This window comes from Dyadobacter sp. CY312, assembly GCF_021390535.1.
Lineage (GTDB): Bacteria > Bacteroidota > Bacteroidia > Cytophagales > Spirosomataceae > Dyadobacter.
This window is the reverse complement of record NZ_JAJUXG010000003.1, coordinates 576,713-629,701: the sequence shown is the minus strand read 5'-3', so window position 1 is coordinate 629,701 and position 52,989 is coordinate 576,713. Positions and strand designations below refer to the sequence as shown.

The 52,989-nt window shown below is 41.8% G+C and carries 47 protein-coding genes (1 of these 47 running past the window's edge); 19 read left to right on the top strand and 28 right to left on the bottom strand.

The window, feature by feature from the left end:
* Positions 1-582 precede the first annotated feature (582 nt).
* From LZG71_RS06845 to LZG71_RS06825, 5 genes are all read left to right on the top strand, one after another.
* Positions 583-1,293, top strand: a complete 711-nt coding sequence (locus LZG71_RS06845) for an HIRAN domain-containing protein (protein ID WP_233818331.1) — start codon at positions 583-585, stop codon at positions 1,291-1,293.
* 237 nt (positions 1,294-1,530) lie between these two features.
* On the top strand, positions 1,531-2,298 hold the full coding sequence (locus LZG71_RS06840) for a hypothetical protein (protein ID WP_233818329.1): 768 nt from the start codon (positions 1,531-1,533) through the stop codon (positions 2,296-2,298).
* An 8-nt stretch (positions 2,299-2,306) separates the two neighbouring features.
* A complete protein-coding gene (locus LZG71_RS06835) occupies positions 2,307-2,903 on the top strand; it encodes a hypothetical protein (protein ID WP_233818327.1) in 597 nt (198 codons plus the stop codon).
* Positions 2,904-3,347: 444 nt separating this feature from the next.
* Positions 3,348-3,710: a hypothetical protein gene (locus LZG71_RS06830; protein ID WP_233818325.1), complete on the top strand. Its 363-nt coding sequence runs from the start codon at positions 3,348-3,350 to the stop codon at positions 3,708-3,710.
* Between the two features lie 204 nt (positions 3,711-3,914).
* Positions 3,915-5,786 carry a CocE/NonD family hydrolase gene (locus LZG71_RS06825; protein WP_233818323.1) on the top strand — a complete coding sequence of 624 codons (1,872 nt, stop codon included), beginning with the start codon at positions 3,915-3,917 and terminating at the stop codon, positions 5,784-5,786.
* Positions 5,787-5,967: 181 nt separating this feature from the next.
* Here LZG71_RS06825 and LZG71_RS30600 read toward each other — a convergent pair whose 3' ends face one another.
* Both LZG71_RS30600 and LZG71_RS30595 read right to left on the bottom strand, forming a co-directional pair.
* A complete protein-coding gene (locus LZG71_RS30600) occupies positions 5,968-6,570 on the bottom strand; it encodes a metallophosphoesterase (protein WP_310587735.1) in 603 nt (200 codons plus the stop codon).
* Entirely contained in the window at positions 6,486-7,361 is an 876-nt protein-coding gene (locus LZG71_RS30595) for an FN3 domain-containing metallophosphoesterase family protein (RefSeq protein ID WP_310587733.1), read from the bottom strand. The genes LZG71_RS30600 and LZG71_RS30595 overlap by 85 nt, the downstream gene beginning before the upstream one ends.
* A gap of 136 nt (positions 7,362-7,497) precedes the next feature.
* Between LZG71_RS30595 and LZG71_RS06815 the strand changes: the two genes are divergently transcribed.
* Positions 7,498-9,696, top strand: a complete 2,199-nt coding sequence (locus LZG71_RS06815; RefSeq protein WP_233818321.1) for a radical SAM protein — start codon at positions 7,498-7,500, stop codon at positions 9,694-9,696.
* 127 nt (positions 9,697-9,823) lie between these two features.
* Here the strand turns inward: LZG71_RS06815 and nagA are convergent, their stop codons facing one another.
* The 18 genes from nagA to LZG71_RS06725 all read right to left on the bottom strand — a co-directional run bounded on the left by nagA (position 9,824) and on the right by LZG71_RS06725 (position 29,609).
* Positions 9,824-10,933 carry an N-acetylglucosamine-6-phosphate deacetylase gene (gene nagA / locus LZG71_RS06810; RefSeq protein ID WP_233818319.1) on the bottom strand — a complete coding sequence of 370 codons (1,110 nt, stop codon included), beginning with the start codon at positions 10,931-10,933 and terminating at the stop codon, positions 9,824-9,826.
* A gap of 54 nt (positions 10,934-10,987) precedes the next feature.
* Positions 10,988-11,551: a pentapeptide repeat-containing protein gene (locus LZG71_RS06805; protein WP_233818317.1), complete on the bottom strand. Its 564-nt coding sequence runs from the start codon at positions 11,549-11,551 to the stop codon at positions 10,988-10,990.
* 22 nt (positions 11,552-11,573) lie between these two features.
* A complete protein-coding gene (gene trxA, locus LZG71_RS06800; protein ID WP_233818315.1) occupies positions 11,574-11,870 on the bottom strand; it encodes a thioredoxin in 297 nt (98 codons plus the stop codon).
* Between the two features lie 173 nt (positions 11,871-12,043).
* Positions 12,044-13,090, bottom strand: coding sequence for an acyltransferase (locus tag LZG71_RS06795; RefSeq protein ID WP_233818313.1), 1,047 nt, complete (start codon positions 13,088-13,090; stop codon positions 12,044-12,046).
* A gap of 58 nt (positions 13,091-13,148) precedes the next feature.
* Positions 13,149-14,477, bottom strand: coding sequence for a hypothetical protein (locus LZG71_RS06790; protein ID WP_233818311.1), 1,329 nt, complete (start codon positions 14,475-14,477; stop codon positions 13,149-13,151).
* Positions 14,474-15,349, bottom strand: a complete 876-nt coding sequence (locus tag LZG71_RS06785; protein ID WP_233818309.1) for a glycosyltransferase family 2 protein — start codon at positions 15,347-15,349, stop codon at positions 14,474-14,476. The genes LZG71_RS06790 and LZG71_RS06785 overlap by 4 nt, the downstream gene beginning before the upstream one ends.
* 15 nt (positions 15,350-15,364) lie before the next feature.
* The gene (locus LZG71_RS06780; protein ID WP_233818306.1) at positions 15,365-16,312 is read right to left on the bottom strand and encodes a hypothetical protein; all 948 of its coding nucleotides are present in this window, start codon (positions 16,310-16,312) and stop codon (positions 15,365-15,367) included.
* 6 nt (positions 16,313-16,318) lie between these two features.
* Entirely contained in the window at positions 16,319-17,086 is a 768-nt protein-coding gene (locus LZG71_RS06775) for a DUF5672 family protein (RefSeq protein ID WP_233818304.1), read from the bottom strand.
* Positions 17,087-18,070 (bottom strand): glycosyl transferase, encoded by a 984-nt coding sequence (locus LZG71_RS06770; RefSeq protein ID WP_233818302.1) that lies wholly within the window; start codon positions 18,068-18,070, stop codon positions 17,087-17,089.
* Positions 18,070-19,290 (bottom strand): glycosyltransferase family 4 protein, encoded by a 1,221-nt coding sequence (locus LZG71_RS06765; RefSeq protein ID WP_233818300.1) that lies wholly within the window; start codon positions 19,288-19,290, stop codon positions 18,070-18,072. The genes LZG71_RS06770 and LZG71_RS06765 overlap by 1 nt, the downstream gene beginning before the upstream one ends.
* Positions 19,291-19,345: 55 nt before the next feature.
* Positions 19,346-20,005 (bottom strand): acetyltransferase, encoded by a 660-nt coding sequence (locus tag LZG71_RS06760; RefSeq protein WP_233818298.1) that lies wholly within the window; start codon positions 20,003-20,005, stop codon positions 19,346-19,348.
* Between the two features lies 1 nt (position 20,006).
* Complete coding sequence (locus tag LZG71_RS06755; RefSeq protein ID WP_233818296.1) at positions 20,007-20,705, bottom strand: WbqC family protein; 699 nt, start codon at positions 20,703-20,705, stop codon at positions 20,007-20,009.
* 63 nt (positions 20,706-20,768) lie between these two features.
* Entirely contained in the window at positions 20,769-22,820 is a 2,052-nt protein-coding gene (locus LZG71_RS06750; protein WP_233818294.1) for a glycosyltransferase family 39 protein, read from the bottom strand.
* Between the two features lie 4 nt (positions 22,821-22,824).
* Positions 22,825-23,910: a DegT/DnrJ/EryC1/StrS aminotransferase family protein gene (locus tag LZG71_RS06745; protein ID WP_233818292.1), complete on the bottom strand. Its 1,086-nt coding sequence runs from the start codon at positions 23,908-23,910 to the stop codon at positions 22,825-22,827.
* Positions 23,903-25,165: an ABC transporter ATP-binding protein gene (locus tag LZG71_RS06740; RefSeq protein WP_233818290.1), complete on the bottom strand. Its 1,263-nt coding sequence runs from the start codon at positions 25,163-25,165 to the stop codon at positions 23,903-23,905. Before LZG71_RS06740 ends, LZG71_RS06745 begins: the two co-directional genes overlap by 8 nt.
* A 17-nt stretch (positions 25,166-25,182) precedes the next feature.
* Positions 25,183-26,010 carry an ABC transporter permease gene (locus tag LZG71_RS06735; protein WP_233818288.1) on the bottom strand — a complete coding sequence of 276 codons (828 nt, stop codon included), beginning with the start codon at positions 26,008-26,010 and terminating at the stop codon, positions 25,183-25,185.
* Between the two features lie 9 nt (positions 26,011-26,019).
* Positions 26,020-27,090, bottom strand: coding sequence for a hypothetical protein (locus LZG71_RS06730; RefSeq protein WP_233818286.1), 1,071 nt, complete (start codon positions 27,088-27,090; stop codon positions 26,020-26,022).
* Positions 27,091-27,095: 5 nt separating this feature from the next.
* Complete coding sequence (locus tag LZG71_RS06725; RefSeq protein ID WP_233818284.1) at positions 27,096-29,609, bottom strand: SLBB domain-containing protein; 2,514 nt, start codon at positions 29,607-29,609, stop codon at positions 27,096-27,098.
* Between the two features lie 272 nt (positions 29,610-29,881).
* On the opposite strand from LZG71_RS06725, the gene LZG71_RS06720 reads away from it, so the two are divergent.
* Positions 29,882-31,756: a DNA topoisomerase IV subunit B gene (locus LZG71_RS06720; protein WP_233818282.1), complete on the top strand. Its 1,875-nt coding sequence runs from the start codon at positions 29,882-29,884 to the stop codon at positions 31,754-31,756.
* A gap of 61 nt (positions 31,757-31,817) precedes the next feature.
* Positions 31,818-32,891, top strand: a complete 1,074-nt coding sequence (gene pheA / locus LZG71_RS06715) for a prephenate dehydratase (protein WP_233818280.1) — start codon at positions 31,818-31,820, stop codon at positions 32,889-32,891.
* 93 nt (positions 32,892-32,984) lie between these two features.
* Here pheA and LZG71_RS06710 read toward each other — a convergent pair whose 3' ends face one another.
* Together LZG71_RS06710 and LZG71_RS06705 are read right to left on the bottom strand one after the other, a co-directional pair.
* Positions 32,985-33,644, bottom strand: coding sequence for a hypothetical protein (locus tag LZG71_RS06710; RefSeq protein WP_233818278.1), 660 nt, complete (start codon positions 33,642-33,644; stop codon positions 32,985-32,987).
* Between the two features lie 4 nt (positions 33,645-33,648).
* Positions 33,649-34,245: a DUF4136 domain-containing protein gene (locus LZG71_RS06705; protein ID WP_233818276.1), complete on the bottom strand. Its 597-nt coding sequence runs from the start codon at positions 34,243-34,245 to the stop codon at positions 33,649-33,651.
* A gap of 355 nt (positions 34,246-34,600) precedes the next feature.
* Here LZG71_RS06705 and LZG71_RS06700 point away from each other — a divergent pair, with 355 nt between their 5' ends.
* The 3 genes from LZG71_RS06700 to LZG71_RS06690 all read left to right on the top strand — a co-directional run bounded on the left by LZG71_RS06700 (position 34,601) and on the right by LZG71_RS06690 (position 37,323).
* Positions 34,601-35,161 carry a DinB family protein gene (locus LZG71_RS06700; protein WP_233818274.1) on the top strand — a complete coding sequence of 187 codons (561 nt, stop codon included), beginning with the start codon at positions 34,601-34,603 and terminating at the stop codon, positions 35,159-35,161.
* A gap of 117 nt (positions 35,162-35,278) precedes the next feature.
* Positions 35,279-35,956, top strand: a complete 678-nt coding sequence (locus tag LZG71_RS06695) for a response regulator transcription factor (RefSeq protein ID WP_233818272.1) — start codon at positions 35,279-35,281, stop codon at positions 35,954-35,956.
* Positions 35,953-37,323 carry an ATP-binding protein gene (locus tag LZG71_RS06690; protein ID WP_233818270.1) on the top strand — a complete coding sequence of 457 codons (1,371 nt, stop codon included), beginning with the start codon at positions 35,953-35,955 and terminating at the stop codon, positions 37,321-37,323. Before LZG71_RS06695 ends, LZG71_RS06690 begins: the two co-directional genes overlap by 4 nt.
* A gap of 204 nt (positions 37,324-37,527) precedes the next feature.
* Here the strand turns inward: LZG71_RS06690 and LZG71_RS06685 are convergent, their stop codons facing one another.
* The 3 genes from LZG71_RS06685 to LZG71_RS06675 all read right to left on the bottom strand — a co-directional run bounded on the left by LZG71_RS06685 (position 37,528) and on the right by LZG71_RS06675 (position 41,323).
* Complete coding sequence (locus tag LZG71_RS06685; RefSeq protein ID WP_233818268.1) at positions 37,528-38,601, bottom strand: mechanosensitive ion channel family protein; 1,074 nt, start codon at positions 38,599-38,601, stop codon at positions 37,528-37,530.
* A gap of 4 nt (positions 38,602-38,605) precedes the next feature.
* On the bottom strand, positions 38,606-39,424 hold the full coding sequence (locus tag LZG71_RS06680) for an N-acetylmuramoyl-L-alanine amidase-like domain-containing protein (RefSeq protein WP_233818266.1): 819 nt from the start codon (positions 39,422-39,424) through the stop codon (positions 38,606-38,608).
* Positions 39,425-39,565: 141 nt separating this feature from the next.
* Positions 39,566-41,323, bottom strand: coding sequence for an alpha-amylase family protein (locus LZG71_RS06675; RefSeq protein ID WP_233818264.1), 1,758 nt, complete (start codon positions 41,321-41,323; stop codon positions 39,566-39,568).
* 127 nt (positions 41,324-41,450) lie between these two features.
* On the opposite strand from LZG71_RS06675, the gene pgmB reads away from it, so the two are divergent.
* From pgmB to LZG71_RS06655, 4 genes are all read left to right on the top strand, one after another.
* A complete protein-coding gene (gene pgmB, locus LZG71_RS06670; protein WP_233818262.1) occupies positions 41,451-42,107 on the top strand; it encodes a beta-phosphoglucomutase in 657 nt (218 codons plus the stop codon).
* 87 nt (positions 42,108-42,194) lie between these two features.
* Positions 42,195-44,510 carry a glycoside hydrolase family 65 protein gene (locus LZG71_RS06665; protein WP_233818260.1) on the top strand — a complete coding sequence of 772 codons (2,316 nt, stop codon included), beginning with the start codon at positions 42,195-42,197 and terminating at the stop codon, positions 44,508-44,510.
* Positions 44,511-44,606: 96 nt separating this feature from the next.
* Entirely contained in the window at positions 44,607-45,332 is a 726-nt protein-coding gene (locus LZG71_RS06660) for a DUF1080 domain-containing protein (protein ID WP_233818258.1), read from the top strand.
* A gap of 169 nt (positions 45,333-45,501) precedes the next feature.
* Positions 45,502-47,733, top strand: a complete 2,232-nt coding sequence (locus tag LZG71_RS06655) for a tetratricopeptide repeat protein (protein ID WP_233818256.1) — start codon at positions 45,502-45,504, stop codon at positions 47,731-47,733.
* A 113-nt stretch (positions 47,734-47,846) separates the two neighbouring features.
* Here LZG71_RS06655 and LZG71_RS06650 read toward each other — a convergent pair whose 3' ends face one another.
* The gene (locus LZG71_RS06650) at positions 47,847-48,221 is read right to left on the bottom strand and encodes a response regulator (protein ID WP_233818254.1); all 375 of its coding nucleotides are present in this window, start codon (positions 48,219-48,221) and stop codon (positions 47,847-47,849) included.
* A 379-nt stretch (positions 48,222-48,600) separates the two neighbouring features.
* Here LZG71_RS06650 and LZG71_RS06645 point away from each other — a divergent pair, with 379 nt between their 5' ends.
* Together LZG71_RS06645 and LZG71_RS06640 are read left to right on the top strand one after the other, a co-directional pair.
* Complete coding sequence (locus tag LZG71_RS06645) at positions 48,601-48,894, top strand: YtxH domain-containing protein (protein ID WP_233818251.1); 294 nt, start codon at positions 48,601-48,603, stop codon at positions 48,892-48,894.
* 32 nt (positions 48,895-48,926) lie between these two features.
* Positions 48,927-49,244 carry a hypothetical protein gene (locus LZG71_RS06640; RefSeq protein WP_233818250.1) on the top strand — a complete coding sequence of 106 codons (318 nt, stop codon included), beginning with the start codon at positions 48,927-48,929 and terminating at the stop codon, positions 49,242-49,244.
* A 17-nt stretch (positions 49,245-49,261) separates the two neighbouring features.
* On the opposite strand, the gene LZG71_RS06635 is transcribed toward LZG71_RS06640, so the two are convergent.
* Together LZG71_RS06635 and LZG71_RS06630 are read right to left on the bottom strand one after the other, a co-directional pair.
* The gene (locus LZG71_RS06635) at positions 49,262-49,678 is read right to left on the bottom strand and encodes a response regulator (RefSeq protein ID WP_233818248.1); all 417 of its coding nucleotides are present in this window, start codon (positions 49,676-49,678) and stop codon (positions 49,262-49,264) included.
* Between the two features lie 54 nt (positions 49,679-49,732).
* Positions 49,733-51,160, bottom strand: a complete 1,428-nt coding sequence (locus LZG71_RS06630) for a sensor histidine kinase (RefSeq protein ID WP_233818246.1) — start codon at positions 51,158-51,160, stop codon at positions 49,733-49,735.
* Positions 51,161-51,428: 268 nt separating this feature from the next.
* On the opposite strand from LZG71_RS06630, the gene rpoN reads away from it, so the two are divergent.
* Both rpoN and LZG71_RS06620 read left to right on the top strand, forming a co-directional pair.
* Positions 51,429-52,880 carry an RNA polymerase factor sigma-54 gene (gene rpoN / locus LZG71_RS06625; protein WP_233818244.1) on the top strand — a complete coding sequence of 484 codons (1,452 nt, stop codon included), beginning with the start codon at positions 51,429-51,431 and terminating at the stop codon, positions 52,878-52,880.
* Between the two features lie 26 nt (positions 52,881-52,906).
* Positions 52,907-52,989 carry the 5' end (the start) of a sigma-54 dependent transcriptional regulator gene (locus LZG71_RS06620; RefSeq protein ID WP_233818242.1) on the top strand. It continues 1,366 nt past the right edge of the window, so the window shows 83 of its 1,449 coding nt (coding positions 1-83); its start codon is at positions 52,907-52,909; its stop codon lies beyond the right edge, outside the window.

Sequence of the window (52,989 nt, the reverse complement as noted above, 5' to 3'; positions counted from 1 at the left end):
GCATCGTTCAACACTTTTTAAATCGCTCTGATTCAGAGCGATTTTTTTTTGCCCTGACGGGTCGGTTTTTGGTGGAGATTTTGAAAATTTGGTAGGGCCCACTTTTGAGTAAAGGTTGTGAAATGCTTTTTGCTTTTGTAATTTGCATAAAACCCAATATGTTAAAATGATCAGAGAATTTCCCAACTGATCGTAACACACTTGACAAAGAAAATGGGTGTATCTCAGCCCACTTGCAATGGAATTGAGATGATTTGGCCAGTTTACCAGTGGAAGTAATTAGCGAAATCGTTAAGGTTTTTTAATCTAGAACCAAATTGGTTGCGATTAGGTCATAGTGGGGAAGAAGCCGATGTTCATCTAGAGCAAGTCAGAAAGCGATACCATCACCATCTCAAAAGATGAGTTCATAGAGCTTCAACGTAAGGCACTTAGGCAGGAAGAAGAAAGAAATAAAAAACTTTCGAATGAGGTGGAGCAGCTGAAAAATGGCTAAGCGTGATCTGTTTTGGCAGTTTTAACAAATTGATTATACTTATAAATTACCAATAGTTACAATTTTTTACTCAACCCTCTATCAAAATGTTTATGGGATTTTTCTCAAACCTATTCAAGGTCAAAGAGCCAGTTGCGCCTCCAGGTCATCCGTTTCCCGAACTTTACCCATTCGAACTTAAGTGTGATGCTGCGATTCAAAATAAGAAAAATGCACAAATGCAACTGCCTATTGACCTTTTAACGAAGGAAAAGTGGGATTACTTAAGCAGCAAATACTGGCAATTACAAATCCCTGTTACTCATGAGTTTCACAAAAGCCACGATTTCTATTTACGACGCTTCAACTCAGTGAGAGAAGATATTCTTTCTGGCAATCAGTTATCCATTGATAAGACTGACGAAGAATATATTGGTGCCTTCGTTGAGCAGGAACTACCAGGCAGTAAGATGAATATTGTGAAACCGACTATTATAAAAACGGGGATAGCAGGCTTTCGTTTCCACGATTACAAAAAAAAGGATGTTAAAGAAATGTTGACCATGGATCCTTTTCAACAATTGGACACTGTTATAGAGCCAGACAATAAGTTCGATATACATGCTGTAAAGCTTTTATGGGAAGGTTACATGTTAGGCTATGTGCCAAGGGAGTATAGTTCAGAGGTAACAAAAGCTTTGGAATGTAATAAAGAAGTTACCTGTTACTTGGAATCATACGACAACTTTGGCTCGGTCGATGATCGAACACACATTGAAATTAGAATTGATCATGCCAAAACTCCAAGCTCACGATAAAGTTACAAATAGTAAAAATGTTCAGGGGTGTTTTGAAGTCTGCTTATAAGGGATTGATAGTTAGGTTTTTGAAGAATATTGGTCGTATTATAGCCCGATACTCCTGCTCACTAATGGTCGTTTGACAAGGTCAAGTTTATTGCTACTTCCGTTTTATTCAAATCACAATGTCTTTCATTTACTATGAATATACAGTACAAGATTAAGCGAGTTGTTCAGGGAGTAAGGGATTTATAGATGCCAGTTAAAACAGTCTTTACTTTTGATTTTGTTAATACATTAGTTGCTGTCGTTGCATTATTCTATGCGGTAGAGGCGTATAATTTTTCCTTAAAGCAACAAACTGATAATGAAAAAAGTGAAAGATTAAATTTGAATAGGGCTGACAGTCTCTTTCAGATGCAATACGAATTAACTAAAAAAACTATTTCAGAATTAGAGAAAATCAAACATATTAATGATTTACAACAGGCTTATTTGGGTGAGCAGTTGGCGCAAGTATTGTTAGAAAATCAAAATATAATTGAAAGTGGTCAGCCTAAGTTTGCTTTGGAGGAAATGTCTTGGGGGAGAGACTTTCCAAATAGAGAGCAGATTCGATTAGGAGTGCGTTTTATAAATACAGGAACTAGAAATGCAGAGAACACACAAGTAACTTTGATCTTGATTGAAAATTTTGAAACTAAGCTTACGTTTAGTGGACAAAGTGAGCAAACTGTAACATCTGGAAATTCAAGTAGCGACGAGGTTTTTGTGGAAAAAAGCAAAATTAGATCGAAGAGGGAATATGGATCCAATCTTTTTGGTGTTGTGACAATAAAATATTTGGATCGAAAGACGAAAAAGACTCATGAGGATAGTTATTATTTTAAGTTTGACAGATTTTACGGATCACGGTGTACAAAAGAAGAGCTTTCGAAAATTAAAGAATTTCTGACAAAGAAAAAGACAAAAAACAAGAAGGATAACGGTAGGACTGATAACGGAAAAGCTGTTCAAATCTAACAAATCTGATGACGATAAAAGAACTGATTTCACTTTTGATTCCACTATTATCATTCATAGTTGTTGGTGTTCTGGTCTACTGGCGGGAAAATCGAAAACAATTTCAGGAGAAAATCTTTGAATACAAGTTTCAAGCCTATCGAGAAATTGGTGAAGAAGTTGGAATGTATTGTCAAGATGTGTTTAATTTTCTGGACTCTTTTCAGTTTTATGAAGGAAGTAAAGAGGAGTGGCTGGAAGAATCAAAAGATGAATTTAAGGAGTATTACGCAAAAGCCTTTGCATTGGAAAGGCTGTATTATAAGAACCTGATTCTTTTACCAGATGATCAATTAAATAGGCTCCGTGAGCTTACCGGGAGATGTGTTCGTCACATTACGGTACACCACCATTTGGGCACTGACCTCCCTCATACATCTTACGATATGTTGTTGGATATGTTGTATGAGTTTTTAGAAGAAGGTAGAAAGGATCTAAGTGTAAACTTGATCAACAGCTCTTTGAATCGACGATTGAGTGAACAGTTTTATCCGATAAATCTGAAATTACAAAGATCGCAGAAAAACAATTCCGGCGATAACGGCGTAGATAATGTTACAGATTAAACCATTGTATGAATAATAAAAAAGCAGGTTTGAGAATATAAAATAAACCAGAAAGAGATCTTTATAATCAATCCGTGCGAAGAATTTCAATAGGACTTGCATTGTGTTAAATATACGTTGGAGTCCAGTAAAGATAGCAAAATGCACAAATGTTTCAGGGGTATTTTAAAACACTGTTATATTGATCTGATATATAGCGAAATATGAATTTTTGGTCGTATAACCCTATGGGTCACCAAGTTACTAGTAAGCATCATTCGACACTTTTTAAATCGCTCTGATTTCAGGGCGATTTTTTTTATGCCTAAACGGGTCGTTTTTGGCGGAGATTTTGAAAATTCTGAATTTTTTGAAATACTCGTTGCTCCACAACATTTGGGCTTGATCTAACAATTCATCATATTGCCACGATAAATTATCGTAACTACTAATCAATTGACTACCATGAAGATTCGGTTTGCATTTTTGGCTTTAATGGCCTGCGTTTTATTGGTAGCCGCTCGTCCGGCTGTGCTTTTCGGGGATCTTGCGGGCTCCTGGTCCTACACCATTTCCGACGTTCCACCGGAATACCAGCAAGGTGTATTCATCTTTGAAGAAAAAGACAACGCAACCGTTGGCTTTATGGGCGAAAACAAGGAAGTGCCTCTGAAAGAGTTGAACGCAGCAGATGGCAATGTTAGTTTTAAATTCGATTTTGATGGAGGAGCGATTGCTGTCAAAATGGTGCAAAGCGGTGATACATTGCGTGGAAATCTTTCTTCTCAGTATGGTGAGTTTCCAATCGTAGCTGTTAAGAAGAAGTAATTTTATTTCCCGGAAGCCGGCATTTTGTGGTGGCTTCCGGGTTTCTTTTTTCAATTTGTCCTCGTAGGGGATTCTTTTCGCTTCAATTCTTCAAGATTGCCTTCATATTTCCTGATTAATAAGACGTGAACTGGTAGAAACTCAAAAACTTCCACCTCGCAATCTTTCCGTACTTTTGCCCTCATAACATCATCAAGCCACAAAATGATACGAAAATTACTATTCGGGTTTATTTTATTACTTCCTTTTCTCACGCAGGCGCAGCAGGCTCCGGCAACAGATACAAGCTGGGTTCGTAACAATTTTATTAAAACGGAACATGCGATTCCCATGCGGGATGGGGTGAAGTTGTATACCGTCATTTACACGCCCAAAGATGGGGAGGCGTATCCGGTGCTGATGCAGCGCACGCCTTATTCCGCCGCGCCGTATGGTGCCAACAGTTACCGCCGTCGTTTGGGACCGAATACGTCTCTGATGCAGGATAAGTACATTTTTGTGTATCAGGATGCCCGTGGGAGATATAAAAGCGAAGGGAATTTCAGGGAAATGACGCCGGCTATTCCAAACAAAAAGAACAATAAGGATGTAGACGAGTCCAGCGATACCTTCGATACGATTGAGTGGCTTTTGAAAAACACCAAAAACAATGGCAAGGTGGGGCAGTATGGTATTTCCTTTCCGGGATATTATTCTTCGGCTGCTTTACCGGATGCACACCCGGCTTTGAAAGCGGTTTCGCCTCAGGCACCCATGTCCGACGAGTTTATCGGAGACGACTGCTACCACAACGGAGCATTTTTCCTGATGGATAATTTTGGTTTTTACAGCGGTTTTGATGGTCCAAAAAGTACGAACGGGGAAGATTACGAGAGTTTCTTCCGGGCAAGTTACACGGATGCATACCAATATTTCCTTGATTTTGGGCCTTTGAAAAAAGCCAATGCAAGTCCGTTTTTCTCAGACCCGAACAGTGTGTGGCGTCAGGTGGTAGCGCATCCGGTTTATGATGAATTCTGGCAATCGCGAAATATCAAGCCGCATCTTAAAAATGTAAAACCGGCGGTACTGGTAGTTGGTGGCTGGTTTGATGCCGAGGATTTGTATGGAGCGCTCAAAACCTATTCAGCGATTGAAAAGCAGTCTCCGGGAAACAATGCCAGGCTCGTAATGGGCCCGTGGACGCATGGAGGCTGGGCGGCTCCGTCGTGGAAGTCGTTTGCCCAGTATCAGTTTGGTGGAGATGTGAACAAATATTATCAGGATGAGATTGAAACCAAGTTTTTTAATTTCTACCTGAAAGACAAAGGCAGTTTTGATCAGGCAGAGGTAACGGTTTTTGAAACGGGAAGCAACCAGTGGAAAAATTATGATATCTGGCCTCCCAAAAACAGCACGCCTACGCCATTTTACCTGGCAGACAAAGGAACACTGACTGCCCAAAAACCAAATGTAGCAAAAAGCGCAAGTGACTACGAAAGTGATCCTGCGAAACCTGTACCTTATACGAGCGTGATTTCCGGTCGGAGGAATAACGAATACATGGCGGAAGACCAGCGTTTTGCTGCGCAGAGACCGGATGTATTGGTTTTTCAGACAGATTCTCTTGCCTCCGATCTTACGTTAACGGGTGAAATTATTGCTAATCTATTTGTTTCCATGACAGGCACGGATGCGGATTTTATAGTGAAGGTGATTGATGTTTGGCCGGCTGGTTCTGTGGTTCCAGCAGCGCAGGAAGGGCAACGTCCTACGCAAATGGGAGGGTATCAGCAAATGGTTCGTTCAGAAGTGATTCGTGGAAAGTTCCGGAACAGTTTCAGCAAACCGGAGGCATTTACCAAAGATAAAGTTGAAAAGGTGACGCTGAAACTAAACGAAGTTGCGCATACTTTCAAGAAAGGCCACCGCGTGATGCTGCAGGTGCAAAGCAGCTGGTTTCCGCTGGTGGACAGGAACCCACAGAAATTCATGAATATTTTTGAGGCCAACGAATCCGATTTCCAAAAGTCAAAAATTACGGTTCACCACGACGGCAAAAACAGCAGCAACATTGTGTTGCCGGTGATGAAGTAAAAAATAGATTGCCACGGATGCACGAATTTTGCACGGATTAATTTTTGATAGTTATTAGTGATCATTCGTGTATCTGTGGCAAATTGGATTTAAAAATAGGTTGCCACGGATGCACGGATTTAACACGAATTTATTTTCTTATTATTCGTGCCCATTCGTGTATCCGTGGCAAAATTTGACACTACTTCAATCCTTTTCGTTTTTTGTATTCCTGAAAACGTTCGTTGTATTCTTTAAGCTCCTCTTCTTTAAAGCTTTTCTGATATCTTTCCGGAAGTTCCAGCCTTTCCTTCATTTGCAGAGAATTGGATAGTTCCACCAGTGTATTTACGCCCTTTTTGTCTTTTACCAGATCGAAGGCATCATACAAATCACCGTTCACGGTATAAGCTTTGAACGCCAGTTTGCCAGGGTCGACGGTTATCACCTGATACAATTGTGTATTGGAAGCAGCACGATCCATCCAGTTTTGCAGGCCGATGTCATACATTTTCGGACCACTCACCGAAACCACATAAATGGGTCCATCCGGCTTCTTTCTGCTTTGTCCGGCTGGTATGTTGATTCCCCGTCCATAGGTATGATCATGTCCCTGAAGTACAATGTCAACTTTGTATTTTTTGTAAAGCGGTTCCATTTTTAATCTCCATTCATCGTTGTCCCGTCCATTTTTTGTTGAATATATCGGGTGATGGTGAATTACGACGGTCCAGCGATTGGTATTGGTTTTAACCGTATTCTCAAACCAGATAGCCTGTCTGTCCAAAACAGAAGAATCGAGCAGAGCTGCCTGAGAATCAAGAGAAATAAAACGTATGCCCTGGTAGTCAATGTAATATGCAGTTTCAGATAAGCCCTCGGGCCCGTTTTCAGGTAGAGCAAATTGCGGACGCCAGTGGTCCGAAACATGCGTTTTATTGTTTTGTCCTTATAATATTCGTGATTTCCTGGCGAAGATAGGCTTGGTATCATACCATTTACCCATCCTCCGGCCTCAAACCATTCTCCCCATTCGTAATCAGTGTTCGACCTGTTTATCAAATCTCCTGCGTGTATCATCAGGTTGGCTTTTGGCAGAGTAGCGAAAGCTCCTCTTATTGTTCGCGACCACAAAGAGCGCAAATCGTTCTGCGCATCGCCAAAATAAAGAAATGAAACCGGTTCCTGCTTGTCGGAGGCTGTTTTAAAGTGAAACCACTCGCTCCAATGCTGGCCGCCACCAACGCGGTAGACATATTGTGTGGAGGGTTTTAAATCCGTAAAGTTTACTTCATGGTAATGCACCGTTTTGCCATCCAGAATTACCGGCAGGCTCTTTGCTTTTACAATACGTGCGTTCGGCACAAAGTCCGGTGAAGGATCCGCTTCGTGAATAGCACCCACGGCGTTGGAAACAGTCGAATCTGTTCGCCAGTTAACAGCTTGTGAAACAGCGGGATTGGTTTTGTAGCCAAGAATAACCCGGTCCGGAAATTTGGTAGGCGGGTAAGTTTTGTTCTCCTGAGCAAACAGACCTGAAACGAATATGATATTTATTAGCAAAGCCAGAGCATTGCCGGCAATCGAAATTTTCATGGAATAACCTTGTAGTTCTGTGTAAGAATACGGGAAATGGCAGATATAAGGCTAACAGAGTATGTTAAGAAAACATGAATTTTATCCTTCCAAAAGTTGCGTACCTTTGTGTCGTGAAATTTGAAGCAGTTGCGCATTGAAAAAGAAAACACTATTTATTACCCCGCCATTTACCCAGCTTAATACACCTTACCCGGCAACTGCTTATCTGAAAGGGTTTTTGAACACGCTGGGCAGGGAATCGTATCAGGCCGATTTGGGTATTGATGTGATTCTGGAACTGTTTTCTTCAAAAGGATTAACCCGTCTTTTTACCGAACTTGATGATTCGGATGCTGAGCTGACGGAAAACAGCTTTCGGATTTACTCCCTCCGGGACGATTACATATCCACCATTGATCCCGTAATCCGTTTCCTGAAAAACCATAATCCTACACTTGCTCATAGTATTTGCGACCGGAGTTATTTACCGGAAGCGAGCCGTTTTCAACAGCTTGAAGATATGGATTGGGCATTCGGTACGATGGGCATTCATGACAAAGCGAGGCATTTGGCGACGCTATATCTTGAAGACCTGGGTGATCTGATTCAGGAAGCTGTGGATCCTCATTTTGGTTTTAGCCGTTATGCTGAAAGGCTGGGTCGGTCTGCAACGCATTTTGATGAAATGGAAACGGCTCTGGAAATGCCGGATACGCTTTTATCAGCTATTTTGACCTCGATACTGGAAAAGAAAATACAGCAATATCAGCCCGATATGGTTTGTATCACAGTTCCTTTTCCGGGTAATTTATACGGCGGTTTTAAATGCGGCCAATATCTAAAAAAATATTATCCTGCCATTCAGGTGGTAATGGGGGGCGGTTTTGCCAATACGGAATTGCGGTCATTAAAAGAGCCGCGTGTTTTTAATTACATCGATTTTGTTTGTCTGGACGACGGTGAAGCGCCGCTTTTATCGCTTTTGGAATATCTGGATGGTGAAAGAAGTATTGAACAACTCAAAAGGGTTTATTCCAGAGTAAATGGTGAAGTGATTTATCACAATGGCGCCAAGGAAAAGGATGTGCCGCAACGTGATACCGGTACACCGGATTATAGTGATTTGCCTCTTCACGATTACCTTTCCGTAATTGAAATTGTGAATCCGATGCACCGCCTTTGGAGTGATGGGCGTTGGAATAAACTTACACTTGCACACGGTTGTTATTGGGGTAAATGCTCGTTCTGCGACATATCGCTTGACTACATCCGACGCTATGAGCCCATGACGGCGGCTTTGCTTTGCGATCGGATAGAAGAAATAATCAATCAAACAGGTCAAAACGGGTTTCATTTTGTGGATGAAGCCGCGCCTCCGGCTTTGTTGCGGGATCTGGCTTTGGAAATTATTCGCAGGAAACTCACGGTTGTTTGGTGGACCAATATCCGTTTTGAAAAAAACTTCACCCATGACCTTTGCCTGCTGCTAAAAGCTTCCGGTTGTATCGCCATTTCGGGCGGACTGGAAGTGGCGTCCGACAGGCTTTTAGAGCGAATGAAAAAAGGAGTAACCGTAGCGCAGGTCGCTCGTGTTGCTGATGCTTTCACGCAAGCTGGCATTATGGTTCACGCCTACCTAATGTATGGTTTTCCTACGCAAACGACTCAGGAAACAATAGATGCACTGGAGATGGTGCGGCAGTTATTCGAACAAGGAATTGTACAGTCTGGTTTCTGGCATCGGTTTGCAATGACAGCGCATAGTCCTGTTGGGTTACATCCGGAAGAATTTGATGTAATGCGTATTGGTCCGGATCTCGGTAAGTTTGCCAACAACGATCTGGAACACAATGATCCGCTCGGCGCAGATCATGATTTATATGCGGAAGGATTACGTAAATCGCTTTTCAATTATATGCACGGCGTTTGTCTGGATTTCCCTTTATCAAAGTGGTTTGATTTTAAAGTACCGGCATCGTCCATTTCCCCACGATACATTGAAAAGAGTGTAAGAGAATTGCCGGATGTCGCAACGAGAACCAATGCCATCGTAGTGTGGATGGGAAGCCTGCCTGAAATGGCTGTTTTCGAAGAAAAACGGGGCAAAAAGGTGGTTGAAATTGCCGAACTGGTTTTTTTTAACAAGAAAAAGGAGTGGGCTGTTGAAGCAGAAGTGGGTGTTGCTGAATGGCTGGTACAAACTATGCCTAAACTTCTCACCAGCAATGCTGAGCCTTATGCTTTTGATCAATTAAAAAATGATTTTGCCAACGCAGGATTAGGAGATTTTCAAACCTTCACAAATTCAAGAACCTGGAATGAACTACGCAAAGGCGGCTTGTTGATTGTGTAGTTGTTGGCTTGAACTTAGATAAATCACGTCTTATCAACTTCTTCCTGAAAGGTCGTCAACATAGTCGGCAGCGGGTAAATAAAATTCGTGTCTTTGTGCCTTTGTGGCAAAAATTAAAGAATGCCTTTCAATATTTCAGAACCGAGAAATTAAGCAGATCATCATCAAAAGTGGTAAAGACCGCCGGATAACCCACAGCTATTTGTCCGATTTTCGATTCCAGTCCAAGTGCTTTCGCAGGCCTGATCGTCGCCATTTCTATGGCTTCCTGTAACGGAATTCCTATTTCATTCACCGCATTTCTAACCGCATCGGCCAGAGAAATGGTTGCACCGGCAAGGTTTCCGTCGGAATTGATATATTTCCTGTCTTTCAAATAGGCATCGAACTCACCCCATTTAAATTCAGTCACTTTCTCGTTCAAAAACAAAGCATCAGAAATAAGGAAAAGTTTGTCTTTTTTGACCTTGTAAGCGATCCGGGCGGCTGCGTAACTGGAATGAACACCATCGATGATGATGGGTGCGTAAACCGATTTATTGTCGAAAGTGGCCCCAATGAGACCTGGTTCGCGATGGCCAAAAGCAGACATGGCATTGTACAAATGCGTAACCAGATGAATTCCCTGATTAAATGCGCGGCTTGCCTCCGAATAAGTTGCATTGGAATGTCCGGCTGAAACAGTGATACCAGAATCCAATAGCAGCTGGATTTGATCTTCGGTAAACATCTCCGGCGCAATCGTAATCAGCTTTATAACGCCTTTTCCGTATCTGACAATTTCTTCAAGATCGGCGTTGGTTGGCTTTCGAACATATTCAGTGAGGTGTGCACCGCGTTTGATGGGGTTGAGAAAAGGACCTTCCAGATGCATTCCCAACACACCTGAACCAGGGTACTTTTCCTGGTAGGAGCGAACAGATTCAATGCCTTTCAAAATGTTGTCCTGTGGCGAGGTAATGAGCGTAGGCAACACGTACGCAGCTCCGGTAGCTACACTGGTTTGATATATGTCGTCAATCGTTTCTTCGTCAGCCTTTTGTGTAAAATGATATTTTTCTCCGCCGTTGATGTGGCTATCGAAAAGGCCGGGAGCGAGGTACTTAACTTCTTTGGCACCGGCAGAAGATGTCGCATGTGCAATGGAAATGATTTTATTGTTCTCAACGGTTATGAGTTGATCTTTAAGAATCTCGTTTCCTGTAAAAACTTTTTTTGCGAATATTACCTGCGACATTTCAATTGATCATTAAACTGTGATAGTTTGTTTCGAGTGAGATCAAACAAACCTTTATTTTACAATAATATCGAATTTGGTTAAAAGACCTGCCAGGTCGGAAGAGAGAAATTTAGCTTTCCTGATATTGTTGATCGTTGGGTCAATGGTGAAGTATTTGCAGGTCGAAAAATCCACACCGCCTAAATTGGTATTGGCAAATACGGAATCGCTGAAATCGCAATTATGAAATTTACATTTGGACAAATCACACTGCGTAAAATCCGCTCCCTGAATACGGCAATTGGCAAAACTACTTTTATTCAGCTTCTTGTTTTCGAAGATGGCGTAATCCAGGATACAATTGTCAAATTTTACCATTAAGCCAAAATCCTTTGCTGAGGAGATATTAATACCTGTCAGTTTACAATTCTTAAAAATGACGTTATCCAGCTTGCAGTGTGTAAATGAGACGTTACTCAAATTACATTCGTCAAAAACGCAATCAGTAAAAGTGATGGAAAGTAGTTCGTTAAACGTGCAATTTATAAAGTGTATTTGCTCAAATTCATCAGAGGGAATGGTTTCAACCGAGAAATCGACGTTACGGAACGACTGGGTATTTTGGATTAAGGACATTCAGTTTAAGGTTTTTCTGATGTTACAGATATTTTTTGATAACAGATTTCAGCTGGTCAGCCTGCACAACGCCTGACTGTCTCCACATTGGTTTACCATGTTTGAATACAATTAAAGTTGGAACACCCTGAATTTTGTACGCTTTGGCAGCCGATGGATTTTTATCTACATCCACTTTTATAATGGTGGCCGATTCTCCCAGATCTTCCTTCAAAGTTTCCAGGATCGGTTTCATCATTTTGCACGGACCGCACCATTCTGCCGAAAAGTCCACCAGTACCGGTTTGTTTCCGTTTATGAGTTCTTTGAAAGTCGACATAAGTTTGTGTTTTGATGTTATCTAAAAATACTAAATAATCAGACCCGATTCGTAGAGCGGAAGACTGTAAAGTAAAGCGTAATCTTCTCCAAGGCTAACCAATGTTAAGCCAAAATGGTTTTAAAATTTACACTGATAATTGGAAGAAAATCAACGTATGGAAGGTGCGAAATTTAAAGCTTGGTTTTGAGATAGTTGCTGAATCGCTTCTCAATCCATTCATAGGTGAAGTGGGAATAAATAATGGTAATGGTCATCGATATGAGCAAAGAAAGACCAATCATTGGTTCGGTATGTGGAAGTTTAAAAACTCTGAATAGGATTACATTCAGCAGAATAAGAACAATGGCGTGATTGAGGTAAATGGAGTAGGAGATACGTCCCAGATATTGAAATGGCTTGGTCAGCAACATTGTTGTGACTAGTCCTGTTGAACTGCAAAAAATGATCACTCCACCAGAAAAAAGGATAGGGAATACCATTTTCCACAGGTTAAGCTGAAAATGATGAACGACGTACATCAATAAGATCATCACAACCAGAAACGGAATTTCCATTGCCGACAACTGAAAAGTGTTTTTTGACAGAATGTTGTACGTGAATATTCCGAGACAGAAACAGAATATCCCACGAATGAAACCATAATCGTAAGCAAGCATGTAATTGCCTTTGGAAATAATGAAGGCTCCACATAAAATGGTGGTGATAATAAATGCCAGGATTTTGCTGCGCTGAAAAAATATCAGAATTAGTCCAAAAACCACATAAGATATCATTTCAGCTGAGATAGACCAGGCAGGGTAATTGAGACCGATCCATGATCCAAATACAGGCGTTGAACCCATAAATGTCAGCGTGTCGAGAACAGTGGAGAAATAATAGGAAGCTCCGAGACTGTTTACATTCTTATAGGAACTAAAATCTCCCAGAATGTTAAAAATCAGGAAAACGATCTCGGTGTAAACAAGTAGCGGGTATAGTCTGACAATTCGCTTTTTGAGAAACTGAAAAAAATCCTCTTTGGTGTCGATCCGGTTGAAATAATTCAAGGCAATTACGAAGCCACTCAGTACGAAGAAAAAGTCTACGAACAGGTCCGAGTTAATTACAAAAAAGTTATTGTAAAATATCGAATCCTTGAAAGCATTGTGATGGTGTGCAACAACCAGAAGGGCAAAAATCCCCCGCAACCCATCGAGTTGTTCTACTCTTCCTTTCATTTAGTGGATGTGAATTTAAATACCTTTAACAGAAATCGAATTGCTTTATCTTAATCTGTCAGGCTGAGGCAGTTGTTAAAGCCTTATTTTCAGGCTCTGAGAGTTTGTTAAAATATCTTATTCCCAGGAATCGGATCATTGCCAGGTACGGAAACCAGAATGCGATGTCAGTCGGGCGTCCGCCTGCAATAAGTAAAATGGTGATTGATATAAAAAAGTAGGCAAGAGTCGTGGAAATGGCAGTCGTATTTGTTTTAATCTCCCGGATTGCAAAAAGAAACAGGAAAAAGTTAAATGAAGCAAAGAATAAAAATCCAATGATGCCATAAGCCACAAAGGATTCCAGAATCGGGACATCAAGATAATCGCTCTTGAATCCTCTTCCCATAAAAGCATCCCAGGAAAAAAAAGTATTTAAAAATGTCTCAAATCCTCCAACACGCCCCATAGCAGACGCATCTACATCGGCTGTTTCGGTAAGTTTTACTCCAAAGGATGTGAAAATTACGTCCATGATACGATCTTCAAAAACATCATAATATCCAAGTAACAGATTGAAAATGTCTCCGTAGCGATTGAGGAAATAACGTATACCCAAGAGGATCAATATCAGCAATACTAGGTTTCTGAATTTAAAAATACTCAGAGTTGCTTTAAATAGATTGGATATTTTAAAGTTAAATAGCAGATAGGCAATTACCATCAGACCAATCCCTAAATAACTGGACTTTGCAAGCGACAATACCACCACTCCCAAGCTAAACAGTACAGAAAAGAAAAGAAAAGCTTTGCTTATAACATTACTTGATCTGCTCATCAGAACAATAGCCGTAATGATACAAATTACTCCGTTTCTCGCAGTTATGTGAGGATTTCCGCCGGGTTGTGCCCCTTCGTTAGAAAAACTAACTGCTGCCCTCATACCAGGTGCCCAGTTTGGATCGGTAAGAAGAGAGTAAACCAGAGTGATGTTACAAAACAATGCTATCAGAAAAAGAATGGTTACCAGCGTGTCTGATATGTCATTTGGGATATGGAGCAATAGTACCAGGAAACCAAACATGAAAACGTAATTACCAATATCTGCAACGGCTTTTCCCTGATAGTTTAAAAAGAAGAAATAGTATAAGGTGATTATCAGAAAACCTACCCCCAGGTTAAACAAGATTGGATTTGGCTTGTAGAATCTATTAAAAAGGTGAGGAGGTAGCATAAGCACTAGCGCCAACACAAAAAATGCAGCAGTAAAAGTGCTGTTAGCGGGACCAAATTTCAGAGTATCCCTGATAAAAAATATCAACGGAAATCCATTGAACATCATAGCGATGCCGACGGAATACCGGAGATTATGAAAGTTGGTGGTAATATTTAGAAGACTCCAATTCATTTGGATAACCTGTAACTTATGTATTTAAAGTCGAACTTAAATATGAAATAGGCGATTTTGCGAAACCTGCACCAAAGATACTTCAATTTGTTGAGAGACGGGGAGCCCAACGTGGAAATGTACAATTCTTTGATTTTTGCATGTTCCTTTTTACCCAGTGGTGCAATGTTCGAGGATTTAGCATCCGCATGCACCCGCAGCGCTCCTCCGAGCCCTTCCACTTTTCTGACGGTGGTGGTACCCGATGCTGTGTACCTGGTGATAAATTCGTAATCAAATGCAAAATGGTATGATTCGTCAAACGGTCCGTATTTTTTTACCAGATCTCTCTTAAAAAATAGAGATTGATTATGGATTTGCATTCCTTCCAAAACCTGGCATTCAAAGCTATATGAGGTCGTTTTTAAAATCTCGGTAACTTCGTCCGTTGTTGAGATCATAAACAAATCGCCATAAAGAATATCGTCAGCAGATTGCATCGCTGCTTTTCCAAAACGATGAAATGTATCAGGGAAATATACATCGTCGGAATTTTGAAAGCTTATGTAATCACCAGTTGCTCTTTCCAGAGCCTTGTTTATGGCGTGAACCTGCCCGCGATCCTTTTCAGAAACCCAATAGGAGAGGTGCTGTTCGTATTTCTTAATAACCTCCACGCTGCTGTCTGTCGATCCTCCGTCAATGATAATATATTCCAGGTTGGGATAATTTTGATTCAATACGCTCAAAATGGTACGCTCCAAAAATTCGGCCTGGTTATAAGACGGGGTTATGACGGTAAGTTTCGGAAATGCAACAGATTTTTCTCCGCTTGATTTTAGTGTAGATACAAGTGAGCGCAGTTCTGAGGTGTATTGGTCGAGGGATTTCATAGTATGTTATGATAATTAAAACTGATCAATAAAGCGGGTAACCGACTTAATATTATTTGCCAGTTTTTTACGTAATAAGCGGTTTGGTTTAATATCTGGTATGCGTCCGAAACCTGGCTTACCCAAAGGAACGTCTTTTCTGAAAGAATTTACTACCTTTTTATAATCAGCGTAGAGCTGTTTAAATTGCCCGCTTTGCGCTAGCAATGGGGCATGATCAGACCAAACCGGATCGAAAAATTCCAGACCTGCAAAATCAGCAGAAATAAGCGGCTTTCCGCTCACAAAATATTTATCGCCACGGAGCTCTATTACCTTATTCAGAACCGAATGTAAGCCATAATGCCATCCGGGATGGGTGAGCTGTCTGGCGTTGTGAACACGTACCAATACAAAATTCAGCCATAGCTGATCCATACACATGCCATTGCACAAATCGAACTGTGCCCGGTCGATTGTTCTTTCTGCCCACCAGTCCAGAAATTGCAAGGTTTGTGCAGATCTGTTAAGAGTCCAGCTCCCTGCGTGAAACATACCTACATTTAATATTCTTTTATCATCCAGTATCGGAGATCTTTCCAGTGCGCCCGTTATATGCGGTGTTACGAGCATTCCTCCGTCAGTTGCAATAATATCGGACAGTGAATGATACAAGAACACGGTGGGCGAAAGGAAAGTAAGCGTATTTACATCAGGATGAATGTTTAAAAGATGTTTTGCAAACCACGGACGACAAGCCGGCAATAATTCGAAATCATAATAAAGCGCCGTCATTTCCTTCCACTGCGGCAGTTGAACCGATGAAACCGGCAATAATCTTATGTTTGAAGGCAGGTTTGTAATTTCAATGGTATCTACCCAACAGAGATAAAATACGCTTCCCGTATACTGCACGGCCGAATTTGCCAAGGCCAGTGCATTGGAAAGGCTGGTACGATTGCAAACTGTAAAAATAATATTCATACTTCTTTATTTCTTCCTGCGAACCTCCTGATAAGGAAGATCGTCTATATTGGTATTGTTGATGCCTGTGAAAGCAAAAGGCAGCTGTTTACTTTTGCCATCCGGGTGTAATTTATTGCCGGAAAGAGATTTACAGAAAAAGTCCCGGACAATAGTGCTGGGCTTTCGAAGTGTCGGCCAGAGCCGATTGGCCTCTGTCTCCCAAAAAACAGCATCCCTGTTTTCCAGCGTTTTGTTATGTCGGTATTGGTAAGCTGTCTTTTCTTTCTTTCTCAACGCCTTTATCATGCGTTGAACGTGGCAGAGAAATAAACCATTTTCCTCAAATCCATTTCCCATTATTGTTTTCTGATTTTCTTTCAAACCAAGGAATAAAGCCAGCTGATTCGGAAGCGTCTCATTTTTTCTAGCCACCGGAGCAGCTTTCAGATAGTCGTAGCCTTGTTTGCACCAGTAGTGCAGTTCATCTTTAACTATCCACGAGTTTAGCTCGTGAATTAGCAGGAAGTCGGCCCAGCTGAATCTTTCGTAAAAATCTTCCATCAGAAACAAACGTGCCATGGTCTGTCGCGATTGAAAATACTCCTTTGAAAAACAAATAATATCCGCGTCCTCTTTATGCTCTTTAACAATACTCATATCCGCACCTTCATAAGTAATGAAAATCACAGGATACCGAACCAGCGCGTCCAGGCAATGTCGTAATAATCTTTCTTGCGTAGGATTAAGGTTTGGGTCAGGAATGGGGATAATTACAGAAACCAGCTCTTTCATTTATATCGTTTCAAGCTGTTTCAAAGCATGCACAAATGGTTTTTTAAGCCACTTTCTTACACGCTGATATCTTTTTATCTGATGCGGTTTGATATAAAAACAAGGGAATTTGCGGTAATAAGAGTTACCGTTTTCTAAAAGGTTGTTTTTATATAATTCGAAAAGCGCCGTAAGATCTTTCCTTTCCGACAGCTCAAAACGATTCTGGTACTTGGAAAGTACTTCTGGTTTTGCAGGGTCATATCCACTGTAATGAAAGAAAATCAGTGGATTGGAATTATTTACATAATATTCACTTCCATCGTTGGAAAACTTGCGTTCGTGCAGGTTCCAGTATGCCGCATTGTATCCGGGATTACGCTCTATATGTACGTCAGGAATAAAAACGGGCAGAAAATTCATCCAGTTCTGGTCGGTAAACAAACCATTACAAAGATCAATCAGGCATTCGTATCGCAGCTTTTCTTCCCACCATTTGATGTATTCCAAAGTTTTTTCACTTCTGGCAAAAGCCACGAATCCGAGGTTATAGATACCGGTATTCAGATGATCCAGTTCATTTGGTTTCAGGCGGTCATCAATGGCAGTGTTGATGTGGGGAGTAAGTACGGCAGGGTGTTTTTTCAGAGAACCTAATAGCTCTGTAATCGGCTGAAATACAATAATATCAGGATCCAGATAGATCACATTTTGTGCCTCAGGATACTTTTTAAAAAAGTATGTAAAGTAAAAAGGTTTTACCGCCGTGTTCAACTCAGTTATATCATATCTCCCGGCCATTTCATCAAAACCTTCAATGCCGATTTTGTCAATTTCGATCATTGGATATTCAGGTGTAAATGACGCGTCGAAGCTCACGCCTTCGAGAATATCAACCAGCCCTATGAAAAATTTAACATCCGGGTTTGTCGATTTTAGCGAGTCTCCCAGCGTGCGGGCCTGGGCCAAATAATTTATTGAACAAATGGTAAAAACAATGGTCATTAGTTGTGCTGTTCCGAAACGATCAAAGGTAAGTACTTTTGAATGATGGCTTCAACGTTTCCGACACTTTTATCGGTATTGTGCCTTTCGAGTACTTTTTTACGTCCTTTTTCCCCCATGTTCTGACGAAGAGCAGGATCAAGCACCAGTTGAATAATTGCATCCGAAGCTGCTGTGATGTCCAGATACGGAACCACAAAGCCTGCATCGGACTCAATTAGCTCGGGCGCACCGCCTGCGTCTTCAAAGCAAACCACAGGAATTTCCTGCAAAGCAGCTTCCAGAACCACCAATGGATATGGATCTTCTCTGGAACTGAGTAGCAGGATGTCGAAACGGTTGATATAATCAAGTGCCTGCGGAGTAGGGGGAATCAGAATAATGCGGTCCGAGAGCCCCATCAGGCGAATATCGCTTTCTATCAGTTCATAAATCTCGTGCTGCGGACCGGCGCCAATCCACACAAAGAAAACGGGTAACGGAGCTGTTTTTGAAATTACATTACGCGCTATCCAGTTAAAAAGGTCGTTTCCTTTTCTCCATTCAGCATTGCCGCAGCCGCCTATCACAATGGCGTCATCTGGTACACGGTATGTTTTTTCGAGAATATCAGACTGAACAAGTTTGAGTTTATGGTCGATATGATCGTGATCAATCAGCGTAAATGTGCTGACGTGCTGGATCGGGAAATCATATTTTTTTACGTAATAATTAGCAACTGCTTTGGAAACTGCAATCAGATGATCCGTCTTTTTAAGAAGAAAGTTCAAATGCTTTTCGTGTGTGTAAATGCGGGCCGACATGGCAAGCTCATGCACAAATAACACCATTGGGAGATGATGCAGGAAACGGAGCGTTTCGTAATAAACGGCGGCATTCGCGATGGAATTCACAAAAACAAGGCCAATATTTTGTGCTTCCAGCTCGCTGGTTACCCGATCATTTTCGCGTTGTGCGGAATGCTCCTCGTATAACTTATGCAGGTTAATTTTCTTAAGAATTTTACCCGGAATGAAATACGGCGAAACATGATCATTTTGATACAGCCGGGTAATTGTCGTCACCTTGGCAAAGTCGTCTTCCAGGGCACCGCCACTGCATAGCAGCAGGTGCATGGGTACACCCCGTTCTTTCAGCAGTCGCAGCAATTGCAATAGCAAAAGTTGGCTTCCCGCCCGATTGGCATCATGACTTACAAATAATATCTTCTGATGTTCCATTAATTCAATTTGTTGCTATGATCAATATTACATGGTCGTCGGCTTCAAACCTGTCTTAATAAGCCTCATAGCTTTTTTTGCCCGGAACCTTCTTGGCGGGATTCCCAATATAAATACCCCATTCTTCAGTCTCTTTTGTGATGGCAGAAGCCATGCCCACAAGCGTTCCGGGAGCAATGTTGGTATAATCACGAATGGTGCTGTTTACACCAAAAAAAGAGTAGGATCCAATCTCGCAATGACCCGACATCACCACATGTGATGTAAAAAAAACGTGGTCATGTATTTTGCCGTGATGTCCGATATGGTTTCCACTCCACATTACAACGTTGTTTCCAATGGTTGTGTAGGGCTGAATGGTGTTGTCTTCAAGAATGAAGCAGTTTTCACCTACAACACTTTTATCAAAAATAGTTGCGTGAGAACTGATATAGGATATGAATGAATACCCTTTTGCTTTGGCCAGATTGTAGATATTTTCCCTATTTCGATTCATATTTCTCCCAGTCATCGGAGCAAAAAATGAATATTCAGCGGGTGAAAATATAGTCTCAACATCTTCGAAAGCTACAACAGGTAATCCGTGAAAGGTTTCTTCTTTGATATATTCCCGATTGATAGTGAATGCTGCAACTTCATGTTCAGAGTCATGCTGCAAATAGTAATGTGCCAGCTCGGCGGTGTCTAATACACCAAAAATGATAACCTTAGCCATTTTAAATCAGTTCGTAATCTTTTAAGAGTGTGGTAACCTTTTCGGCGTCATTGAACATTAATACGTCTATAACTGACAACCAAGGTACGAAAGCATTTTGGAATTGGGAATAGGGACTTACCACACTTTTCAAAAAGTTTAGCTTTATTCCTTCTTTCTCAAACCGATCCTTATCGTATAATTCCATGCCACCTACCGGATTGATGTAATGTGAGGCATTCTCTTGTTTACAAATATCAAGTATGCGTTCCGGTCCCTTCAGATCCGTGTTATGATATATGTCGGATGAGGGGACGATCTCAGTCGGAATACCCATGTAAGCACACGTTTTTTGTAGTGCAAAAAGGGTAAGTTCATGAATTGTCTCTGGTTCGAAATTTACAATTTCTTCTATCAGGGTAAAAACCTTTTGATAATTAGGGGCTTTCTGATAGGATTGTTGCAGGGTTTTTAGAAACTTCTTTCTCCAGGGATCATTTTTTAAGAGATGTACCTCATTTATTAGTTTGTTCTGACTGGCATCTTTTAGCGGAATGGTGAAAAGGTAAGGTTTGCCGCCCACCAGAAGGTTGTTTCTGTTGATCCACCCCTTGTTAATGAAATTGACATCATCGTAAATGATGAATTTGTCAACAGCATTGATTAGTTGAAAGTACCCGATATACGGAAATATATAGGGCTGCATGATGGCAATGGTCATGAATTATCAGATTGCTGGCAGGATTTGCCATGGTTAATACGAACCGAAGACTTTTTTAACGGCTTACTTATTTAGCTTTCGGAGATAGTAATCTTCACCCTTCACGATGAGATTTTTCATGGTGGTATCGGTTCCGAGCCGCAAATCGCCGGGTAAGGCTTTTATTCTGCTGGTATCATTTATTACGCTTCTGGCATACATCAGATAATCAGCCTCTTTGGGAATTGGTCGTAATCCTTCTTCAAATGGATTGATTGAGATTAATTTTCTTGAAAGATCCTCACCGTATAGCGGATATTCGAAATCGTCGTTGATAGTTGCCAGTGCAACAGTCGCGTTCTGAGGAACGATTGAATCGAACTGCTTATAAGCAGGTGTAATGTCTGGCCGGGCAAAGGTCTGAAATTCAATCCGATCCATTTTTAATGCAGATTCGTGTCCATAAGCACCGATTGGAAGGCAGCGAATGTTAAGATATACCGACATCAAAGCGGATACGCATGCAAGTACCACGATCATCGCCACATAACCCTTCCATACCTGACGGCGGGGTTTAATAATGGACAAGCGGTGATGCGAAAACAGCAAGAGCAGAAACAGCACGCCAAATAGACCGGTTTCTATAAAGTACCTTCCCTTAAAAGGATCATATACGGCAGAAAATGAAATTGCGCAGAAATGCAGTATAAAGGCGAGCGCCAAAAACCAATGGACGCGCGACCAAACCACTCTGAAAAAAACGAGTAATATTAATGGAAGAATAAGGGCGAAGCCAAAAATCCCCCAATAAGGATTTGCATTATAGAAATCGAACCGGCGTTGGAATGAAAATGGCACAATGGCGTATTCAGTTTCCTCATCAAGCCTCATATTTAGCTTGTCTTCCAGCAGCACAATTGGTTTACGTATCACCGTATTAAGGTCGTAACCCCATTGCGCGTTTCGCAGTCCGTCCAGATTGAAAAAATCATAACTGTAACGCACCACGTTTCTGCTGCCTTGTTTGATGCCGTTTTTTACGGTTCCGAAACGCTCGATGGATTGATGTTTTAACGCGGTAGGAGGGCCAATTGGGTGACCAAAAACCTGAATATTTTTAATATAACCGGTGGGAAGCATGTAAATGCAAACGGCAACTAAAATGGCTAGCCCCAGTTTCAGAAATCTGTTGAAGAAGATTTTGAAATCCGGTGCTAGAAAAACGGTGTATACCATCACAACAAATACCGACGGTAACAAAAGCGCAAATGTAGCCTTATGCCCGAAAACGATACCGAACACAAGCCCGGAAAGATATAGGTAACGGTTATCCCGGGTGTTGAAATAGGTGAAGAGAAAATACAGCAGGCAACTCAAATATGCCGTAAGCACAATATCGGTCTCAGTGGTGATGGCCTGCATCAGAAAATCCAGAAACATACCGTATGCAAATGCACAAAATATGCTCGCTGAAAGATTTCTACCTATTCTCTGTGCTATCCCGAATACCGCAATCAGCGTGATGTAATAGGATAAATGGTGAATAAATTTGAAGGCGTTTTCAACATTTCCACTGATAAGATAACAATAGATCTGAATGCTGGTGAGGCTTTTAGGATAGGTATCCATGTTCCAGTTGGTACCGCCAAAATGAGCCATGGTACCGCGCTGAATGTAGCGAATTGCCCTGTTCAAATGCCCCGTCATGCTGTCCCACTCATTGGGTACTGTAAATAGCACCAGTATCAGATTGGTTATCCCAATAATGACCATGGTGCCAAACATGAAAGCGAATATGAATTTGAGATATGGAGAAAGCTCTCTTGCCCAAATTACAAAAGTACTTAGCCGGTTGTTAACAATTGAAGAGACGGCATAATCCTGTTTTCCCGGAATTAAAAGGCTCCAAACTCCCAGCTGAACAGCCAGCATCATGTAAGTTCCTATAATCCAGGAAAAAACATTGGCAGTCTGATCAAGTGCGGAAAGTACAAATCCGGTTGGGATGACACAGCCTACGAAGAGTACGAACGAAATTAAGATCCATTCGGTGAGTGATGGTTGTGCAATTTTTTTAGAAACAAAACCAACACCGCACAGTAATATAATAAGGGAAATCAGGTATATAATAACCATAATGCTATGGTGATAAAAGACTTTTGTTAATAATGGCAGCTATACGTTCAATGTCCTCCTGGGCCAAACCAACATATAGAGGCAAACACAATACCCTTAGCGAAACATCTTCGGAAACAGGGCAGGGGATTTGATTCGGCATAAAAGGCAGGGTATTTAACGACGGGTAAAAGTACCGGCGCGGAATAATTTCCTGTTCTGCCAATGCTTCCATTACTTTTTTCATCACCTGTTCGGAAGAGAAAACAACAGGGTAGTAGGCATAATTATACTCGACTTCACTGCTTCTGAAAGGCTTTTCCAGTTTGTTCCAATCCAGCAAGGCATCATAAGCATCGAAAATATTCTTACGTTCGGCAATGATTTCGCCTACATGCGGAAGATTGCACAAGCCCATAGCTGCATGGAATTCTGAGTTTTTTCCGTTGATTCCTGCAAAATGATAAGATTCATCGCCCCTGTGACCAAATGCGCGCAAAAGACTCAGTTTCTGATCAAGTTCCGGATGATTGGAAATCAGTGCACCGCCTTCGATGGTGTGAAAAACCTTCGTTGCATGAAAACTGCATGTACTGATATCTCCATAGGACAAGAGAGACTTACCGTTGTATTTCACTCCAAAAGCATGCGCTGCGTCATAAATGACTTTCAGATTATGCTTCCTGGCAATTTGCTCTATTTTTTCTACATCACAAGGATTTCCATACACGTGCGTTGCCAGAATGGCGGTGGTCGCAGGGGTGATGGACTGTTCGATCAGATCCGGATCAATGTTAAAAGTTGCCCGGTCTATATCTACAAATATGGGTGTACACTTCTCCCACAAAATAGCGTTGGAAGTGGCACAGTATGAAAACGGAGTCGTTATAACATCTCCCGTAATTTCAAGTGCCTTGATCGCAATCTGTAGGACAATCGTGCCGTTACCACAGAAATAGAGATGGTCTACGTTAAGATAATCCTTTAACTGAGATTCAAGCTCCTGTAATAAAGGTCCGTTATTGGTCAGATACCCACGGTCCCATATTTCACGAACGTATTGAAGGTATTTTTCCTGATCGGGTAAAAAAGTTTTAGTGACGTTAATCATTCACCAGGTGTTCAGTTTGGCTAATTGAGAAATTAAGTTGAGGGCGAATATATCCAGGCCATTTACCATACCAGGTCACATTTTCGCGGTAATCCTCAATATCAAAAATAAGTGCTTCTTCCATGTTGTACAGGATGGTACTGGTATCCTTCACAATCATCATAGAAACAACATAGGAACCATCATTCAGGAAATTGCCCGGAATACTGCACGTCCCTGTAACAAGTCCTTTGCCAAATGCTTCTGACTGTGTACCCACGTTGAATATGCACTCACCGGTGAAAGTATAAAGGTGCATGCTCAGATTGATGTTGGCGCCTTCCTCCAAATTCCAGAATTGAAACTGAAAATCAAGCGGGGTACGAACATCGATGTGAGAGAGGTTGTCCTGAAATTCAGGGACAAGTTTGAAACTCTTAATTCTCACCTGGTCGTTACCGGGCGCATGATCAATGTCATCCCAGTGTTTTTCCAGCATTTTGTGAGAAACTTTGCTCAGGTAATTCGTTACAATATGTGTGGTTTCCCCCTGATCAATAAGCCGGCCTTTTTCAAAATAGAACGACTTGTTACAAAGTGCCTGAATGGCAGTAAGATTATGGCTTACAAATAGCAGTGTGCGGCCACTTTCAGAAACATCTCTCATTTTACCGAGACATTTTTTCTGAAACTCAGTATCGCCAACGGCAAGTACTTCATCAACGATCAGAATCTCAGGGTTGAGGTGGGCAGCGATAGCGAAACCCAACCGCACATACATTCCGGATGAATAACGTTTCACGGGAGTATCAAGAAATTTCTCTACGCCCGCAAAATCCACAATGGCATCAAATGACTGTTTGATTTCGCTTTTAGCCATTCCGAGAATAGCTCCGTTCAAGAAAATATTTTCTCTCCCGGTTAGTTCCGGATGAAAACCTGTTCCAACTTCAAGTAAGCTGGCAATGCGTCCTTCGATTTTGATTTGTCCGGTACTTGGTTCAGTAATCCGGCTTAGTATTTTGAGCAATGTTGATTTTCCAGCGCCGTTATGTCCAACGATCCCTATCCGGTCACCCTGGTCGATACTGAAATTAACATCCTTCAAAGCCCAGAATTCTTCTTTCTCTGCGAAGTCGTCTTTTTTATTCTTACGCGAAAATACTTTGTCTACGGTATCGGAGACAATATCGCGGAAGCTGGAAGGTCCACCACTTTTGCGTTGGTGGTCGATTATATATTTTTTGCTGATGTTTTCAGCTACAATTACAGGCATGGACAAAAATAGCTATTTCAGATATGATCAACGAACGTATTCTCCTTTTTACGGAAATATAGCACTGATAAAATCAATATCACGAGTGAAATGAGTGTGGTAGAATACAGGCTCTGCGGATCGAAATAAGCTTTATCTCCCAACAGACACCATCTGAATCCGTCAATAATTCCAACAATCGGATTCAGTTTATAAATGTTTTCAAACCATTGTCCTTCTACAAGGCGGCTGGTGTAAGCAATAGGACAAACGTAAAATCCAACTTGAACGATGAATGGTATGAGTTGGCCTATATCCCGAAAACGAACATTTAGTACGGCAAAAAAAAGTCCGAATCCCAGTGAAATTATGAACGTCAGGATAACAAATGCCGGAAGGAAAATAATATTCCAGCTAAGTCCGTAACCGGATACAACTGTGAAAATGAGGAATATTACGAATGTGATTACAAAATCTACAAAGCCGACTGCCACCGAACTTAATGGCATAAGAAGCCGGGGGAAATATACTTTTGAAACCAGATTAGAATTAATTAAGATACTATTGCTGATCTGTGTAAAGGTATTGGAGAAAAAGGTCCAGATCGTAAGTCCGCTCAGTACCATCAATGGATAAGGGATTCCGGGATCGCCTTCAAGTTTTGCAACAAGGCTGAAAACGAATACCATGATGGACATTGTCATCAACGGGCGCAAAACACTCCATGCCAAACCCAGTAATGTTTGCTTATAACGAACGGAAATATCGCGTTTTGATAAAATCCAAAGTAATTGTCTGTTGAGCCAGAGATCTTTCCAGTAATCTTTTTCTGAACCTCCTGCCTTTATAGTAGTTAAATGCTGCATAAGAATGAATTAATCCTGAACCTTTTTTGGCGCAGGTGCTAACACCGTGCGAAGATAGGTGAAAACCAAAGCAAGGAATAAACCGATCAGAGCTCCGATTTTGGCTCTTGTTTGAGTTACCGAGGTCATATCCAGAGGCGTTTTAATACCTTCAATTTCAGTAAACAATGGGGCTTCACGCACAAGTGATACGCGCATTTTTTCAGCGTTGGCCATTGCTTCATAGTACATTTGCTGCAAGAATGTAGATTTTTTCTCCATTCTTGACGCTGAAACTTTTACGGTAGGGTCGTATACCTGCGCACTGATGTCCATCTCTCTGGCAAGCCGATTTTCAGCAACTCCTAAAACGCGACCGAGAGAGTCACGCCTGCTTTCAAGCAGACGTAGTTGTTTTCTGGTTTTCTGAGTCTGGTTTTCGGTATACATTTCCTCAACAGTACTAAGCAGAGAGGTAACCCATAAGCCGGCAAGATGTTCATTTTCCATTTTAGTGGAAAGTTTGGAAAATGATGATTTTCTTTCCAAAGGACCAATTTCTGTCGCTGATGCGGCTTTTCTAACCAGTTGGTTTAAAATAATCCTTCCGTTCATGTCGACCTTCTTGGGATCACTTGTCGTGAACTTGAAGGTATGGAATTCAGGATTTTTCTCCCATTCTTTTTCTTTGATTCCGCTGGAATCTATATAGAAATTGGCAAGGATGGTTTTTGTTCCGTTTATTTCCAACTCCTTCAAAAGGTTACGTTCAATAACAGGACGCGACTTTACAAAGTAGAAGAAGTTTTCTCCGGTGAAAATATTGGCATCCGGTGCATTTCCCAGTCCCAGCAAGCCGGCCATGTCGCCAAATCCGCCCGAGCTCTGGCCACCGCCAAGGTTAAACACAACCTCAGCTTCGTATTCATTTGGTGTTTTCAGGACCATATCAAGCCCGTAACCGATACCAAAACCAATAAGGGGTAATAGAATGATAACTTTCCAGTTTTTTAGAAAAGCTGTTTTTATCAGCTGAACTTTTTCAATAACGTCCTGAGGAGTTAATTCATCATCAGGAACTTGTCGAACGGTATTTGCCATGTTATTTAGTTGATGGAACGGAAAGCAAGAATGGTTACTACCAGCGTCATTATAGAGCCTAACAAGCCTGTGGCAGTTGTAATTGCCTGCTGCGTGTTAAGTGCAGGTGCTGCTCTCTGAGGTACATAAATCTCTGATCCGGGCTGTACTTTCGGATAAACATTGAAGAACAGGAATCTTCTGGTTCTGTCAACATTACCGTTAGGGTATTTGATATATGAACTTTTTCTCAATGACTGTGTCGTGAATCCACCCGACTGTGAAATATAGTCTGTGAAAGCCATGCCTTTACCATACTTCACTGTGGTAGGGTAAAGCACCTGGCCTATAACCTGTACCGTTTCCAGACGTTTCGGGATACGTATTATATCTCCTTCCTGTATGATAAGATCTTCAAAAGATCCCGGCGACTTGAGAATACTTTTCAGTTGAATACCGATAGATTCTTCCTTGACGCCCTGAGAGTCGCCAACAATTGTTCCGGATTTTATGCTATTCTCAACAGCATCAGCTTGAGCATAATCAATTGGTTCATTAAGGCTTCTGTTGATTGATCGTCTTAGCAAAGTCGCACCTTCCGGATTAGCAAGTTCGGTAAGACTACCAGCTCTTCTAATCACGTCACTAATTTTATCATTTTTGTTGATAATGCTGTATTCACCCGGAACCAGTACTTCTCCTTCAATAAAAACAGATTGCTGCTCTACATAATTAGGAGATTTGCGAACGATAACCTGATCAAAAGGCTGTAAGATAAAGTTACTTTGGTTACTGTTCAGAGACAGGTCGCGGTTAATGTTGAACTTGTGTATTTCTGCAATCTGTGCATTGGCAGCACCCGCAATGCCGTTTCTCTTCCTTCTAACCACTTCTACTTCACTGGTGTAAGCAGACTCTTTAAAACCGCCTGCTTTTAAAAGAGCGTCTTCGAGGGTTGTATTGGCAGTGTAAGGGAATTTACCCTCGTTTTCGCCAATAGCCATATTGTTTACTTCACCTTCGACTGAGATAAAAGCTGTCTCAGCCATTGCAAACTTGGAAGGAATTATAACCTGATCCAGGCGTGTAAGCATCAGGTCAGGTGTGGTTCCATTCACAATATCCGCATAGTTGAGTGAGATATTTTCGATGGTAAGATCCTGGCGGGTTCTAAGCACGTTGATCCGTCCTATAAATGCATCTTCTCGCAGTCCCTGTGCGTTGTCTACCAATTTTTTAAGAGAGGGGCTGTTATCAAGAGAATAATTACCCGGACGCATCACGGCGCCTTCGACGGTAACTATGTTTTCAAAGCGATCAAGAACTGTTTCAACGGTTATCAAATCACCAGTTGCCATATCGAAGCTGGCATACTGATCTTCGGACACGTCAAACATTTTTCTTTCCATTGAGGTTATTCTCTCAACTTTCAGTCTGCCGCGGAAAGCTTTGTCGTCGAAGCCACCTGCATAGCTAATTGCGTCACTTAGTTTTTCATCGGGCAGGAGCTCATACAGCCCAGGACGTTTGATCAACCCCGCCATTTCCACTCTTTTGTAATAGTAGCCTACCTGTATGTTATCATTGTCCTGCACACGTACATCGCCATCCTTCGTTCCTTTTGTCAGGAAGTCATAAATGTCAAGGTGAGAGATCACTTTACCATTTCTTACAACTTTTACATCCCGGAAAGATCCAATTTCGTTAGGTCCTCCTGCAAGGTAAAGCGCGTTAAAAGCGGATGCCAATGAAGACAATTCGTATGTTCCCGGATTGATCACCTCGCCTGTAACCAGAACCTGTACAGTTCTCAGTTCTCCCAGTGTCACCATCAGTTTGGTTCGGGGCGGCTGACCGTTCACGCCAATAAGGCCCGGAACGTTAAACTTTGTAAACTTATCGATCAGTATTTTGCGTATTTCCTCAATGGTATGGCCTGCAACGTACACGTTACCAACCCTTGGCTGAATCTGGATAAATCCGTCACGGTTCACTTCCAGATTATAAGAAGCCTCTGCGAAATTGTAGTAGAATATTTTTAGAACATCACCTGGTCCAACGATATAGTTTGTAGGCGTAGCGATTTGAAAATCAGGTATGGTATTCAGATTTTTGTTGGCAAAAATTGAGTAACCAAAGATTTTGTTTCTCAATTCCTCCTTCGCCTGTTCTTCCGCAGTAAGCGTTGAGGATTTTGTTTCATTTATTTTGCTTTGATCCTTAGGATCAGGATTGTTTGGGTCGGTTGCCTCTGTGGATGTAGCGGCTTTGCCTTTATCCGTCGTTTTGCTGTCGGGGCCTTGTTGGTTGGCATTGTTCTGTTGACCTGCGGGCTGGTTTCCTGTATTAGCACCGCTTGGATTATTAGGTGTTGTTGATCTTGGATTCCCTGCAGGTTGTGTGTTTTGAACCGGGCCGGCAGGTGCCGGAGCAGAGGTAGTGGGTGCTATTACTTGTGAAAAAGCTGGTAGAGAAATGATAAAGCTTAATAAATACGGTAAAACATATTTACATTTTTTACCCAACTGGAATCTAGTCATAAGAAGTATTATTGTGCTATGAAATGCTTAAAACTCAAGATAATTATCGCTTTAACTTAGTAATTTTGAATTTTCAGTAAGAGAAAACGAAATATTTGATTTTTCATATATGGCAAAGTAAATTAGATTTTTTCTATTTTTAAAGAATTTCTAGTATCTGATATGGAAACCCCATTTGGGCGCAAAGTTACAACAGCCTAACGATAAAAGACCAAAATTATTAAAATACAATATTTAAATCTGCTGTCCGGCATTTTCGGAAGAGGTGAATTATGGAAAATAGAGTTGATGTTCAATACGACGAGGATAGTATAAAGTCACTGGATTGGAAGGAGCATATTCGCCTGCGTCCGGGGATGTACATAGGAAAATTGGGTGACGGATCGTCCGTCGATGATGGTATTTACGTGCTTGTGAAGGAAATAGTTGACAATTCTATTGACGAGCACATGATGGGTAACGGAAAGACAATCGAAATTAAAATTTCGGAACATCGTGTGGAAGTGAGAGACTATGGTCGCGGAATTCCGTTGGGAAAGGTTGTGGATTGTGTATCTAAAATAAATACTGGAGGGAAATATGACTCTGGTGCCTTTCAGAAATCAGTAGGATTAAACGGCGTAGGTACAAAAGCTGTTAATGCACTGTCCAATTACTTTAAGGTTCAGTCCTATCGGGAAGGAAAATCCAAGATGGCGGAGTTCCAGCAAGGCGTGCTTACGAATGAAACGGGCGAGGATCAAACTTCGCAGCGGAATGGTACACACATGGTGTTTGAGCCGGATGGATTAATTTTCAAAAATTTCAGGTACATCCCGCAGTATCTGAATAACATGATCTGGAATTATTGTTACCTGAATGCCGGGTTAACGATCAATTTTAACGGTCAGAAATATATTTCTCAAAATGGGCTTCTTGATTTACTTCAGAGCAAATCGGATGCGGAGGCGATCCGATATCCGATTATACACCTCAAAGGTGAGGATATAGAGTTTGCCATGACCCATGGAAACCAGTACGGTGAGGAATATTATTCTTTCGTAAACGGGCAGTATACCACGCAGGGAGGAACGCACCTCACAGCATTCCGTGAAGCCGTTGTGCGGGCCGTACGCGAACATTTTGGTAAGGATTATGCACCTGAGGACATTCGTTCGTCGATTATTGCAGCTGTTGCCATCCGGGTGCAGGAGCCGGTGTTTGAATCTCAGACCAAGACAAAACTTGGATCCAGTACAATTACTCCGGATCCGAACAGTACCACGGTCAGAACTTTTGTCAACGACTTTGTGAAGGAGCGACTGGATAATTATCTCCACATGAATCCGGAGTCGCGCGATGCGATTAAAAAACGTATCGAACAGTCGGAACGTGAAAGGAAGGAATTGGCCGGGATTAAAAAACTGGCAAACGAAAGGGCTAAAAAGGCTAATTTACACAACAAGAAGCTGCGTGACTGCCGGCTTCACCTGACAGACCTGAAACTCGATTCACGTTACGAAACTACTTTGTTCATCACCGAAGGAGATTCCGCGAGCGGGTCAATCACTAAATCGAGGAATATTCAAACGCAGGCGGTATTCAGTTTGAGAGGAAAACCGCTGAACTGCTTTGGCCTGAATAAAAAGATTGTGTATGAAAATGAGGAGTTTAACTTACTCCAACATGCGCTCGATATTGAGAATGGTATAGAAAATCTTCGTTTTAACCGGATCGTGATTGCTACTGATGCTGATGTAGACGGAATGCACATTCGTCTTTTACTGATGACATTTTTCCTGCAATTTTTTCCGGATCTTGTCCGTAACGGACATTTGTACGTACTGGAAACACCGCTTTTCAGGGTTAGGAATAAAAAAGAGACCATTTATTGCTATTCGGCTGAGGAAAAGCAGGAGGCAATTGCCAAGCTAGGGAGCAAACCCGAGATTACACGTTTTAAGGGCTTGGGGGAAATTTCGCCTGACGAGTTCGGGAAGTTTATAGGAGAAGATATGCACCTGGAACCGGTGATCCTGCAAAAGGAAACTTCAATCCTTAAATTGCTTACCTATTACATGGGAAAAAACACACCGGAACGTCAGCGATTTATCATCGATAATCTGAAAATTGAAAAGAATATAGAGGAGCTGGCTGTCGCTGTTTAATCATATTCATTTTATCAGGGATACCCTCCGTTTAATATTATTTCATTTTACATTATAACTTGTGGAATTACAGGATTTAAGAAACAGGATTGACACACTCGACGATCAACTGCTGGCTATTTTAAATGAACGTATGGAGCTGGTCCATAAAGTAGGCGTACTGAAACGTTCTTCAAATTCCATCATCTACCGTCCAGAAAGAGAAAAGCAAATTCTTGACAGGCTGGAAAAACGGAATGCCGGACTGCTTACCAGACAAGCGATTGACGCAATTTTCTTTGAAATCTTTGCTGTTTCCCGTAACCTCGAATTGCCGGAGCGTATCGCTTATTTAGGACCCGAGGGAAGTTTTACGCATCAGGCAGCCGAAGGTCGATTCGGGGCTATGAGTGAGTATCTGGTGTTACCAACCATTCATTCGGTTTTTGAAAGTGTGGAAACGGGTCGTGCAAAGTTTGGCGTGGTTCCCATAGAAAATAATCAGGAAGGTATTGTTATCGAAACGGTTGACTTTTTAAGAGAAAAAAACCTGACTATAGTAGCGGAGGTGATGCTTCCGGTACACTTTACATTTGCGTCGCAGTCCGATTCACTTAAAGATATTAAGAGGATTTATTCAAAAGACATCGCATTCAGGCAGTGCGGGAAATTTATCAGCGAATATCTGGAAGGTATGGGCGTTGAGCTTGTGCCGGTGGAGTCTACCTCGAAGGCAGCGAAAATGGCATCTCAGGAACCGGATGCTGCTGCAATATGCTCATCAATTTCTGCCCGTCTGTTTGGGGTACCTGTTCTTTTTGATAATATAGAAGACAGTGATCAGAACCGTACGCGCTTTTTGATCTTGTCGAAAGATTTTGTGAATGCCAGAAGCGAGGAGGATAAAACGACGATTATAGCCAACCTGGCAAATACCAACAGGCCGGGCGTTTTGTATGAGTTTCTGAAAGAATTTAATGACAGGGGTATAAACTTAACGAAAATTGAAAGCAGACCGCAGCGTGGGGAAGCTACGTTCAGAGCCTGGTTTCTGGTTGAGTTTATGGGGCATGTAGAAGATGCGCCCGTTCAGGAGATTATGCAGAAATACGGAACGCACCTAAAATGGCTGGGAAGTTATGTGAAGGTTTCATGAAAAAACCGCATGAATCAACCTGAGCTGTTCATGCGGTTTCTCAAAATATGCCATGGCCCGGTTAGAACACTGTTCTGATCGGGCCATGATTGTTTACCACCAACGGTAGAACAAACCCACAGAGCCGTTTACCGACGAAGTGCCTTTTTCAATGTATCCATATTTAAAAGAGGTTCCTTCGTATTTTACTCTTACATCGGCGCCGAATGATCCGTCTTTTCTGAATAGAAATTTAGAGCCAAGACCAATCCCATAAGCAGGAGCGACTTTTTGCTTTTGCTCAACCAGACTTCCGTAATATAATGAATAGTCGGCAATACTTATTCCGCCGCTGAGTTGTGCATAAGGCTGCACTACCGAAGATTTGTTCAGGAAATGGTAATTCACAAATACCTGTAAAGGGTTTTGAGTGAACGTCCTTGTCTGCACAGCTGAAAGCGTTTCTTCACCACTTTGATAAAGTGCCCGGGGTAATCTTTTCTGAAAATACGATGAACCAAGTTCTCCACCAATTGAGATCGGGCTGTTACGCAGAACCCATTCCAGAGAAATTGAAAAATTTCGAACAGATGATTTGTCTATGTATGTATTTGAAAATGATCCGACCGGTGCTGCACCGCTCATGCGTACGGTAGCCAGATAATGTGTATATCTTTCAAACGGGGATGGCAATGTATACAATCGGGGGGCATCCTGTGCCTGTGCAGTATAGGCCAGGATTACCAGTAATGCTGCAAAAATTATTTTTTTCATTTGTTTATTTTTTTAGATAGCCTGACTGGGCGTAAATTGAATCGATCATGGTGCTTACAAAATCTCGGCTGCCAATACCTGAACCGCGTATTTGAGCATCCCATACCACTTTGTAAGTTTTATCCACTGTATTGGGGGCGAGGAAGTCGACCATGGAAACATGCCAATAACTTTCGCTTGTTTCATAGTACTGATAATAGCTAGGATACCCGAATCCATAACCGTACCCAAAGCCACCCCAGTAGGATGGCATGGTGGTGACATTCACCTGAGAATTTGTGATCCATGCTACGTTGATTCCGATGTCTGGTTTTTGCGATGGTGTTACCTGCACATATCCAAGGTCTTTCATGTTAGAAATAATCCTTGTCAGGACGTCTTTGTCCAGCTCCGTTAGCGCAGAACCAGAGCGATTATTTTCTATGATCGTCACAGAGTCGACTACGCTGAAAGTTTTGTATTTTTTGTAATCTGCCTGCGTGTCCCGGTTGGTAATGTATACCAGCGACTCCTCTGTTGACAAATCGTTGATAGGGTCCTTGGAGCATGACGATAGACCAAGGAAGGTGGCTAGAATGATTAGTGAAGTTATTTTGAACATTTTTCTTTTTGCATTTAATACATTAATTAAACGAAATTTACTTTTTAACATTTTATCTGGTCTCATTTCTCCTCGTTTTTTTGATTGTCCACAAGTGGTATATTTTATGACAGTCGCAAAAGTAAATTGGTTGGAAAACGTGTCTATTAAAGTTTTACATCCCCGTCAAAATTATTTTACCACCGTTGGATGAATTCAAACATAGTATTTTGCCGGGAGTTGAAAAAAAATAATGTCACTGGCAAGGCTATTTGTAAAAGAGATATTACTATTGCAAAAAATCATATTCAGGTGAGATCGCATTTGGTACCTTATTTCTAAAGAGCGAATCAGTCACCCCGACCAGATCATTAACATGGAAGCAAAAGAAGAAGTTTTAAGAATTATAGATGTACTCAACGATACATATGAAAGTGAAGAGGCATGGTATGGTCCATCGGTAGTGGAAGCACTGCGTGATGTAACGCCCAAAATGGCGGAGGTGAGGCTTAGTACCAATACACACTCGATAGCGGAAATTGTATATCACATGACCACATGGCGCATTTTTGCTGTAAGAAAATTGCAGGGAGATGCCGAATTTGATATTAAAACCAAAGACAAGGACTGGAAAAAGTTTCCCATTGTTGATGAATTCGAATGGGAAGCAATTCAAATGGAATTAAGTTTATCCCAGGAAGAGCTGATTTCTGAACTTGAAAAAATAGAAGATGACAGTTTTCTTGAAGAATTTGTGCCTGGACGTGAATACTCTTATTACACAATGATTCATGGGGTGATACAGCACGATGTATACCACGCCGGGCAGATTGGTCTGATCAAAAAAGCTGTGAAAGGAATGCGTCTGGAAGAAGAGGAAGGCTTTGGAGGTTTTGACGACCGTTCCGAATTTGACAAGGACAATGATTATTATTGAGCATAAGCCGCTTAGCGGGAAATAATATATAGGGGCTATCCGTGTTTTTCGGATAGCCTTTTTTATAAATTGTCTGAAATACATGCCACATTTGACGCATCATTGTCAGTTATAATTATGAAAATACTTGTTGTTGAAGACGAACCAAAGCTTGCGGGTTTTTTGAAACGCGGGCTTGAAGAACAATCCTGGGAAGTTGAGCTTGCTTACGACGGCCAGGTTGGCAAAAAGATGGCATCTAATTATCGGTTCGATGTAATTGTTCTGGACGTAAATCTGCCCGTTTTGAACGGCTATGATATGGCGAGGCAATTGCGAACGGATGGATTAACGACTCCAATTCTGTTTCTGACAGCGCTTGGCACAATTGACGACAAACTGGATGGTTTCGAAGCCGGCGGCGACGACTACCTGGTGAAGCCTTTCGAATTCAGGGAGCTGATTGCCAGAATTAAAGTGCTCTCACAGAGAAACAGCATCCGGGAGCAATCGAGCCAGATACTGAGTCTGGCTGATCTGGAATTGAATCTGGACGAAAAAGTAGCACGTCGGGCGGGCAACCGTATTGATCTGACTGCGAAGGAATTTGCCTTACTGGAATATCTGATGCGGAATCGTGGTCGTGTTGTTTCCCGGGTGGATATTGCAGAGCAGGTTTGGGATATCCGGTTCGATACTGGTACCAACGTGATTGATGTTTATATCAATTTCCTTCGAAAAAAGGTAGACAAGGATTACAGCCAGAAACTCATTCATACCGTAGTAGGTATGGGATATATTTTTAAGGAAGAATGAATATAAAATCCCGCCTTACTTTACTGTTCACCATGTTGGTGGGATCCATCATGGCCTTGTTTTGCCTGGCCACTTATTTCGTTTACGACCAATACCGCGAAAAACAGTTTTATTCTTTTCTTAACGAGCGGAGCCAAACCATTGCCCAGCTGGTGGAAGCTTCTAATACCATTAGTAAGGATGAGATTGTTAAGAGAGAAAGAGAAAACAATACGGTTTTGCTCGACGAGGAAATTACCATTTACGACGGAGCCGATTCCGTGATTTTTTCAAGTGGTAAAGAAAATTTTAAAGTAACAACTGAAACACTCTCGGATGTGAGGAGTGGCCGGGAGAAGCTTACTAAAATTGAGGATAAAGAGGTAATCATTATCAGGCATATTCTGGAAGAACACGGCAGGCCGTGGGTTATTGCAGCAGTTGCAAGGGACGTAATGGGAAAGGATCAACTGAAACGATTACGGGAAATCCTCATCGTGGGCTGGCTGTTGTCGTTGGTACTTGTGGGCGTGGCAGGATGGCAGTTTGCCAACGACGCCATTAAACCCGTGTCTGATATTATTGCTCAGGTTAACAATATCTCTGCCGGTAATTTGCACCAGAAAGTGACCGTTGGGAGAGAAAAAGACGAACTGGCGCTGCTTGCACAAACTTTTAACCTGATGCTCAACAGGCTTGAAATAGCTTTTGTAGCCCAGAAAAATTTCGTTTCGCATGCTTCACATGAATTGCGTACACCGCTTGCGCTCATTATGAGCGAAGTGGAAGTGGCGATGATGAAGGAGCGGTCAGCGGACTATTATCAGGATGCATTAAAAGGTATTTTGTCGGAAACCAAGGAAATGAACGAATTGGTAAGCCGGTTGCTCGAACTGGCACGTACCGAAGAACATGCGTTCCGGGTTACATTTTCGAATATCAGGGTAGATGAAGTGTTGTGGCAGGCCAAGGCGTCCATTCAGCAGAAAAATCCGGGGTATGAGGTACATATTCATTATGACAAAATACCCGACAATGAGGATGAGCTGAAACGGTATGGCGATGAAAGTCTTTTGCGGACTGCATTCGTTAATTTGATGGATAATGCCTGCAAATATTCTGACGATAAAACAGTTAACGTCTTTCTGGAAACAAAGAAAGACCTCATTACAGTGTCTTTCAAAGACGTGGGATCGGGCATTGCTTCTGACGAATTACCCTACGTTTTTGATACTTTTTACCGCAGTGCAACCACCATGAACAAAGCTGGGTACGGTATCGGACTTGCGCTTACTAAACGCATTATTACCATGCAGGGAGCCAGTATCAATGTGGAGTCGGAGGTGGGGAAAGGGACAACTTTTGTGCTACGCTTTCCTCCTTTTTAATCTCATTTTAATTTGTTGTTAATTTGGATTTAACATTTTTGTTGGTTCTTTGTATCCGCAGGTCAGAGCCGTTACAGACATTTGGTTGGTTTTGTGCGCTGTCATACAGAACCAATCAAATATGACTTGCATTAAAGAGTTTTATTAGATTTAGTTAGATGAGTAGTAAGGAAACTGGCCTTTGAATCTTCGAAGGCCAGTTTTTTATATCCGGGAAGCTGGGAAATCTTTTCTGACAGGATCAATACGAAATCCGGGAAGCGCCTCCGGGATTTCAGCTACAATGTATTCGATCAGCTTTTCTCTCACCAGACAACGCAGATCAAAGGCCTGAGAAGAACTACGGGCTGACATAATCGCTCTCACGATCATTATTTGTTCCTGCGTGTCGGTAATCTGCAAAGCCCAGGACCGGCCATCCCACAGTGGTGTGTCGTTCAAAATCTCTTCCAGTTTATCACGTAGTTTCTGAACCGGCGTATTGTAATTCAAGTGAAGGAATGCCGCGCCAATAAGGTTGCTTTCGTTTCTAGTCCAGTTCTGAAAGGGTTTTTCTATAAAATAAGTGATGGGCAAAACGAGCCGGCGAAGGTCCCATATATTCACCACCACATAAGTAAGGTTTATTTCTTCAATACGTCCCCATTCACCCTCTACAATCACGACATCGTCAATTTTGATGGGTTGAGTAAAAGCGATCTGTATTCCGGCGAGCAAATTAGCCAGCGATTTTTGAGCTGCAAAACCGATAATCACACTAAAAATACCTGCCGAAGTAAGAATACCAACACCGTACTGACGAACACTATCAAAACTTAGCAACAGAATCGAAACGCCGATCAGGATGATCATGATGATGATAATGCGCTTGATGAATTTGATTTTGGTAAACATACGCCGGGCGTAGTTGTTGTCCTCCGTATCAAAATCAAGCTTTTGGATCAGTACTTTTTCAATAATGATCACAATACGCGTCATTAGCCAGGTGCTCACTGCAATTAACAGAACCTTGCTGATGGCATGCGTCCACCCATATGCGGGATTGGATAAGGTGTATGCCTTGGTGGTAGAGGTCGTAAGAACGAGCGGAACGAAAAAGTAGAGTACACTCGTTAGGTTTTCGCTGATTGCCTTGACTATACTCCAATCTTTTTTTATCGCAGTGATCTTTATCAGTTTTATAAATATCACACTGATGATCAGACCAATTGCCGCAGCCAGAAGAATAATAAGCCAGGGCGTATTATTGTAGTCCAGCTTTTCGAAAAAATAATTCATGAGTTTATTGTTCTGTAAGGCGAGCCACGATCATACCCGTATGCTTGGGTACGGAGGCTACATATTCGGCAAGCGGAACGTTCGTCAATACTACTTTTTTTCCTGTTGATGATGCATGGATCAGATAAGCCCGGCTCCCTACTTTTGTAATAATGCCCATGTGGTTGCAGTCGAGCCCTTCTACGGATGAAGTAAAGGCAACAATGTCTCCGTCGCGAAGCATAGGTTCGGTTTTATGAATTCCTGCTTTGGGAATATAAGTGTATTCACGGGAATTAATCTGTTTTTCCTGCTCACGAACTTTTTCCCAAACCTCACTTTCGGCCAGAGATGGGTACAGGTTAGCGTGGTTGGTCATGAAATTAATTTCCTTTCGGAAAGGCACCCCGCCAACGCGCGCGGTAATATTTTCCAGACGGCCTCGCTTTTCGTTTTCATACATCCAGTCAAGGACGTAATGTAGCCGCGACTCGTAGCCATCAATTTCACCGTTACGATAGCGTAGTCTGGTTAATTCTGTTTTATAGCCTTCAAAAGTTGGATTCTCATTTTTAGCAACAGCGAGAGAAATTGCACTTTCTACCAGCGTAGTGCAGTCCAGACCGTCAAATTTACAAACCAGTTTTTCGACAGGATTACCTTCCAGCGTTCCTGCTACGTAGGGCGTTCCTAAAAACGATTCGCTCATCCGCAATACCTGAGTTCCGATTTCACTACTTCCGGGTAAATCCATTTTTTGAGTAAATACCTTTTGCTGGGGCGACTGCGAAAAAACCGTGTCGGAGAACAATAGGAATATACCAAATATTAAAACTCTTATCATGGACATACTTATGTTGGCGGATTTGTTACACCGCGTTTTTATGATAGCAGACATGGAAATGTGGGATAGCAATTACAATGCCTGCATGTAAAATTAAATATCAATTTGCTGAATTAAAATAATGGGCTTGCCTGTACATTATTATGAACTCTTTTCAGCTTCCAAAATTTCATAAACCATTACTGAAACCGGCATGAGGTCGACTTGTACTCCTGTTGATGTTATTTCAGATGCGTTTAGTGCCGGAGCCGGATCGAATAGCGGAAATACAGGGTGAAGTTTATAATTGACTGTTTTTCCAAGATTGAAAGTATCTGTCCATGCACCTTGTGGAATTTTCACACGTGTTTCAAAACGCCTTTCTCTGTCAAAATTGTATACAAAAAGCAGCTTTTGATCTTTTGTATGGCGAACATAGCTGTAAATTCTTGTCTTGTCATAATTGTAACTCTGACCATCAATATTGAAATATTGCAGATCATAAAAACTGCCGGCATAAACAGCCTCATTTTTAGTGACGAAATGATTCAGATCTTCATAAAACGCCCTGAGCTTCTTTTGGTCTGAGGTCAGCTTTTCGAGATTGTATTGTCCATTGTTTACCCACTGCTGAAATTCGGTGACACCCCAATAGTCAAATATAGTTGTGCGCCCGTCTTCGCCCTGGAAACCTTCGGATTGCGTAGGGTTCACGCCGAGTTCCTGTCCGAAATAAAGCATCAAAGGGCCGCTATTCATAGTAGCACTCAGCGTCATAGCCGGGATGGCAACGAATGGATCTCCTGCAAAATATTTCGAAGCTATTCTTTGTTCATCATGATTTTCGAGGAACCGCAGCATTTTCTCACTAATGTCGCCAGATTCAACCTGCCACAATCGGGTAATACTTTCTGCCGTCCCACGTCCTTCGATCAATTCCCTGAGCGTGTTGTATAATCCAACCTTATCATACAGGTAATCGAATTTACCAGTCGTGATGTAATTGTGGTATTCGTAAGAGTTATATATCTCGGCAATGAAAATTACATCCTGATTCAGTTCTTTTATCTTTGGTATAACCCATCCCCAAAACTCAGCCGGAACCATCTCTGCCATATCACAGCGGAAACCGTCAACACCTTTTTTTACCCAAAAAGCTAAAATGTCATACATCTTTTTCCAGGTAGAAGGAATCGGGTCGAAATGGGTTTGTCGTCCATTCAGGTAATCCACGCTGTAATTTAGCTTTATTGTTTCGTACCAGTCATACTGGCTCGGTTGTGCCTGAAAAACATCGTTTCCGGTAGCTTTTGCCGGGCTTTCGTGGTATGGAGCAGTTACGTTTACGGGAGGTTTGTGGCCTTCGGGAACAATAAATTCTTGATTGGGAATGTAATAAAAATTGTTTTCCGGGCTGAAAGCAACCGTTGGATCATCGTCTTCTCCGAAGTCTTTTACACCAGACGTCCTCACGATGGAATGGTATTGGCGCGCTACATGATTTGGAATAAAATCGATGATCAGCTTCATATTGTGGTTGTGGGTTCTCTCGACCAACGCTTCAAATTCCTGCATACGGTTTTGCACATCCACAGCCAGGTCGGGGTCAACATCGTAGTAATCTTTAATAGCATACGGCGATCCGGCAATTCCTTTTACGATCAGCGGATGATCGTTCGGAATACCGAAAGCGGTATAATCTGTAAGTGTTGCATGTTTGATTACTCCTGTATACCAAAGATGTGTAAGTCCAAAATCTTTAAGTGCTGAAAGTGCAGTATCTGTTATGTCGTTAAATTTTCCGCATCCGTTTTCTTCAATTGTTCCGGAAAATTTATTTGTGGTGTTGAGATTGCCAAACAGTCGGGTGAATATCTGGTATATTATGAATTTATCTTTGTTAATCGCTTCGCCAGTCATTTTGTACTATAGATAATTGCAGATGATTAGGTTAATATCACTTCCCGGTTCGTTGTGGCAGCGGAAAGCACCTTTCTTTGGTTCTTATAATTTTTACTATTTTGCAAGATATTAAATTTGAAATGATATGCCCGCAATAAAAGCTTGCCTTTTTGATCTTGATGGAGTAATTGTTGATACTGCCCGATTCCATTATATAGCGTGGAGACAACTGGCAAACGACCTGGGGTTCGATTTAAGTGAGCATGAAAATGAACAATTGAAAGGCATCAGCCGGATGGAATCGCTGGAAATAATTCTGGCTCTGGGAGGAGTTCAGATCAGTGAAGAGGAGAAATTGTCCCGCGCTGCTGAAAAAAATACAAGATACCTCGTGCTGTGTAAGCAGATGACTCCGGATGATACTTTACCAGGTGTCAGAGCTTTTTTGGAAGAACTTAAAACTGCATCTATCGGAATAGGGTTAGGTTCGGCTAGCAAAAATGCCAGGATTATATTGGAACGGATTGATATGTTGTCCTATTTCGAAACCATTGTGGACGGAAACCGGGTAACTAAAGGAAAGCCTGATCCTCAGGTGTTCCAGATGGGTGCGGAGGACCTTGGTGTGGATGCTGATGGCTGTGTGGTATTCGAAGATGCAGTTGCTGGTGTACAGTCTGCAAAAGCAGCAGGCATGTTTGCAGTCGGAATAGGAGAAGAATCCGTTTTGACGGAAGCGGATATCGTAGTGCCTGGTTTTGCCAATTTCAGTTTAAAAGATCTACAGGAGAAATTTATATAGTGTAACTAAGCCGGAATTTTAAGTGCAGGTTTGCACGATTTAATGAAAGTCGTCAGCTGATTGTTGATTGCTTATAGCCCCAAAAAAATGAAGAACTATATCACTCACGACGAATGGAGTATTGTGGAAGATGGCTTCCACGCAGCTTACAATGAAATTACCGAAAGTCTGATGAGCCTTGGAAATGGGCGAATGGGGCAGAGGGGCAATTTTGAAGAAACTTTCACAGGAAAAACCTTACAAGGGAATTATGTTGCCGGCGTGTATTTTCCAGACAAGACCCGTGTTGGCTGGTGGAAAAACGGCTACCCCAATTATTTTGCCAAAGTACTCAATGCCTGCAATTGGGTTGGTATAGATGTTAAAATAGGAGATGAAGTACTTGATTTGAATACTTGTCTCGTGGAGGATTTTCGTCGTGTGCTGAACATGAAAGAGGGAGTTCTCGAACGGATTGCAACGGTTGCGCTTCCCAGTGGAAGAAGAGTAAGGATTCATTCCAAACGCTTTTGCAGCATGGCCGACGATCAGGCCGGGGCGATAAGATACAGTGTTACACCGCTCGATTTTACAGATTATTTCACCGTAACGCCATATCTTGATGGAAACATTCGGAACCGTGATTCTAACTATGATGAAACTTTCTGGAATGAAATTCACAAGGAAACGAGCTTTTCAGAAGGATATCTGATTCTCGAAACGAAAGAAAATCCCTATGGCGTTGAGCAATTCCAGGTTTCTACGGGAATGGCTTTCGATATTCGCATCAATGACCTTAAAACGGATTACCAATCACTACCGGTGAGGCAGGAAAAGTATGTGGCGGGGACTGTTAACATTGAAGTAAACGAAGGGAAAGAGCTGGTCGTTTATAAATACGGTGTTAACCTTTCTTCAACCAATTATGCTCCGGAAGCCATTCTGGCTGAAACGAAAAAGTATCTGGGCGGAATTTATGAAAAGGGATTCGAACAGTTGCTGGCGGATCATATAAAAACCTGGGCAGAAAAGTGGGAGAAAAATGACATCACGATTGAAGGTGACATTGCCGCACAGCAGGGAATCCGTTTCAATATTTTTCATCTTGGCCAAACCTACACGGGTGAAGATGAGCGCCTGAATATTGGTCCGAAAGGTTTTACGGGCGAAAAATACGGTGGAAGTACTTATTGGGATACCGAGGCTTATTGCATTCCGTTCTACCTCGCAACTGCGGAGCAGAAAGTGGCGCGAAATCTGCTCGTTTACCGATACAAACATCTGGAAAAAGCAATTGAAAATGCTGAAAAGCTCGGTTTTACCAATGGTGCGGCATTGTATCCCATGGTGACCATGAACGGTGAGGAATGCCATAATGAATGGGAAATTACCTTCGAGGAAATTCACCGGAATGGTGCCATTGCCTTTGCTATACTGGATTATACAAGATACACAGGAGATGAAAGTTACTTGTCGGAGTATGGGCTGGAAGTGTTGATCGGTATTTCCAGGTTCTGGAAGCAACGTGTAAACTGGTCTGCCGAAAAGGGTAAATATGTAATGCTCGGTGTCACGGGACCCAACGAATATGAAAATAACGTCAACAATAACTGGTATACCAATTACATCGCCAACTGGACTTTGCGCTACACGCTGGAGGTAATTGGCAAGTTGTGGACAACCAATTCGAGCCGTCTCAATGAGATTATTATTGCGACCAATTTTGACCTCAATGGAGAAATGGCAGATTGGAAACACATTGTCGAGAACATGTATTTCCCTTATGACGAGGCCAGAAGGGTCTATTTGCAGCAGCAAGGATTTTTGGATAAAGAAATACTGACAGTGAACGACATTGCCGATCACCGCCCCATAAACCAAAAATGGTCATGGGACAGGATCCTGCGTTCGTGTTTCATTAAACAAGCCGATGTTCTTCAGGGATTGTATCTTTTTGAAGAGGACTTTACAGTCGATGATATCAAAAGGAACTTCGAATTCTACGAACCGATGACAGTTCACGAATCCTCACTTTCCCCATGTGTTCACTCAATCCTTGCAGCGAAACTGGGTTTGAAGGACAAGGCTTACGAAATGTATGTACGTACAGCAAGGCTTGATCTTGACGATTATAACAACGACACCGAGGACGGTCTGCACATTACATCCATGGCCGGAACCTGGATGAGCGTAGTGAAAGGTTTTGCAGGTCAGCGGGTTGTCGACGGATTCCTGCATCTCAATCCCTACACTCCGGAACAATGGGAGTCGTACTCGTTCAGGATTGGTTTCCAGGGAGCGTTATTGCACGTGGAAGTGAGTAAAGACGGCGTTCATATCCAAAATTTATCAGAGACGGATCTGACGATGTTCCTCTTCGGTGAACGTGTATTTGTTGCAGGGAATTCTTCTGTGCAGAAATGAGGTCTTCCTTAGATAATTCAACCGGCTTCAACTTTGTTGTAAACAGAGTTGAAGCCCAAGCTTAATTTTCCTAACCTGAACTAACATTTATCCAAAATGCTGAAAACCTTTATAATCACCCTGTCTCTAAGCATGATAGGCTTAGTTACTACAGCTCAAACACCCAATTCACTTACCGCCAAAGAAAAGCAGGAAGGCTGGAAACTTCTATTTTCGGGTAAAGCTCTGAAAGGATGGCATGCCTACGGAGGTAAGGAACCTGGTACTGCATGGAAAATTGAACAGGGGGCCATCAAGCTTGATGTTCCGGAACGCTCAGGAAATAAAGCGAAAAACGGAGGTGACATTGTGATTGATCAGGAGGTGACGGGTGACTTTGAATTCAAGGCCGATTGGAAAGTCAGCAAATACGCCAACAGTGGTATTTTCTTTTTTGTAAAGGAATTACCAAAATATAAAAATATGCACGATTCCGGTTTGGAACTTCAGGTGACAGACAATACGATCTATGAGGGAGCCAAGGAAAATACGCATCGGGCCGGTGATTTTTTTGGTGTAGCCAACGCCAGGCTGCGTGAAATTAATCCGGTCGGTGAATGGAATCAGGTTCATTTTATTGTAAAGAAAAATAAGCTGACCGTTACCCTGAATGGCTTTATTGTTCAGGAGCACGACCTGACAGGGGCCGACTGGAAGTCAAGAATTGCTGCAAGCAAGCTGGCAGAAGCGCCGGTAGGAAAAGGAGTATTCTCCGGTTTGATCGGTTTGCAGGATTGGGGCAGCACGGTGTGGTATAGGAATGTGAAACTCAAAAAATTGTAAGCAATCTTAATTGATTTATATTTGTAAAAAATCAGATGAAAGCAGGATATATCTGTCGTCTGTTAATTTAAATTGATTTTTCAATTGATTCATAGTAAGTTAGTAGTTCCGCAATACCACTAAGATGGAACTAAGCAGTTACAAATTTCGCGGTTTAATACTGTTATTGATGCTCTGGACCCTAAACATTTCCATTGCATCAGCTCAGGATTTTGGCGAATGTCAAAGACTGCTCAAACAGCTTCTCCCTGTTTTTAACCGTTCATTTGAAGAAAATAATCCCGCATTGTTACGTGATGAGGATTATCAGAGAAAACTCCATGCTCTCCAGGCGGCTTATGTGAAATTTAATAAGGAGGCTTTTTCTCCCGCCGACTCCGTTCATCGGATGAACAATGAAGCTGTTATACTCGCTCTTTCAGGTAACTATTACAAAGCATTACATATTGTAGAAGGTCTTGAACTCTCAGGTGCCGACCCTCATTTGCAATACAACCGTGGATTGTTCAGTTTGTTAACGAGCCGATATGCCGCTGCCCGAAACAATTTTGCAAATGCTCCTTCGGGTACTCAGGCCAACCTTAATACATTGGTTTCCTTTGCAAAACAAAAGAAATACACGGAAGGAAGGGATTTCTCACTAGGTGCGTCGGGAAAAAATTCCGGAGGGAAATGGAATTATAATCTGGGTATGATCCATAAATTTAATGGAGAACTTGGTGAAGGTGTGAATGAAATGACATCTGCTATCCGACAGAAGGATGAGATTATCGCATATCGTCTTCAGCGCGGTGATATGCTCATGCGCAATGGGAACGAAAAGAAGGCTGTAAAGGATTTTGAAAAAGTTGCCCGCAGACATCCCAAGGCGCAAATAAGATATGCAAACGCCTTACTGTCGACCAATCAGTTTGGGGCGGCGAAAGCCGTTTTTGATCAGTATCTGGAAAGCGGCGAACGAACTTTCCGGGGTGATGCTTATCTGGGAATGGCGCATGCTAATTATGGTCTGCAGCAAATTCCGGAAGCACAGCGATATTATCGTTTAGCATCCACTATGAAGAGAGAAACTCCGGCGTTACTTTCAGGAATTGGAAATACGCACCTTTCCCGCCACGAGTACCAGTTTGCATTCAATAGTTTCGATAAGGTAATCCGTAAAGACACATCGTACCTGCCTGCCTACCTTGGCAGAGCGGTGGCCTATTATGGCATGGGGAAATATGAACTGGCACTGGCGGATTTTAAAAAGGCGGAGAAGGCTTTGGATGAAAACAACAAATTTTATGCTGATTTATTTGTCACAAAGGGCTTTGCAGAATACTATCTGAACAAAAGTAAGGAAGCTCAGGAAGATTTTAACAAGGCGATCAGGTTGGATGGAGCAAGATACGAAGCCCTTGCAGGAATGAGCAGTATCATGATCGATCAGAAAAGATATTCTGAGGCCGGTCAGTTTTTAGCCAAAGCTTTGCAGTATGAGCAGAATTACGACAGAATGTGGAGTAACTACGGAAACCTGCTTTTGCATTTTGACATGTTCAAAAAAGGATATCAGGTATTCAAAAAGGCTGTATCGCTGAATCCTGCTAACATAAGCGCACAAAATGGGTGGGGAGTCGCATTACTGGAAAACGATCAGCTGGATAAATCAATGGCGTTGTTTGATAGTCTTGTCAAAGAGAGACCGGAGTTGCCTTTTTTGCACAATAATCATGGGATTATTCAGGCGTATGTAGGAAACCGACACGAGCAGAAACGGGAGATCAACGAGGCAAATACGAGATATGAAGGTGCATTTGCTGATTTTAAAAAGGCAATGGAAGTTGCTCCCGGACGTAAGTTCTATAATGTAAATCAGGGAAATGTTTACCGCTATTGGGAGCAGTATGACGAGGCAAAGCTGAGTTACCAATCCTATCAGGACAAAAGTGCATTGAATAATACTGCGGTGATGTATGCAGGTCAGGAAAAGATGAAGGATGCTAAGTATTACCTGGGTGTGGCCATTCAGATCGACTCGCTGCATCGTGTTTTTCAGTACAACATGACGGTTCTTGTAAAAGGGAAACAAAAGGAAATGATGCGGCTTGTGGCTTCCAACAGTGAAGATAGTCCGTTTTCAGACATTGGAATTAAATACAGCAGAGATGGCTTTGTGACAATATATCTGTATGATTATGAATATGATAAGCTTAAATTTTCAGGGCGTCATTTCATGCCTTTACCTGCTGCTGAATACAACGAAGATTACTTTATTCCGGAATATGACTTCAAACTGGTTCCATACAGTAAAAAGAAGCATGACCCTGCGAAGAACAAAAAAGTGAAGTATAAAAGCCAGAAGGTGAAAATGCCAGGTGGCAGAGGTAAGTCCGGAACGCAGTGCCCGGTTTTCTGAAAGAGAAGCTAAAACTTGATGTTGTGAAATATATTCCACGTATACCTGCGAAACCTGCGTCCAGTGCTGATATTTTTCCCTTTTTTGGGATTTCCTGTCCAGGACTGCGTTAATCAGCTTTGGCTTGACCGGGTAAAAAGGTTTTGAACCTCTACAAAACTGATCGGTTTGTCCAGAAAATAGTCAGCCCCTTTCCTGAAAGCCTCCTCCCGAAGGTTGGTCATGGCGCTCATCATCACAATCCTTGTATTGCTTTTATTGGTCTCGAAGTTTTTGATATTTTCTATTTCATTTATTCCTTTTCCATCGGGTAGGTTGTTGTCAAGGAATATCCAGTCTGGTTTCAATTGCCTGATGCAATCGATTCCTTCTGATAATGAAGTAAATAGTTTGATGTTTGACTTTATGTCGGAATTTAATTGCCTTTCAAGAAAATTGCGCATTAGTAGTCCTAAATCCCTCTCATCCTCAATTATTACAATATTCATGGCAGCATTAAAAATTACTTGATTTATATGAGGGATCTTGTTTAAAGATGGAAACATACAAACCCAAATAAAACAACCTTGCCATTGAAATGTCTCTTAATCTACATGCATTAGTAAATTGAAAATAGGGCATCACTGACGATAACTTAATCTTGTAAGTCAGGTTGATTGGTTTTCTCAATAAAAAAGGAGAGCTTTTGTTGGTAAAAGGGGTATAACTGGTACAAAAAGGGGAGCGAGCACAATTGTGCGTTACAGTTTCAATAGTAGTATTGTTTGTTAGTATTTTGATTATCAGACTATTAATTTGGGTTTGTTTTCTGGTACGTGTTTTTTTGTAATGTAATTGTAAACAATGTGAACTTTAAAATTCAGAGACATGGCAAGTAATGGTAATAAAGCATTTTGGGGAATAGTTACGGCTGCGGCTGTTGGTGCAGTAATAGGTTTACTTTTCGCACCTGATGAAGGAAATAAGACAAGAAAAAAAATAAAGAAAAAGACGAATAGCCTTGCAGGTGATTTGATCGAGGCGTTGGAAAGAAGCAAACACAAGGCAGCGCAGACTGCGGAGGAACTTAAAGCGAAGGGTGAGCAGTATAAGGATGAAGCGATCGATACTGCGGAAGAGTACGCTGATAAAGCTAACGAGGAGATTAACAAATATAACTAATAGTTGAAGCACATCATCAGTAACATCAAACTATGAAGACCGAAGGTCAGGAAGAAAATAATCTCTCAGGCGCCAGATCGGGCTTGGGTGCTGCGACAGGATATGTCAGGAGCCTGCTTACCGCTGGACCGGAAGGTGCTGTTGGAAAGGGGCTGGAATTGGGCTTGGGTGCTGTTTTAGCCAAAACGGTACTGAAAAGACTACCTGTTCCGCTTAATTTCGTGGCTCCTTATATTGCCGAGAAGGTGATTATGAAGCACGGAGTCGATGGTGGCAGGGAGATATTACTGAAAGGACTTCGCTGGGTGAAGAAGGTGACCGATGAGGATACCGAAACACCGGAATACTAAGGGCAACACTGCCGGCTTCAAACCGGCAGTGTTGCTGTATTCAGCCAGAATTTCTGAATATTAAGAACTGCTTCTTTAAGTCCTTCATAACTGGAAGGCTTAATGATATAACAATTAGCGCCTAACTGATAAGCCGCATTGACATCGTCCGGCGCGTTGGAAGTACTAAATATAATGATTGGGATTGCGTTCCACACTTTGTTACTCCGTAGTAATTTCAACACCTCCCTTCCGTCTCTTTTAGGCATGTTAAGATCTAAAAGTATAAGTAACGGATTATCATTCAGATCATTTTTAGAAAGATGGTTGATCAATTGTTCACCATCCTCAAAAAAAACTACCGGATTGGGTATGTTATTATCTTCAAACGCAGCCTGAACCAAAAAACGATCATCGGCGTCATCGTCAGCCATCAGGATTTGCCGGGTACTCATAATTTTGACGATATTTTTTTAGGTTGATAAAGTCGGGTTTTTAGTAGCAGATTACTAAGTTAAAAGTGATTCCAACGGTAAATACACATGTAAGCTAGCTCCCTTGCCTTCCATACTTTCTGCAAAAATATAACCATTATGGTTGGAAACAACTCGTTTGCATATCGCGAGTCCAATCCCTGTTCCCTCAAACTTGCTGCGATCGTGCAGTCTTTGAAAGATTACGAAGATTTTTTCGGCGAATTTTTTGTCAAAGCCAATACCATTGTCGATCACCTCGATTTTATGAAACCGAATGTCCCTGTGGGCCGGTTGTACATTTGGAATTACCTCTCCACTCACCAGCTTATATCTTATATGAATAACCGGACTTTGGTTTTCCTTGTGATATTTGATGGAATTCGCCAATAGATTTTGAAACAGCTGTACCATCTGGCTTGGGTAAACTTCAACTGTTGGTAAGGGTTCGCAGTGAATAATTGCGTTGCTTTCACTAATTATTTCCGACAGATTGGCTCTGGCTTCCGCAAATGGAATATTTAAACTGATACTTTTTGGGGTCGTTCCGGTATTTACCGTTCTTGAAAAAGACAGCAGATCTGTAATCAGCAACTGCATACGCTGAGAAGAGTTGTCTATCTTGATCATCATCTGATTCACATCGTCTGGCAGATCCTTGCCGTATTTGATGAGTGTTCGGTCGGCGAAAGATCTGATCTTGCGCAACGGCTCCTTCATGTCGTGAGACGCAACGTAGGCGAATTGTTCGAGTTCGGCGTTGGATCGGTTCAGATTTTCGATTTTATTTTCCAGATCAACCCGGTACATTTTATTACGAACGAGTTCACGGTCAAGTAAAACAAAAGCAGTTGAAAGAAACACGACCGTTACCAGCAGAATGAGCCAGTTATAACGAAAGATCTGCTTGCTGTAAATTTCCTTGCTCTGGATTCTGCTTTGCAGCAACATAGTTTCAGTGTCTGTCATTTCTGAAATGAGCTTGCGGATAGAAGTAGTCTCATTTCCTAAACTTGTATATGATGCGTAAAACGAGATCGGGTTCAGTGCGATCACATCTGGTTTCAATAGCACGGCAGACTGTGTATAAAAAACTTCCAGGTTCCGGTGCAGCATCCTGATCCGCCGTTTCTGCACCGCGTTGTCGGATACCAGCGTGTCAAGCTTGTAAGTGATTTCGGGAAATGAAGCAATCGCGGCAAGAGATTTGTTTATGTATGTGGTATCTCGCAAAAACAAAAAGCTATTTGTCAGAAATGTTATTTCGTATAGTCCCGATGATGTCTCTTTTAAAGCAGTAATTACCCTCTGGGTATGACTTACTTTTTCGGAGAAATAGAGAAGTTGTTTGTTTATGGTGTGGTAACTATATGACAGTCCAATAATTAACAGTAAAGACGTGCCAAGCAGAAACCGGACAAGCCAGGAAAGTTTTTGTTCAGTTATCGATCTTAATAAGCGCATTGACGTTGTCTGTAAACAGATTTTGTTAAGAGGGGTTTGATCAGTATTCTGAATTTAAATACTCAGACTGTGGAAATAACTACGCAATGTTAGACAAAAACAGATTCCCTTTGAGATTGATAAGATAAAGAGTAGTAAATTTAAATCATAGAATATCGACTCTTATCTTGCAAACATTTTTGGGATAAACCATCGTTACATACCATATACACGCTAAGAGTTTAGATTGATCGATTAGGAGAATTATAATTTTACCCTTGATTGCATTATGCAAAGACAGACGCAGACGCAAAGACAGACCCTGAAATATTCACCATTGCAGATTCAAATGCTTAACCTTTTGCATTTGACTACAATGGAATTGGAGCAGAGAATTAAGGAAGAGCTGGAAGAAAATCCTGTTCTGGAAGAAGGCAAGGAAGAAAATTCGAATGAGGAAACGGCAGAAGAATTTGCCGATCCGGTAGATTCCGCCGGAACGGGCGACGATGACTCCGGCAATGTCCAGGACTATTATGATTGGGATGAGTTCAGAGATGATGATATACCCGATTACAAAACTTATGCTAATAATCAGTCTCCTGATAATGAGCTGTATACCAGGCCAATGGTTGAGTCTATTGGCTTTCGCGATGATTTAAAGCAGCAGGTTCATTTCCTGCGACTTGATGATAGACAGCAACTTATAGCCGATTTTGTGCTGGATTCTCTCGACGAAGACGGTTTTCTCAGACGTGAAAGTGATGTCATCGCGGATGATATTTCTTTTGCCAACAGCATGTTTATCGATGGCGAGGAAGTAGCGCAAATGCTGAGAGTGATTCAACAGCTGGATCCGCCGGGTATTGCAGCACGTGACCTTAGGGAATGTCTTCAGATACAGTTGGGCAGGTTGGACAATCAGGATGATGTGTGGAAATCGGCATGCCGCATTGTAACGGATACGTTTGACGAACTCGGTTCCCGAAACTATGACAAGATCATGCGGGTGCTTAACCTGGATGAAGAGTCTTTGAAAAAAGCGATTCAGCTCATTACCACTTTAAATCCAAAACCAGCGTCCGGATTACGTAATGATACCCTGGTGAACGAGAGTATCAAGCCTGATTTCATGCTGAGGTATACGGAAGACGGTGAGATAGAAGTGCAACTGACCTGGGGTAACAGTCCTGCTTTAAAACTCAATAAGCTATTTACCCAAATGGCTGACCAGAAAAATGACAAGGCGACCAATCAGTTTCTGAAAAACAAAATGAATTCGGCAAAATGGTTCATCGATGCTATTAAGCAGAGAGAAAATACGATGCTGAATACGCTGAGGGCAATAGTGAAACTGCAATATGATTATTTCCAGACCGGCGATATCAAAAAGCTTCGTCCGATGATTCTTAAAGATGTTGCTGAAATCATCAATATGGATATTTCTACGGTTTCCAGAGTCACCACCAATAAGTATGTCCAAACACCATTTGGAATTGTGTTACTGAAAGACCTGTTTACAGAAGGTGTTACAAATGAGGACGGAACGGAGGTTTCTAACCGTGAAATTCAGGAAGCCATTCGTGAAATAACTGAGGCAGAGGATAAAAGACATCCTTACAACGATCAGCAAATTACGGATCTGCTTTCAGAAAAAGGGTATTCTGTGGCGCGTCGTACAGTGGCAAAATATCGTGAGCAGCTCAATATTCCTACGGCAAGACTAAGAGTAACCATTTAATGTAAAACAAAGCCCTTTAATCTGGCATGAAAAAAATTGTTGTTGTTGATGACGAGGCGGACATTTGCTTCCTGTTGAAAAGATTTTTGTCCAAAAATGATTTTATAGT

Excerpts from the sequence above, each read along its gene's own strand:
- LZG71_RS06765 (WP_233818300.1), bottom strand. The coding sequence starts at position 19,290 with ATGGAACATCAGAAGATATTATTTGTAAGTCATGATGCCAATCGGGCG.
- LZG71_RS06705 (WP_233818276.1), bottom strand. The coding sequence starts at position 34,245 with ATGTTCAAAATAACTTCACTAATCATTCTAGCCACCTTCCTTGGTCTA.
- LZG71_RS06775 (WP_233818304.1), bottom strand. The coding sequence starts at position 17,086 with ATGAAAGAGCTGGTTTCTGTAATTATCCCCATTCCTGACCCAAACCTT.
- LZG71_RS06650 (WP_233818254.1), bottom strand. The coding sequence starts at position 48,221 with ATGAATATTGTAATAATTGAGGATGAGAGGGATTTAGGACTACTAATG.
- LZG71_RS06685 (WP_233818268.1), bottom strand. The coding sequence starts at position 38,601 with ATGAATTATTTTTTCGAAAAGCTGGACTACAATAATACGCCCTGGCTT.
- LZG71_RS06740 (WP_233818290.1), bottom strand. The coding sequence starts at position 25,165 with ATGCCTGTAATTGTAGCTGAAAACATCAGCAAAAAATATATAATCGAC.
- LZG71_RS06805 (WP_233818317.1), bottom strand. The coding sequence starts at position 11,551 with ATGTCCTTAATCCAAAATACCCAGTCGTTCCGTAACGTCGATTTCTCG.
- pgmB (WP_233818262.1), top strand. The coding sequence starts at position 41,451 with ATGCCCGCAATAAAAGCTTGCCTTTTTGATCTTGATGGAGTAATTGTT.
- LZG71_RS06655 (WP_233818256.1), top strand. The coding sequence starts at position 45,502 with ATGCTCTGGACCCTAAACATTTCCATTGCATCAGCTCAGGATTTTGGC.
- LZG71_RS06665 (WP_233818260.1), top strand. The coding sequence starts at position 42,195 with ATGAAGAACTATATCACTCACGACGAATGGAGTATTGTGGAAGATGGC.
- LZG71_RS06760 (WP_233818298.1), bottom strand. The coding sequence starts at position 20,005 with ATGGCTAAGGTTATCATTTTTGGTGTATTAGACACCGCCGAGCTGGCA.
- LZG71_RS06830 (WP_233818325.1), top strand. The coding sequence starts at position 3,348 with ATGAAGATTCGGTTTGCATTTTTGGCTTTAATGGCCTGCGTTTTATTG.
- LZG71_RS06845 (WP_233818331.1), top strand. The coding sequence starts at position 583 with ATGTTTATGGGATTTTTCTCAAACCTATTCAAGGTCAAAGAGCCAGTT.
- LZG71_RS06725 (WP_233818284.1), bottom strand. The coding sequence starts at position 29,609 with ATGACTAGATTCCAGTTGGGTAAAAAATGTAAATATGTTTTACCGTAT.
- nagA (WP_233818319.1), bottom strand. The coding sequence starts at position 10,933 with ATGTCGCAGGTAATATTCGCAAAAAAAGTTTTTACAGGAAACGAGATT.
- LZG71_RS06770 (WP_233818302.1), bottom strand. The coding sequence starts at position 18,070 with ATGACCATTGTTTTTACCATTTGTTCAATAAATTATTTGGCCCAGGCC.
- LZG71_RS06835 (WP_233818327.1), top strand. The coding sequence starts at position 2,307 with ATGACGATAAAAGAACTGATTTCACTTTTGATTCCACTATTATCATTC.
- LZG71_RS06755 (WP_233818296.1), bottom strand. The coding sequence starts at position 20,705 with ATGACCATTGCCATCATGCAGCCCTATATATTTCCGTATATCGGGTAC.
- LZG71_RS06785 (WP_233818309.1), bottom strand. The coding sequence starts at position 15,349 with ATGAAATCCCTCGACCAATACACCTCAGAACTGCGCTCACTTGTATCT.
- trxA (WP_233818315.1), bottom strand. The coding sequence starts at position 11,870 with ATGTCGACTTTCAAAGAACTCATAAACGGAAACAAACCGGTACTGGTG.
- LZG71_RS06790 (WP_233818311.1), bottom strand. The coding sequence starts at position 14,477 with ATGAATTGGAGTCTTCTAAATATTACCACCAACTTTCATAATCTCCGG.
- LZG71_RS06710 (WP_233818278.1), bottom strand. The coding sequence starts at position 33,644 with ATGAAAAAAATAATTTTTGCAGCATTACTGGTAATCCTGGCCTATACT.
- LZG71_RS06750 (WP_233818294.1), bottom strand. The coding sequence starts at position 22,820 with ATGGTTATTATATACCTGATTTCCCTTATTATATTACTGTGCGGTGTT.
- LZG71_RS06695 (WP_233818272.1), top strand. The coding sequence starts at position 35,279 with ATGAAAATACTTGTTGTTGAAGACGAACCAAAGCTTGCGGGTTTTTTG.
- LZG71_RS06690 (WP_233818270.1), top strand. The coding sequence starts at position 35,953 with ATGAATATAAAATCCCGCCTTACTTTACTGTTCACCATGTTGGTGGGA.
- rpoN (WP_233818244.1), top strand. The coding sequence starts at position 51,429 with ATGCAAAGACAGACGCAGACGCAAAGACAGACCCTGAAATATTCACCA.
- LZG71_RS06825 (WP_233818323.1), top strand. The coding sequence starts at position 3,915 with ATGATACGAAAATTACTATTCGGGTTTATTTTATTACTTCCTTTTCTC.
- LZG71_RS06660 (WP_233818258.1), top strand. The coding sequence starts at position 44,607 with ATGCTGAAAACCTTTATAATCACCCTGTCTCTAAGCATGATAGGCTTA.
- LZG71_RS06635 (WP_233818248.1), bottom strand. The coding sequence starts at position 49,678 with ATGAGTACCCGGCAAATCCTGATGGCTGACGATGACGCCGATGATCGT.
- LZG71_RS06645 (WP_233818251.1), top strand. The coding sequence starts at position 48,601 with ATGGCAAGTAATGGTAATAAAGCATTTTGGGGAATAGTTACGGCTGCG.
- LZG71_RS06745 (WP_233818292.1), bottom strand. The coding sequence starts at position 23,910 with ATGATTAACGTCACTAAAACTTTTTTACCCGATCAGGAAAAATACCTT.
- LZG71_RS06680 (WP_233818266.1), bottom strand. The coding sequence starts at position 39,424 with ATGATAAGAGTTTTAATATTTGGTATATTCCTATTGTTCTCCGACACG.
- LZG71_RS06700 (WP_233818274.1), top strand. The coding sequence starts at position 34,601 with ATGGAAGCAAAAGAAGAAGTTTTAAGAATTATAGATGTACTCAACGAT.
- LZG71_RS06795 (WP_233818313.1), bottom strand. The coding sequence starts at position 13,090 with ATGAAAGGAAGAGTAGAACAACTCGATGGGTTGCGGGGGATTTTTGCC.
- LZG71_RS06720 (WP_233818282.1), top strand. The coding sequence starts at position 29,882 with ATGGAAAATAGAGTTGATGTTCAATACGACGAGGATAGTATAAAGTCA.
- LZG71_RS06840 (WP_233818329.1), top strand. The coding sequence starts at position 1,531 with ATGCCAGTTAAAACAGTCTTTACTTTTGATTTTGTTAATACATTAGTT.
- LZG71_RS06730 (WP_233818286.1), bottom strand. The coding sequence starts at position 27,090 with ATGGCAAATACCGTTCGACAAGTTCCTGATGATGAATTAACTCCTCAG.
- LZG71_RS06640 (WP_233818250.1), top strand. The coding sequence starts at position 48,927 with ATGAAGACCGAAGGTCAGGAAGAAAATAATCTCTCAGGCGCCAGATCG.
- LZG71_RS06780 (WP_233818306.1), bottom strand. The coding sequence starts at position 16,312 with ATGAATATTATTTTTACAGTTTGCAATCGTACCAGCCTTTCCAATGCA.
- LZG71_RS06675 (WP_233818264.1), bottom strand. The coding sequence starts at position 41,323 with ATGACTGGCGAAGCGATTAACAAAGATAAATTCATAATATACCAGATA.
- LZG71_RS06630 (WP_233818246.1), bottom strand. The coding sequence starts at position 51,160 with ATGCGCTTATTAAGATCGATAACTGAACAAAAACTTTCCTGGCTTGTC.
- LZG71_RS06735 (WP_233818288.1), bottom strand. The coding sequence starts at position 26,010 with ATGCAGCATTTAACTACTATAAAGGCAGGAGGTTCAGAAAAAGATTAC.
- LZG71_RS30595 (WP_310587733.1), bottom strand. The coding sequence starts at position 7,361 with ATGAAAATTTCGATTGCCGGCAATGCTCTGGCTTTGCTAATAAATATC.